The sequence below is a fragment of the Paenibacillus zeirhizosphaerae genome, assembly GCF_030705605.1.
In the GTDB taxonomy this organism is placed as follows: domain Bacteria; phylum Bacillota; class Bacilli; order Paenibacillales; family Paenibacillaceae; genus Paenibacillus; species Paenibacillus zeirhizosphaerae.
Map to the genome: position 1 here is coordinate 1 of NZ_JAPCKK010000008.1, position 56161 is coordinate 56161.

At 48.0% G+C, this 56161-nt stretch carries 71 protein-coding genes and 1 other annotated feature (1 of these 72 cut by a window edge); of the genes, 4 read left to right on the forward strand and 67 right to left on the reverse strand.

Annotated features, from left to right (window positions below; genetic code table 11):
* Positions 1 to 288: 288 nt before the first annotated feature.
* Positions 289 to 510 carry a hypothetical protein gene (locus OIN60_RS03765; protein ID WP_305753550.1) on the reverse strand — a complete coding sequence of 74 codons (222 nt, stop codon included), beginning with the start codon at positions 508 to 510 and terminating at the stop codon, positions 289 to 291.
* A 255-nt stretch (positions 511 to 765) separates the two neighbouring features.
* Complete coding sequence (locus OIN60_RS03770; RefSeq protein ID WP_305753551.1) at positions 766 to 1389, reverse strand: stage II sporulation protein M; 624 nt, start codon at positions 1387 to 1389, stop codon at positions 766 to 768.
* Positions 1390 to 1486: 97 nt separating this feature from the next.
* Here OIN60_RS03770 and pdaB point away from each other — a divergent pair, with 97 nt between their 5' ends.
* Positions 1487 to 2293, forward strand: coding sequence for a polysaccharide deacetylase family sporulation protein PdaB (gene pdaB / locus OIN60_RS03775; RefSeq protein WP_305753552.1), 807 nt, complete (start codon positions 1487 to 1489; stop codon positions 2291 to 2293).
* Between the two features lie 164 nt (positions 2294 to 2457).
* Positions 2458 to 3141: a spore germination lipoprotein GerD gene (gerD, locus tag OIN60_RS03780; RefSeq protein WP_305753553.1), complete on the forward strand. Its 684-nt coding sequence runs from the start codon at positions 2458 to 2460 to the stop codon at positions 3139 to 3141.
* Between the two features lie 68 nt (positions 3142 to 3209).
* On the opposite strand, the gene salA is transcribed toward gerD, so the two are convergent.
* The 4 genes from salA to OIN60_RS03800 all read right to left on the reverse strand — a co-directional run bounded on the left by salA (position 3210) and on the right by OIN60_RS03800 (position 7103).
* Complete coding sequence (gene salA, locus OIN60_RS03785; RefSeq protein ID WP_305753554.1) at positions 3210 to 4307, reverse strand: iron-sulfur carrier protein/transcriptional regulator SalA; 1098 nt, start codon at positions 4305 to 4307, stop codon at positions 3210 to 3212.
* Positions 4308 to 4382: 75 nt separating this feature from the next.
* The gene (gene cwlD / locus OIN60_RS03790) at positions 4383 to 5150 is read right to left on the reverse strand and encodes an N-acetylmuramoyl-L-alanine amidase CwlD (RefSeq protein WP_305753555.1); all 768 of its coding nucleotides are present in this window, start codon (positions 5148 to 5150) and stop codon (positions 4383 to 4385) included.
* A 68-nt stretch (positions 5151 to 5218) separates the two neighbouring features.
* Complete coding sequence (gene sat, locus OIN60_RS03795) at positions 5219 to 6388, reverse strand: sulfate adenylyltransferase (RefSeq protein WP_305753556.1); 1170 nt, start codon at positions 6386 to 6388, stop codon at positions 5219 to 5221.
* A gap of 22 nt (positions 6389 to 6410) precedes the next feature.
* A complete protein-coding gene (locus OIN60_RS03800) occupies positions 6411 to 7103 on the reverse strand; it encodes a phosphoadenylyl-sulfate reductase (RefSeq protein ID WP_305753557.1) in 693 nt (230 codons plus the stop codon).
* 372 nt (positions 7104 to 7475) lie between these two features.
* Here OIN60_RS03800 and OIN60_RS03805 point away from each other — a divergent pair, with 372 nt between their 5' ends.
* Positions 7476 to 9191 (forward strand): NAD-dependent malic enzyme, encoded by a 1716-nt coding sequence (locus OIN60_RS03805; protein WP_305753558.1) that lies wholly within the window; start codon positions 7476 to 7478, stop codon positions 9189 to 9191.
* A gap of 324 nt (positions 9192 to 9515) precedes the next feature.
* On the opposite strand, the gene rpsI is transcribed toward OIN60_RS03805, so the two are convergent.
* From rpsI to OIN60_RS04100, 59 genes are all read right to left on the reverse strand, one after another.
* Entirely contained in the window at positions 9516 to 9908 is a 393-nt protein-coding gene (gene rpsI / locus OIN60_RS03810) for a 30S ribosomal protein S9 (protein ID WP_305753559.1), read from the reverse strand.
* A gap of 19 nt (positions 9909 to 9927) precedes the next feature.
* Positions 9928 to 10365 carry a 50S ribosomal protein L13 gene (gene rplM / locus OIN60_RS03815; RefSeq protein WP_305753560.1) on the reverse strand — a complete coding sequence of 146 codons (438 nt, stop codon included), beginning with the start codon at positions 10363 to 10365 and terminating at the stop codon, positions 9928 to 9930.
* A 196-nt stretch (positions 10366 to 10561) separates the two neighbouring features.
* Positions 10562 to 11347, reverse strand: coding sequence for a tRNA pseudouridine(38-40) synthase TruA (truA, locus tag OIN60_RS03820; protein WP_305753561.1), 786 nt, complete (start codon positions 11345 to 11347; stop codon positions 10562 to 10564).
* Between the two features lie 590 nt (positions 11348 to 11937).
* The gene (rplQ, locus tag OIN60_RS03825; protein ID WP_305753562.1) at positions 11938 to 12303 is read right to left on the reverse strand and encodes a 50S ribosomal protein L17; all 366 of its coding nucleotides are present in this window, start codon (positions 12301 to 12303) and stop codon (positions 11938 to 11940) included.
* Between the two features lie 33 nt (positions 12304 to 12336).
* On the reverse strand, positions 12337 to 13281 hold the full coding sequence (locus OIN60_RS03830; RefSeq protein WP_305753563.1) for a DNA-directed RNA polymerase subunit alpha: 945 nt from the start codon (positions 13279 to 13281) through the stop codon (positions 12337 to 12339).
* A 136-nt stretch (positions 13282 to 13417) separates the two neighbouring features.
* Complete coding sequence (gene rpsK / locus OIN60_RS03835) at positions 13418 to 13813, reverse strand: 30S ribosomal protein S11 (protein ID WP_076315711.1); 396 nt, start codon at positions 13811 to 13813, stop codon at positions 13418 to 13420.
* 19 nt (positions 13814 to 13832) lie between these two features.
* A complete protein-coding gene (gene rpsM / locus OIN60_RS03840; protein WP_305753564.1) occupies positions 13833 to 14201 on the reverse strand; it encodes a 30S ribosomal protein S13 in 369 nt (122 codons plus the stop codon).
* Positions 14202 to 14221: 20 nt separating this feature from the next.
* Entirely contained in the window at positions 14222 to 14335 is a 114-nt protein-coding gene (rpmJ, locus tag OIN60_RS03845) for a 50S ribosomal protein L36 (protein ID WP_003333770.1), read from the reverse strand.
* A gap of 124 nt (positions 14336 to 14459) precedes the next feature.
* On the reverse strand, positions 14460 to 14675 hold the full coding sequence (gene infA / locus OIN60_RS03850) for a translation initiation factor IF-1 (protein WP_006212898.1): 216 nt from the start codon (positions 14673 to 14675) through the stop codon (positions 14460 to 14462).
* Positions 14676 to 14677: 2 nt separating this feature from the next.
* Complete coding sequence (locus tag OIN60_RS03855) at positions 14678 to 14986, reverse strand: KOW domain-containing RNA-binding protein (protein ID WP_305753565.1); 309 nt, start codon at positions 14984 to 14986, stop codon at positions 14678 to 14680.
* Positions 14987 to 14995: 9 nt separating this feature from the next.
* On the reverse strand, positions 14996 to 15748 hold the full coding sequence (map, locus tag OIN60_RS03860) for a type I methionyl aminopeptidase (RefSeq protein ID WP_305753566.1): 753 nt from the start codon (positions 15746 to 15748) through the stop codon (positions 14996 to 14998).
* A 5-nt stretch (positions 15749 to 15753) separates the two neighbouring features.
* A complete protein-coding gene (locus OIN60_RS03865) occupies positions 15754 to 16398 on the reverse strand; it encodes an adenylate kinase (protein WP_305753567.1) in 645 nt (214 codons plus the stop codon).
* 91 nt (positions 16399 to 16489) lie between these two features.
* Positions 16490 to 17788, reverse strand: a complete 1299-nt coding sequence (gene secY / locus OIN60_RS03870; protein ID WP_305753568.1) for a preprotein translocase subunit SecY — start codon at positions 17786 to 17788, stop codon at positions 16490 to 16492.
* Positions 17788 to 18228 (reverse strand): 50S ribosomal protein L15, encoded by a 441-nt coding sequence (rplO, locus tag OIN60_RS03875; RefSeq protein WP_305753569.1) that lies wholly within the window; start codon positions 18226 to 18228, stop codon positions 17788 to 17790. Before rplO ends, secY begins: the two co-directional genes overlap by 1 nt.
* Before the next feature lie 40 nt (positions 18229 to 18268).
* A complete protein-coding gene (gene rpmD / locus OIN60_RS03880) occupies positions 18269 to 18454 on the reverse strand; it encodes a 50S ribosomal protein L30 (RefSeq protein WP_305753570.1) in 186 nt (61 codons plus the stop codon).
* Between the two features lie 12 nt (positions 18455 to 18466).
* Positions 18467 to 18964 carry a 30S ribosomal protein S5 gene (gene rpsE, locus OIN60_RS03885; RefSeq protein ID WP_091161609.1) on the reverse strand — a complete coding sequence of 166 codons (498 nt, stop codon included), beginning with the start codon at positions 18962 to 18964 and terminating at the stop codon, positions 18467 to 18469.
* A 27-nt stretch (positions 18965 to 18991) separates the two neighbouring features.
* Positions 18992 to 19360 carry a 50S ribosomal protein L18 gene (gene rplR, locus OIN60_RS03890; protein WP_305753571.1) on the reverse strand — a complete coding sequence of 123 codons (369 nt, stop codon included), beginning with the start codon at positions 19358 to 19360 and terminating at the stop codon, positions 18992 to 18994.
* Between the two features lie 114 nt (positions 19361 to 19474).
* Complete coding sequence (gene rplF, locus OIN60_RS03895) at positions 19475 to 20017, reverse strand: 50S ribosomal protein L6 (RefSeq protein WP_305753572.1); 543 nt, start codon at positions 20015 to 20017, stop codon at positions 19475 to 19477.
* A 31-nt stretch (positions 20018 to 20048) separates the two neighbouring features.
* Complete coding sequence (gene rpsH, locus OIN60_RS03900; RefSeq protein WP_305753573.1) at positions 20049 to 20447, reverse strand: 30S ribosomal protein S8; 399 nt, start codon at positions 20445 to 20447, stop codon at positions 20049 to 20051.
* A 32-nt stretch (positions 20448 to 20479) separates the two neighbouring features.
* Positions 20480 to 20665: a type Z 30S ribosomal protein S14 gene (locus OIN60_RS03905; RefSeq protein ID WP_013312154.1), complete on the reverse strand. Its 186-nt coding sequence runs from the start codon at positions 20663 to 20665 to the stop codon at positions 20480 to 20482.
* A 69-nt stretch (positions 20666 to 20734) separates the two neighbouring features.
* A complete protein-coding gene (rplE, locus tag OIN60_RS03910; protein ID WP_305753574.1) occupies positions 20735 to 21277 on the reverse strand; it encodes a 50S ribosomal protein L5 in 543 nt (180 codons plus the stop codon).
* A gap of 30 nt (positions 21278 to 21307) precedes the next feature.
* Positions 21308 to 21664: a 50S ribosomal protein L24 gene (gene rplX / locus OIN60_RS03915; protein WP_305753575.1), complete on the reverse strand. Its 357-nt coding sequence runs from the start codon at positions 21662 to 21664 to the stop codon at positions 21308 to 21310.
* 76 nt (positions 21665 to 21740) lie between these two features.
* A complete protein-coding gene (rplN, locus tag OIN60_RS03920; protein WP_305753576.1) occupies positions 21741 to 22109 on the reverse strand; it encodes a 50S ribosomal protein L14 in 369 nt (122 codons plus the stop codon).
* Between the two features lie 35 nt (positions 22110 to 22144).
* The gene (rpsQ, locus tag OIN60_RS03925) at positions 22145 to 22408 is read right to left on the reverse strand and encodes a 30S ribosomal protein S17 (protein ID WP_305753577.1); all 264 of its coding nucleotides are present in this window, start codon (positions 22406 to 22408) and stop codon (positions 22145 to 22147) included.
* Positions 22409 to 22458: 50 nt separating this feature from the next.
* The gene (gene rpmC, locus OIN60_RS03930; RefSeq protein WP_305753578.1) at positions 22459 to 22656 is read right to left on the reverse strand and encodes a 50S ribosomal protein L29; all 198 of its coding nucleotides are present in this window, start codon (positions 22654 to 22656) and stop codon (positions 22459 to 22461) included.
* On the reverse strand, positions 22646 to 23080 hold the full coding sequence (gene rplP, locus OIN60_RS03935; protein ID WP_305753579.1) for a 50S ribosomal protein L16: 435 nt from the start codon (positions 23078 to 23080) through the stop codon (positions 22646 to 22648). Before rplP ends, rpmC begins: the two co-directional genes overlap by 11 nt.
* A gap of 2 nt (positions 23081 to 23082) precedes the next feature.
* The gene (gene rpsC, locus OIN60_RS03940; protein WP_305753580.1) at positions 23083 to 23748 is read right to left on the reverse strand and encodes a 30S ribosomal protein S3; all 666 of its coding nucleotides are present in this window, start codon (positions 23746 to 23748) and stop codon (positions 23083 to 23085) included.
* Positions 23749 to 23761: 13 nt separating this feature from the next.
* Complete coding sequence (gene rplV / locus OIN60_RS03945; protein ID WP_305753581.1) at positions 23762 to 24094, reverse strand: 50S ribosomal protein L22; 333 nt, start codon at positions 24092 to 24094, stop codon at positions 23762 to 23764.
* A 35-nt stretch (positions 24095 to 24129) separates the two neighbouring features.
* The gene (rpsS, locus tag OIN60_RS03950; RefSeq protein ID WP_305753582.1) at positions 24130 to 24408 is read right to left on the reverse strand and encodes a 30S ribosomal protein S19; all 279 of its coding nucleotides are present in this window, start codon (positions 24406 to 24408) and stop codon (positions 24130 to 24132) included.
* 68 nt (positions 24409 to 24476) lie between these two features.
* Entirely contained in the window at positions 24477 to 25307 is an 831-nt protein-coding gene (gene rplB, locus OIN60_RS03955; protein ID WP_305753583.1) for a 50S ribosomal protein L2, read from the reverse strand.
* Between the two features lie 30 nt (positions 25308 to 25337).
* Positions 25338 to 25628: a 50S ribosomal protein L23 gene (rplW, locus tag OIN60_RS03960; RefSeq protein ID WP_305753584.1), complete on the reverse strand. Its 291-nt coding sequence runs from the start codon at positions 25626 to 25628 to the stop codon at positions 25338 to 25340.
* Positions 25628 to 26251: a 50S ribosomal protein L4 gene (gene rplD / locus OIN60_RS03965; protein ID WP_305753585.1), complete on the reverse strand. Its 624-nt coding sequence runs from the start codon at positions 26249 to 26251 to the stop codon at positions 25628 to 25630. The genes rplW and rplD overlap by 1 nt, the downstream gene beginning before the upstream one ends.
* 26 nt (positions 26252 to 26277) lie before the next feature.
* Positions 26278 to 26901 (reverse strand): 50S ribosomal protein L3, encoded by a 624-nt coding sequence (gene rplC, locus OIN60_RS03970; RefSeq protein WP_305753586.1) that lies wholly within the window; start codon positions 26899 to 26901, stop codon positions 26278 to 26280.
* A gap of 39 nt (positions 26902 to 26940) precedes the next feature.
* Positions 26941 to 27249 carry a 30S ribosomal protein S10 gene (rpsJ, locus tag OIN60_RS03975; RefSeq protein WP_006676490.1) on the reverse strand — a complete coding sequence of 103 codons (309 nt, stop codon included), beginning with the start codon at positions 27247 to 27249 and terminating at the stop codon, positions 26941 to 26943.
* A 303-nt stretch (positions 27250 to 27552) separates the two neighbouring features.
* Positions 27553 to 28743, reverse strand: coding sequence for an elongation factor Tu (tuf, locus tag OIN60_RS03980; protein WP_305753587.1), 1191 nt, complete (start codon positions 28741 to 28743; stop codon positions 27553 to 27555).
* A 93-nt stretch (positions 28744 to 28836) separates the two neighbouring features.
* Complete coding sequence (gene fusA / locus OIN60_RS03985) at positions 28837 to 30912, reverse strand: elongation factor G (RefSeq protein ID WP_305753588.1); 2076 nt, start codon at positions 30910 to 30912, stop codon at positions 28837 to 28839.
* 46 nt (positions 30913 to 30958) lie between these two features.
* Complete coding sequence (gene rpsG / locus OIN60_RS03990; protein ID WP_007432586.1) at positions 30959 to 31429, reverse strand: 30S ribosomal protein S7; 471 nt, start codon at positions 31427 to 31429, stop codon at positions 30959 to 30961.
* Between the two features lie 49 nt (positions 31430 to 31478).
* Entirely contained in the window at positions 31479 to 31901 is a 423-nt protein-coding gene (gene rpsL / locus OIN60_RS03995; RefSeq protein WP_305753589.1) for a 30S ribosomal protein S12, read from the reverse strand.
* Between the two features lie 148 nt (positions 31902 to 32049).
* Positions 32050 to 32301, reverse strand: a complete 252-nt coding sequence (locus tag OIN60_RS04000; RefSeq protein WP_305753590.1) for a ribosomal L7Ae/L30e/S12e/Gadd45 family protein — start codon at positions 32299 to 32301, stop codon at positions 32050 to 32052.
* Positions 32302 to 32510: 209 nt separating this feature from the next.
* A complete protein-coding gene (rpoC, locus tag OIN60_RS04005; protein WP_305753591.1) occupies positions 32511 to 36125 on the reverse strand; it encodes a DNA-directed RNA polymerase subunit beta' in 3615 nt (1204 codons plus the stop codon).
* A gap of 125 nt (positions 36126 to 36250) precedes the next feature.
* Positions 36251 to 39796, reverse strand: coding sequence for a DNA-directed RNA polymerase subunit beta (rpoB, locus tag OIN60_RS04010; protein ID WP_305753592.1), 3546 nt, complete (start codon positions 39794 to 39796; stop codon positions 36251 to 36253).
* Between the two features lie 363 nt (positions 39797 to 40159).
* On the reverse strand, positions 40160 to 40756 hold the full coding sequence (locus OIN60_RS04015; RefSeq protein WP_305753593.1) for a class I SAM-dependent methyltransferase: 597 nt from the start codon (positions 40754 to 40756) through the stop codon (positions 40160 to 40162).
* Positions 40757 to 40852: 96 nt separating this feature from the next.
* On the reverse strand, positions 40853 to 41218 hold the full coding sequence (gene rplL, locus OIN60_RS04020) for a 50S ribosomal protein L7/L12 (RefSeq protein WP_305753594.1): 366 nt from the start codon (positions 41216 to 41218) through the stop codon (positions 40853 to 40855).
* A 77-nt stretch (positions 41219 to 41295) separates the two neighbouring features.
* The gene (rplJ, locus tag OIN60_RS04025) at positions 41296 to 41799 is read right to left on the reverse strand and encodes a 50S ribosomal protein L10 (RefSeq protein WP_305753595.1); all 504 of its coding nucleotides are present in this window, start codon (positions 41797 to 41799) and stop codon (positions 41296 to 41298) included.
* Between the two features lie 61 nt (positions 41800 to 41860).
* Positions 41861 to 42013, reverse strand: a sequence feature (ribosomal protein L10 leader region).
* Between the two features lie 67 nt (positions 42014 to 42080).
* Positions 42081 to 42773 (reverse strand): 50S ribosomal protein L1, encoded by a 693-nt coding sequence (rplA, locus tag OIN60_RS04030; protein ID WP_305753596.1) that lies wholly within the window; start codon positions 42771 to 42773, stop codon positions 42081 to 42083.
* Between the two features lie 78 nt (positions 42774 to 42851).
* Positions 42852 to 43277 (reverse strand): 50S ribosomal protein L11, encoded by a 426-nt coding sequence (rplK, locus tag OIN60_RS04035; RefSeq protein ID WP_305753597.1) that lies wholly within the window; start codon positions 43275 to 43277, stop codon positions 42852 to 42854.
* Positions 43278 to 43347: 70 nt separating this feature from the next.
* Complete coding sequence (gene nusG / locus OIN60_RS04040) at positions 43348 to 43881, reverse strand: transcription termination/antitermination protein NusG (protein ID WP_305753598.1); 534 nt, start codon at positions 43879 to 43881, stop codon at positions 43348 to 43350.
* 22 nt (positions 43882 to 43903) lie between these two features.
* A complete protein-coding gene (secE, locus tag OIN60_RS04045) occupies positions 43904 to 44095 on the reverse strand; it encodes a preprotein translocase subunit SecE (protein ID WP_063211175.1) in 192 nt (63 codons plus the stop codon).
* A gap of 21 nt (positions 44096 to 44116) precedes the next feature.
* Positions 44117 to 44266 (reverse strand): 50S ribosomal protein L33, encoded by a 150-nt coding sequence (gene rpmG / locus OIN60_RS04050; protein WP_305753599.1) that lies wholly within the window; start codon positions 44264 to 44266, stop codon positions 44117 to 44119.
* 318 nt (positions 44267 to 44584) lie between these two features.
* Positions 44585 to 45229 carry an RNA polymerase sporulation sigma factor SigH gene (gene sigH, locus OIN60_RS04055; RefSeq protein WP_305753600.1) on the reverse strand — a complete coding sequence of 215 codons (645 nt, stop codon included), beginning with the start codon at positions 45227 to 45229 and terminating at the stop codon, positions 44585 to 44587.
* Positions 45230 to 45391: 162 nt separating this feature from the next.
* Positions 45392 to 45913, reverse strand: a complete 522-nt coding sequence (locus OIN60_RS04060) for an NYN domain-containing protein (RefSeq protein ID WP_305753601.1) — start codon at positions 45911 to 45913, stop codon at positions 45392 to 45394.
* 3 nt (positions 45914 to 45916) lie between these two features.
* Positions 45917 to 46663: a 23S rRNA (guanosine(2251)-2'-O)-methyltransferase RlmB gene (rlmB, locus tag OIN60_RS04065; RefSeq protein WP_305753602.1), complete on the reverse strand. Its 747-nt coding sequence runs from the start codon at positions 46661 to 46663 to the stop codon at positions 45917 to 45919.
* 69 nt (positions 46664 to 46732) lie between these two features.
* Complete coding sequence (locus OIN60_RS04070; RefSeq protein WP_370872371.1) at positions 46733 to 47185, reverse strand: Mini-ribonuclease 3; 453 nt, start codon at positions 47183 to 47185, stop codon at positions 46733 to 46735.
* Entirely contained in the window at positions 47182 to 48585 is a 1404-nt protein-coding gene (gene cysS, locus OIN60_RS04075; protein ID WP_305753604.1) for a cysteine--tRNA ligase, read from the reverse strand. Before cysS ends, OIN60_RS04070 begins: the two co-directional genes overlap by 4 nt.
* A gap of 133 nt (positions 48586 to 48718) precedes the next feature.
* Positions 48719 to 49366, reverse strand: coding sequence for a serine O-acetyltransferase (cysE, locus tag OIN60_RS04080; RefSeq protein ID WP_305753605.1), 648 nt, complete (start codon positions 49364 to 49366; stop codon positions 48719 to 48721).
* A gap of 496 nt (positions 49367 to 49862) precedes the next feature.
* Positions 49863 to 51323: a glutamate--tRNA ligase gene (gltX, locus tag OIN60_RS04085; protein WP_305753606.1), complete on the reverse strand. Its 1461-nt coding sequence runs from the start codon at positions 51321 to 51323 to the stop codon at positions 49863 to 49865.
* Positions 51324 to 51350: 27 nt separating this feature from the next.
* Positions 51351 to 51842: a 2-C-methyl-D-erythritol 2,4-cyclodiphosphate synthase gene (gene ispF / locus OIN60_RS04090; protein WP_305753607.1), complete on the reverse strand. Its 492-nt coding sequence runs from the start codon at positions 51840 to 51842 to the stop codon at positions 51351 to 51353.
* Positions 51839 to 52537: a 2-C-methyl-D-erythritol 4-phosphate cytidylyltransferase gene (ispD, locus tag OIN60_RS04095; RefSeq protein ID WP_305753608.1), complete on the reverse strand. Its 699-nt coding sequence runs from the start codon at positions 52535 to 52537 to the stop codon at positions 51839 to 51841. The genes ispF and ispD overlap by 4 nt, the downstream gene beginning before the upstream one ends.
* Before the next feature lie 93 nt (positions 52538 to 52630).
* A complete protein-coding gene (locus tag OIN60_RS04100) occupies positions 52631 to 53713 on the reverse strand; it encodes a PIN/TRAM domain-containing protein (protein WP_305753609.1) in 1083 nt (360 codons plus the stop codon).
* 231 nt (positions 53714 to 53944) lie between these two features.
* Between OIN60_RS04100 and OIN60_RS04105 the strand changes: the two genes are divergently transcribed.
* Complete coding sequence (locus OIN60_RS04105; RefSeq protein WP_305753610.1) at positions 53945 to 54340, forward strand: nucleoside triphosphate pyrophosphohydrolase family protein; 396 nt, start codon at positions 53945 to 53947, stop codon at positions 54338 to 54340.
* Positions 54341 to 54434: 94 nt separating this feature from the next.
* Here OIN60_RS04105 and pssA read toward each other — a convergent pair whose 3' ends face one another.
* Entirely contained in the window at positions 54435 to 55166 is a 732-nt protein-coding gene (pssA, locus tag OIN60_RS04110; RefSeq protein ID WP_305753611.1) for a CDP-diacylglycerol--serine O-phosphatidyltransferase, read from the reverse strand.
* Between the two features lie 166 nt (positions 55167 to 55332).
* Positions 55333 to 56161, reverse strand: the 3' portion of a protein-coding gene (disA, locus tag OIN60_RS04115; RefSeq protein WP_305753612.1) for a DNA integrity scanning diadenylate cyclase DisA. Its footprint extends 248 nt past the window's final position; only the last 829 of its 1077 coding nucleotides appear in the window; its start codon lies off the right edge, out of view; it ends in the stop codon at positions 55333 to 55335.

Here is a 56161-nt window from a genome sequence, read left to right on the forward strand (position 1 = left end):
ATCTCAATGATCCGTTCCGGTTTTCATACTGTCATAGACATGTACCAAAAACCTTCACGGGGCGATTTCACTTCGTGAAATCTACTCACTCGTTGTTCAGTTTTCAAAGATCAAACACTTGCTTTCTCTCATCACCGCATCTCAGCGGCGACTTTTATAATATATCATCCCTTATTCACTTTGGCAAGAACTTTTTTTGAAAAAGTTTTTTCAGTCCAATTAAAGCCATTTGAAGAACGAAAAATAATGTATCATAGAATGTTGGCGGAAGTCAACGGAAAGTTATATCTACTGCGTGATTTTGCCCCTGATGGCATATTTCGATAATTCCTTGGGAGCCGCAAAGCGTGCATACATCCGAAATACGGTCTTATAACGCAAAGCAATCGCATTACGGATATCCAGGTCCAGTCGATTATCACTCATATCCATCAGCATTTCGTCCAATTCACGACGAAGGACGTAGCCCAATTCTTTGCACTCTTTTTCGTTAAACAGCATACCCATCATATACGATCATGCTCCCTTATTGTCTTATTATTAAGTATCTTATGGTGAAATCCGGTTATATGCCGTAACGCCTTCCGCCTTCAAGCTATTACATTAGGTCTATATAGTTCTTCCATCGTTTAATGTTTTTTAAACTGATTTTTATGCAGTTCAACCGAATCTCTTTAAATCAGCGCGGCTGGCGTCAGCAATTCAACCTTTTGAGGTAATTTATTCCTCATTATACTCCATATCCCAAACATATATGCCGATTACTCATCCTCTCATCAAGCTGTAAGATACCGTGCTTTCTATAATGGCTGCAATAAACAGGAGAATGACGACCCAAAGCGTAACATTCCACGTCTGCTTCATAAAGGCTGGCCAGAACATTTCCGGCTTCCTCCGGCTGTTATCCCCCGTGATTCCCCTGCGGATCGATGATGTGACCATTCCACCAAATTTTAAACCGTACGCACAAGCAATTAATAATACAGGAAGTTCGATGACACCATGCGGGAGCAGACCTTTGACAATCAGCTCGTACAAGTTCACAGTCCCGCTGTTCGCCACCCAATGCACCAAAAAACCGATAACCATACCGTTCATAATTATAAAGATCATTGGGATGATCCCAAATGCGGCTCCGAGAAACATAACCAGAACACATTTAATAACGTTGTTGAGAAAGATGAAGACGAAAAAATTAAGCTGCACATTCCCCGATTCTCCCAGCCTTCCTGCGACCTGTCCAAGCCCCTCTATCTGCTGCCTGAGGAGTTGCTCTATGATACCTGTACTAACCCAGCCCAGGCCTATGCTTGCGCAGAATAATACAGTTGCGAACAGCAAAACTCCCTTCATCGAATTCAAGATTTTCAAAAATGTTTGGAAACCCAAAGTGAATCCCTCCTAATAAATTCTATAATCATAAAAAAAGTGGCCATGCATAGTGTAAAGTAAACAAGCAACTCTCCGGGAAAGGGGCTTAAAGTGCATGAATTCATTCTTTTATGTATTAAACGGCAAAAAGATCAAGCGGTATCTCATCGGCTTTGCAGTCGCTGTTTTTGCCATCGGCATCGTATATGTGGAACGCAGCAATGTTAGTGTCTTTTCAGAGGAAGCTCCTGCGGCTATATACAGTGTGCCGACTGAGAAAAAAGTCATCGCCCTAACCTTTGATATTAGCTGGGGGGACAAACGGACAGCCCCTATTTTGGAAGTGCTTAAGGAAAAGAAGGTACAAAAAGCAACATTTTTCCTATCCTCTCCCTGGAGCAAAACTCATCCGGAGCTTGTGAAGCAAATTGTAGACAGCGGGTACGAGATCGGGAGCCATGGACACAAGCACGAAAACTATACCAGTCTCAGCGATGACGAAATACGACGCCAAATTACGACAGCCCATACTATGTTAACCGATCTGACAGGGAAAGAACCAAAACTCATCCGCTTGCCCAATGGAGATTTCGATAAAAGGGTGCTGCAAATCGCGTCCGGGCTGGGTTATACGACCATCCAATGGGACACCGATTCCCTCGACTGGAAAAATCCCGGCACTCAAAAAATCATTGATCGGGTCGTGTCAAAAGCACATCCGGGGGACATCGTTCTTCTGCATGCCAGCGATTCTTCCCAGCAGACCCATGAAGCCCTCCCTGTGATCATTGATAAATTACTGGAGCAAGGCTATGAATTCGTAACCGTATCAGAGCTTCTGCAGCAGGGCACTCTAAAAGGAAAAGAAGTTCGGGATCAAGCCATGATTCAGCAGGCAATTGAAGACGCTGCAGGAATGTAAAATTCATAATAAGCAATGCGGCAGTCGATTTCCGTCGGCTGCTTTTTATTTACACAGGACTTATTTTACTGTCTTCTCATCAAAATACCAAAACGTCGCAACATATTTCATTCCCTTTGTCCGCATACTATGCCCAGTCACTTTTATAAGGAGGGTATTGGTTCATGAAATGGCCGCATTATCGACTGGTATGCGCAATACTCTGCATCGGGATCGTACTGTCGGGCTGCGGGTCCGATCAAAATTATGCATCTCCCCAGCCCAGTTATAAAGAAATGAAATCCATGGTTGTGGATATTCTTAAAAGTGATGAAGGAAGAAAAGCAGTTGAAGAAGCTATGACTAGTCAAGGCGGAGGAAGCACTTTAGGCGGAAACTCGGGTGGAACGATGGGAATGAAGATGCTCAGCTCAACTGCAACCCCCAGCGATCTCAAGACCGCAGTCAAGGACACACTGACTGCTCCCGAATATCAGAAGGAGTTTGAGAAAATTATGACCGATCCGGCCTTTGCCGGAGAATTCGCGAAAGCCATAAGCAAGAAGAACAAAGAGCTGCACCTGCAGTTGATTAAAGATCCGTCTTATCAGAAGTCCATGCAGGAAATGTTCAAATCGCCTGAAGTCAGCGCGATGCTGCTGGACATGACCAAATCCCCTGAATACCGCAAGCAAACGATGACCGTCATGCAGGAGGCCATGCAAAATCCCCTTTTCCGTCTTGAGGTTCTTAATCTTTTGAAAACAGTCGTGCAGGAAGAACTTCAGCCCGAGGAAAAGAAAAAAAGCGGTGGAGGTGGCGGTCAAGGTGGCGAAAGCTCAGGCCAAGGTGAGGAGCAGAGCGGATAATAAACTCAAAAGGACAGACCCAGCATACATGCCGGCTCTGTCCTTTTCCTTTTGACCGTAAAATAAATTCAATTGTTCTCGTCAAATCCGATCACATGCTTCGCAATCTGGTCATACAACTGTCCATGCTCAGTGTCCGCCTTGTAAACTGACGGTGAAAAATCAGGCTCGGATGGATGATTATCCGGAGCTCCCAGCGGGATTTGGGCAAGAAGCGGAGCATGAAGCGTCTCAGCAAGCAGGGCGCCACCGCCTCTCCCGAAGACATAATCCTTCTCCCCTGTTGGCGACTGGTAATAAGCCATGTTTTCCACAACGCCCAAAATCTCATGATTTGTTTGTAGAGCCATGGCACCGGCACGGGCAGCGACATAAGCAGCCGTAGCGTGCGGGGTAGTAACAATAATTTCTTTGCTGTGCGGAATCATCTGGTGAACGTCCAGGGCAATATCACCGGTTCCAGGCGGCAAATCCAGCAGCACATATTCGGGCTGCCCCCACTCCACATCACTGAAAAACTGCCGCAGCATTCTCCCCAGCATCGGACCACGCCAAATGACCGGATTATTTTCTCTGACAAAGAAGCCCATGGACATCACCTTGACTCCAAAGCGTTCAACTGGCTGAATCACGCCATCTTCCACGACTGGATTATCTTCAATACCCATCATATCAGGAACGCTAAATCCGTAGATATCCGCATCTATAACCGCTACACGTTTCCCATTGCGGGCCAATGCGGCGGCGAGATTAACAGTCACTGTTGATTTACCTACCCCGCCTTTACCGCTAGCGATAGCAATGAACCGGACGCCTGACTGCGGATCAAGCAACTCGTGTCCCTCCATACCGGCCGCATGCCCCTTCGTAAGCACGGGATCATTCTGGTCGGCCACCTCTCCGGCAAGCGCCGCTCTTTCATGCTCTGAGGCCTCACGGAACCGTATGTGAATATTAGAAGCTCCTGCGTCCGTCAGAGCTCCCCTGATTTCATAGTTCAGCTTACTTCTGACCTCTTCATGGTCGGTAACCAATACAACGGTCAAAGACACCTGATTGTCCCGGACCACAATATCGCGTATAAATTCCAATTCCGTCAAACTTGCTCCGCTGCCCGGCTCCTGTATCCGTTGAAGCGCCTCCAAGACCTGTTCTCTAGCCAGCATTAACGAGATCACCCCTGCTCCGAATAATTGAAATACACTCCTGCTACGATGACCCCATTATAGCATTATCCCCCGCTACTTTCCTGCCTGCAGGTCGACACGCTCACCGGAGATGTAACGCAGAATTCCCTTATAGACCGCCGCGGAGATTTGGCGCTGATACACCTCGTCAGCGAGTAGCCGCGCTTCCCCTGGATGCGAGAGAAAACCAATCTCCACAAGGGCTGAGGGCATTTTAAGTGCTTGCAGCAGGTAAACGGTGTCCACCGTTTTGGCTACTCTGTCCGTATTCTCCATATTACGGCGGATTTCATCCTGTATCAGGGTTGCCAATGAGGCATTGTCCGCATGGCTTGGATAATAAAATGTCTGGGCACCGCTCCACTTGCTCGACGGAACGCTGTTCATATGGATGCTGAGAAAGAGATCCGCATTATATTCCTCAATAAGGCGCACACGCCGCTTGAGATCTTCCGTTTTACGCCGCGAATATCCTTTAGTGGAATCGTCGGCCAGATCCCGGTCATTCTCCCGGGTCAGCTTGACAACCGCTCCTGCCTGCTGAAGATAATCCCGTAAATAGAATGCAATCGCCAGATTGATGTCCTTCTCGATCACTCCCTCCTTACTTACAGCTCCCCCATCCGGGCCGCCATGACCAGCATCCAGTACAATGACTTTCCCAGCCAGCGGCAGGCTCCAATAGGTCCATGTCTTGGCCGCAGGGATGTCCGATACGGTCACAGTCATGAAAAGAAGAAGCAGACATAAACTCAGCAGCCCTTTTTTCAGCGTGCGGTAACGAATCCATAAGGTGATGTTTCGATTTCGGTATTTAAGCACAAAAAAACGCCTCCGTTCCCAATACAGATACTAAATGATCTATATGGGACGAGGCGGACAAATAGTACTTAAGAGCTGATTTGTTGAGACATGCCTTCAATCAGAATTTGAGCAACCTCCGGTCTCGTAAATTCAGGCGGTGGACAAACTCCGTCGCGCAGCAGCCCCCGCACTTTTGTTCCTGACAAAGTCAGGTGCTCTTCTTTCGGATGCGGACAGGTTTTGTTGGACGCCATGTTTCCGCATTTTTTGCAGAAAAAGCTGTGCTCGAAGAACAATGGCGTAATCCCCAGCTCCTCAGCAGTAAAGTTGCTAAAAATCTCTTGGGCCTCATAAGTCCCGTAGTAATCCCCTACACCTGCATGGTCACGACCGACAATAAAATGGGTGCAGCCGTAGTTTTTGCGGACGATTGCATGGAAAATGGCCTCACGCGGACCTGCATAACGCATCGCCGCCGGGAACACGCCGAGAAAGGTGCGATTAGCAGGATAATAGTGCTCAAGCAGAGCCAAATAACTTTTCATACGCACATCAGCAGGGACGTCGTCTGACTTCGTCTCTCCCACGAGCGGATTCAGGAACAACGCATCAACAATTTCCATCGCAGTTTTTTGAATATACTCATGTGCACGATGGACGGGATTGCGGGTCTGAAAGCCGACAACAGTCTTCCACCCCAGTTCGGCAAAACGACGGCGGGTCTCCACAGGATCGAAATAAAATTCACCGAATTTGGTCGGCAGGGGTCTGTTTAATACGCGGACGGGTCCCCCCACGTAGGTCGAAGGACGCTCGAGCAGCTTCTTTACACCGGGATGCTCGGGATCATCGGTTTTAAAGACACGTCTTGCCTCCTCGCCCTGATCGGCTTGATACAAGCTGGTCACGTCCAGAACTCCATAAAAAACCCCGTCTTCATCTCCTACCAGCGCTGCCTGCTGACCGAGGGTGAGAGACGCCGCCGTTTGCTCATCAACTGCAAGTGTAACCGGTATGCTCCATACCGTTCCGTCGGCAAGACGCATATTCTCTACAACAGAACGATAGTCCTCTTCATTCATAAAGCCGGTAAGCGGCGAAAAGGCCCCTACCCCAATGAGATCCAAATCTGAGATTGTCCAGGTATTCACGCGGATCGCAGGAAGCTGTTTCACCTTTTGCAGGAGTGCTTCTCGTTCTTTACCCTCTACCAGCCGGTTTATCAGTGTTCCCCCATGCGGAAGTATTGCCGTCATATTGATAATCTCTCCTTATACGTTATTTATGAAGTCCGCATTCAGTTTTATCGGTGCCAGACCAACGACCAGCGCGCGGATCTTCCCCAGGGGCAACTTGACGTGTGCAGTGTTCGCATCCGATACTTGGGTAGTTCTGGTCATGCAAAGGATTATAAATAACATTATTAGTCCGGATATAATTCCACACATCTTCCGAAGTCCAGTCAGCAATCGGATTGAATTTGACGAGGCCAAATTTGACGTCATATTCAATTTTTTTGGCATTGGCACGGGTTGGGGCCTGGTCACGACGAATCCCGGTAATCCATGCTTCATACTGAGACAAGATACGTGTTAATGGTTCAACTTTACGAATATTACAGCAAGCGTTAGGATCAACCTTCCACAGCTCTTCTCCATGCTCTGCCGCCTGCTCCTCAGGGGTTAATTTCGGAGCAACCCGTACAAATTCCATGTGATATTTATCTTTCATCCGATCGCGTGTCTCGTAGGTTTCCTTGAAATGAAAATCCGTATCTAAATAAAAAATATCTGTGGAGGGACTTACCTTTTGAAGCATATCTACCAGCACGACATCCTCGGCTCCAAAGCTGCAGGCAAAGGTAATATTCGGAAAGGTCTCAACAGCGTAACGAATAATATCTTCAGGCGCAGCATGCTCCAGCTCTTCCGCTTTCACTTGAATCAGTTGTTCCTTCTCCAATAAGTTCATGTTGGAAAACGCCTCCGTACATTTTATTTAATATAAAGCCATCCATTAATCCCTACTAAACAAATATGAATTGTTAATTCAAGTATAAAACTTTCTATCTAAATGTCAATGTGGAAAAAAGCAAAAAAGCGCTGATTTAACGATATCAATATAGGGTTTTTATCATAAAGATAAAAAAGTATGATTATAATGATTCCCTACCCAGAAAAGAGTGAGTCTATCAAGGTTTTTCAGAAAATTAACTGTTTAGAACACGGATGCTGGAATTTTATTCAATTGACCTTTATTAAGCGTTTCTTTAGAATAGGAACGCATTCTGGACTAGTAATCAAATTATAAATTGTTATGCAGTATACGAAAGAAGGTTTTTTGGTGGAAGCATTTTATGTTAATGAAGACGGTTCTATTTCAACCCCGTTAAAAGGCAAGGAGGTGTTAGCCAACCCCCTGCTGAATAAAGGGGTTGCTTTTTCGCATGAAGAGCGGCGTGAATTGGGCTTGGAAGGGATTTTGCCCCCTACGGTGCTGACACTTGATGAACAGGCGGATCGTGCTTACAGGCAGTTTCTTGCCCAGCCGACGATGCTGCGCAGAAACGCCTCACTGAACGATTTGTATAACCGCAATGTCGTTTTGTATTACAGACTCCTGACCGACCATCTGAGCGAAATGCTACCCGTTGTGTATACACCAACTGTAGGACAGGCTATTCAGGAATATAGTCATGAATATCACCGACCCGGTGGCGTCTATTTATCTATCGATAATCCGCATGGCATTGAACAAGCCTTCCGCAATACAGGTCTAGGGTCTGGTGATGTGGATCTGATCGTTGTTACAGATTCGGAGAGCATTCTCGGCATTGGGGATTGGGGAGTCGGAGGCATTAACATCGCGATTGGCAAGCTTGCCGTTTATACCGCTGCTGCCGGTATTCATCCCGGACGGGTTCTTCCGGTTGTACTGGATGTTGGAACAAATAATGAGAAGCTGCTTGCTGATCCCCTTTACATAGGCAACCGGCACCATCGGGTACGCGGGGAACAATATAATCAGTTCATTGATACTTTCGTTCAAAAGGTGCTTGAGCTGTACCCGAACGCCCTTCTTCACTGGGAAGACCTTGGCAATGTAAATGCCCGCAACATTATTGAAAAATACGGCGATCAAATCCTCACATTTAATGATGATATTCAGGGAACCGGAGCCGTGACACTTGCCGCCATTATGTCCGCACTTAAGGTAACCCAAGTCCCTCTTAGCGAGCAACGGATCGTTGTTTTCGGTCCCGGTGCAGCCGGTATAGGCAATGCCGATCAGATTTGCGATGCTATGATTCGGAGTGGACTGTCCGAGCCAGAAGCTCTTAGCCGCTTCTGGGTTTACGACTATCGTGGTTTATTAACGGATGACACAGAAAATGTACTCGGTTTCCAAAAGCCTTATGTGCGTAAAGCATCTGAAGTCAATGAATGGAACCGTGGCAAAGATGGAACCTTCTCACTGCTTGAGGTCATCAGCCGGGTGAAACCGACGATACTGATCGGAACGTCCGGTTCTGCTGGAGCTTTTTCCGAAGAAGTGGTCAGGGAAATGGCCAAGCACGTCAAGCATCCGATTATTATGCCGATGTCCAATCCTACAGCACTTGCTGAGGCGATTCCAGAAGATCTGATAAGATGGACAGACGGTAGAGCTCTGATTGCCACAGGCAGCCCCTTCGAGTCTGTTACATATAACGGAACAACTTATGAAATCGGCCAATCGAACAATGCCTTCGTATTCCCAGGTCTAGGCCTAGGTGCGATCGCGGTTAAAGCCAGCATAATTACCGGCGGGATGTTTACGGCCGCCGCAGAAGCCGTTGCCCGCATGGTAAATGTGTCCAAGCCCGGAGCGGCCCTGCTGCCTAATATCAGCGACCTGCGTGAGGTGTCGCTAGCTGTAGCAGTGGCAGTAGCCCAAACGGCGATTGATGACAACGTCGCCCGTGTGCGTCCAGAGAATGTCCGTCAGGCTATTGAACATTTAATTTGGGAGCCTTCTTACCGGCGGGTAGGATCAGCTACACTTCTATCCACAGTCTAATATTGTGTATATTGGCTTTTAAAATGCAGCTTCCTGTGAAGTTCAGTCCTTTTGATGAATTCGCGGGAAGTTCTTTTTATTTTGTACGGCCACTTCGATTCTGAACGGTCTGAACGAGCCTCTGACCTGTCCTTCTTCTGCCAGGGATGCATTGCGCTGTTCGTTCGGTTTCCAAAAGCCCAGAGCTGCTGAGCAGCTCCCTCAATCAGTTCGCTAACATTCCTAGTGCTCATATCCATGCTCATGTAGTTTGTAATAAAAAAATTAAAAGCCCTTGACCATATATTGGCCAAGGGCTCTGTAATCCTTGATACACAAGGAATATTAACGTTTCGAGAACTGTGGTGCACGACGAGCGGCTTTGAGACCGTATTTTTTACGTTCTTTCATCCGTGGGTCACGAGTCAGGAAGCCTGCTTTTTTCAGAGCTGGACGGAACTCAGGGTCTGCTTTCAGCAGAGCGCGGGAGATCCCGTGACGGATTGCGCCGGCTTGACCGGAAATACCGCCACCATGAGCGATAACAATCACATCATAGTTTCCAACTGTTTCAGTCAGGTTAAGAGGTTGTCTTACGATCATTTTCAGTGTTTCTACACCGAAATATTCGTTAATATCACGTTTGTTAATGACAATGCGTCCTTCACCCGGTACGAGACGAACACGAGCTACCGAATGTTTACGACGACCTGTCCCATAGTATTGTACTTGTGCCATGAAACTGTCCTCCTTTTAATTAACCGCGAAGTTCGTAAACTTCAGGTTTTTGTGCTACATGTGGATGCTCAGTGCCTTTGTAAGCTTTCAGTCTCAGCTTCATTTTCTCGCCCATGCGAGTTTTTGGAAGCATACCGTGAACAGCCAGTTCCAACATACGTTCAGGTTTGTTCTTCACCATATCTTGAGCGACCGTAACTTTCAGACCACCTGGATGCAGGGAGTGACGATAGTATTTCTTGTTCTCCATCTTTTTGCCTGTCAGGACGATTTTCTCAGCATTGATGACAACAACGAAATCGCCGCCGTCCACATGTGGAGTAAATTCAGGCTTGTGTTTGCCGCGGATCAACGCAGCCGCTTCACTGGCCAGACGACCAAGCGTTTTGCCTTCAGCATCAATAATGTGCCATTTGCGCTCAACTTCACTTGGCTTAGCCATATACGTAGTACGCATGAAAAGTTTCCTCCTTCAGATCGTTCACATATCGTAATATTCATTTTTTCAAAAAAACATTTATATTCGTTCATTAAGTTAATGCTTTTGTGATGGATAGATTCAGGTGTACATCTTAATTGGGGCTGTGGGAAAGCCATTAAGAAAACACAACTTATATACTACATGATTTCTATACATTCCGCAAGCAAAAAACTCAAGTTTTTTGGACGTTTTCATCATATTCCACATTCCACAGCATCAGCCCGTGCGCGACGGCCGTAGGCCCCGCTTTGGTGCGATCCTTGGCCTCCAGAATGGCAGGAATATCCTCAGGCGACTTTTTACCTTCGCCCACGTCCATCAGCGTTCCGACCATAATCCGAACCATATGCTGAAGAAAGCCGCTGCCGGTCACATACGTATGGATGATTCCTTGATCATCCGAGCCAGGACGTGAAAAGGAATAATCGACTGTTATATAGGCCTCATAAACGGTCCGTACATGATTGAGTTTCTGTGACTGAGTGGACGCAAACGAGGTATAGTCATAGGTGCCGACCATCAGTTGCAGCGCCTTGCGCATCGCTTCAATATCCAGACGCGTAGGGTGATGAAACTGCGTGCGGCGATGAAAAATATCCGGAAAACGGTTAGCGTTAATACTATAACGGTACGTCTTCCGTTTGGCCATGTGGCGTGCATGAAACGACAGCGGAACCTCTTTCGCATCCGTAAGAATAATATCCTCCGGCAGCCAGGCGTTCAGCGCCAGACACCAGCGGTGGATCGGAATAGGTGATTCGGTCATAAAATTAAATACCTGACCGTAAGCATGCACTCCCGCGTCCGTGCGGCCTGAGGCCGTGAGTTTGACCTTCTCTCCCGTTAAGGAGTAGATGGCACTTTCTATATGATCCTGGATCGTATTGCCATCCGGCTGTGTCTGAAAGCCGTGATAGCGGGTTCCGTCATAGTTCACTCTCATGCAAATATTCCGCATGTTCCTAACACACCTCTAGAGGAGAGGTATTTGTGCTTCCGATCGCTTCTCCAGCACAAACACACCTTTCCTAGCATTTATAACAGCAAGCTCTGCTAAAGCTTGCTGTTGATCTTATAAGCCGTCGCTTCGTCAGCTATGCCTCCGCATATTGCGAAACGCTGATCCGATATGAGGATCAGTCGTTTCGCCGTCATAGCGAAGCGCTGGCCCACAGCAGGCCAGCCGCTTCGCAGCCTAGTGGAGCGTTGATCCAGATTCGGGATCAGTCGCTCCGCCCTGCTCGCATAAAAGGCTCTCCTGAATCGCTGCCCATGGGTAGTGATTCAGGAGAGAGCCGCTCCTACACCAAACGCCGCGTATCCCGCCACATTCCCACCATACGCCAAAATTTGCGGGGGTCCAGGGGGTCGCAGACCCCGCTGGGGTCCCCCTTGGCTAAGGGGGATTTAGGGGGATCGAGCAACTGACTTTAGGAAGATCGAAAAACATATAAAAGGAGAAGCCCCTTACAGAGCTTCTCCGACAGAGAAAAAAAGGGCTGCTCAGAATCGACTGACTCTGCCCACCCTTTCCTCATCCATACCTGCTTACGCGCGGTCAACCAGTTCCAGGTAAACCATTGGAGCGGCATCGCCACGACGAGGTCCCAGCTTCAGGATACGAGTGTATCCGCCTGGACGCTCGGCATAACGAGTAGCCAGTTCGCTAAACAGTTTTTGAATTGCATCCTGCTCACCATCCAAAGTTTCACGGCGAACGTATGCAGCTACCTGACGGCGTGCATGCAGATCTCCCTGTTTTGCTTTGGTGATCAGTTTCTCAGCAATAGAACGAACTTCTTTTGCTTTAGCTTCCGTAGTTTGGATGCGCTCGTACAAGAACAAATCCGTTACCATATCACGGAACAAAGCTTTACGGGCACTGGAGTTACGGCCCAGTTTTTGATATGCCATGTTTTTCCCCTCCTTCTTACAAACGTTACTGTACTATTCTTCCGTACGGAGTCCTAAACCAAGTTCCTCGAGCTTCTCTTGAACTTCTTCCAAAGATTTGCGGCCCAGGTTGCGGACCTTCATCATATCTTCTTCAGATTTCGTAGTGAGCTCCTGTACTGTATTGATACCAGCGCGCTTGAGGCAGTTATAGGAACGGACGGAGAGATCCAGCTCTTCGATCGTCATTTCCAGAACTTTTTCTTTCTTGTCTTCCTCTTTTTCGACCATGATCTCAGCATCTTTGGCTTCGTCAGTCAAACCAACAAACAGCATCAAATGCTCAGTCAGGATTTTAGCCCCAAGACTGACAGCCTCTTCAGGCCGAATGCTTCCGTCGGTCCATACTTCCAGTGTCAGCTTGTCATAGTTGGTCACTTGGCCTACACGCGTATTTTCCACACCGTAGTTTACACGGGAAATCGGAGTGTAGATGGAGTCGACGGGGATTACGCCAATAGGCTGATCCTCACGCTTGTTACGATCTTGCTTAACATAGCCGCGTCCGCGATTGGCGAAAATACGCATGTGAAGTCTCGAACCTGGTCCAAGCGTAGCGATATGAAGATCCGGATTCAGGATTTCAACATCGCTGTCCGCACGGATATCCCCTGCCGTTACGGCTCCTTCGCCTTCCGCATCGATTTCGAGCACTTTCTCTTCATCGGAGTGGATCTTAAGCGATAAAGCTTTCAGGTTAAGAATGATCTCCGTTACGTCTTCCATTACGCCAGGGACCGTTGCAAATTCATGTAAAACCCCATCGATTTGTACCGATGTAACTGCCGCACCCGGCAGGGAGGAGAGCAAAATACGGCGAAGCGAGTTGCCAAGCGTCGTACCATATCCGCGTTCCAAAGGTTCTACCACGAATTTTCCGTAGGTGCCATTATCATTGACGTCAACCGTCTCAATTTTCGGCTTTTCGATTTCAATCACTGCAATATCCCTCCTTCAAAACGTCGCTCCTATAATGAAACATTCACCTTATCCAAACTTTACCATGCAGTACGCCTAAACAACCATTCTTGGCAGAATGCGCCGGTTTTATACTACACGCAGGGGGAAAATCTCATTAGACACGACGGCGTTTTGGAGGACGGCATCCGTTATGAGGTACCGGAGTCACGTCTTTAATCAGGTTAACTTCCAGACCTGCAGCCTGCAGCGAGCGGATTGCCGCTTCACGGCCTGCGCCTGGTCCTTTAACCATAACTTCAACAGTTTTCATGCCGTGTTCCATTGCAGCTTTGGCAGCTGTCTCAGCAGCCATTTGCGCTGCAAATGGAGTGGATTTACGGGAACCGCGGAATCCCAGACCGCCGGAGCTTGCCCAAGAGATTGCGTTACCGTGCGGATCCGTAATAGTAACGATAGTGTTGTTGAACGTGGAACGGATGTGTGCCACGCCGGATTCGATATTTTTACGGTCACGACGTTTTGTACGTACGACTTTTTTCGGTTTAGCCATTGAATGTTATCCTCCCTTCTTATTTCTTTTTATTTGCTACAGTACGACGAGGTCCTTTACGTGTACGGGCATTCGTTTTTGTACGTTGACCACGAACAGGCAATCCACGACGGTGACGAACACCACGGTAGCAGCCAATCTCAGTCAGACGTTTAATATTCAAGGAAATTTCACGACGCAGGTCACCTTCTACTTTAACCGCTTTATCGATCGTTTCACGTAATTTGCTCACTTCATCTTCCGTCAAGTCACGAACACGAGTGTCCGGATTGATGCCTGTTTCAGTCAAAATTTTCTGGGAAGTCGTTTTACCGATTCCGAAAATGTAAGTCAAGGCGATCTCAACGCGTTTATCACGTGGCAAATCCACACCAGCTATACGAGCCATTTTACGCTACACCCCCTTCATTAACCTTGTTTTTGTTTGTGTTTCGGATTTTCGCAGATAACCATTACATTACCTTTGCGGCGAATGACTTTGCATTTTTCGCAAATGGGTTTTACAGAAGGTCTTACCTTCATGTTCATTACCTCCTCCAAGCTTTACCCGAGGCAAAGCTCGCATCGTAAGTCTTCTTAAAGAGTTTTGCGGAACATAACCAGTTGATTCAGATGGTGCTGATCCCATAACGGGATCATACACGATTTATTTACGGTAAGTTATACGACCTTTGGTTAAATCGTAAGGCGATAACTGCACGACCACTTTGTCGCCTGTCAGAATGCGGATAAAATGCATACGCAGCTTTCCGGATACGTGAGCAAGAATCTGGTGACCGTTCTCGAGCTCTACCTTGAACGTCGCGTTCGGAAGCGGCTCAATCACCGTACCTTCCACTTCAATGACATCTTCTTTGGCCAAAATTAGTCTCCTTTCTCTTCAGCATGAAATTTGGCGGATTCCAGAAAACGGTGCACTGCAAAACGCAGCTTTCCATTGGTAACCCGACCGCTTTCATTTAAACTGTTTACTACCTCGCTGCTAATCATTGGCTGGGGCTCCAAGTGAAGAATATTTTTCTTCTTAGCTTGGTCAAACTTCCGTTTGTCCCCGTCCGCAATATATACAAACCTGCTGTCCGCAATGGAAACAACGACCGCTGCCTGGCCGGCATCTCTGCCCTTCAGGATTTTCACAAGCTGACCAATATGCAGGCTGCCTTGATCTTTCATCAATATCACCTACGAATTCAGTGTAGTGAAAATTTCCATGCCGTCCGGCGTTACTGCCACTGTATGCTCGAAATGGGCACACAATGACCCGTCCACCGTCACGACCGTCCAGTTGTCTTCCAACGTTCTTACATGGCGGGATCCGGCGTTAACCATCGGTTCAATCGCCAGCACCATGCCGGGTTTCAGTCTCGGTCCCCGATCAGGAATCCCGTAGTTTGGAATCTGCGGTTCCTCATGCAGCTTGGCTCCTATACCGTGTCCGACATATTCCCTCACTACCGAAAAACCAGCATCTTCAATATATTTCTGTATCGCATGCGATATAGTAAACAAGCGATTGTCCGGTTTGACAAGTGCCAGTCCCGCCATCAGGGCTCCTTCCGTCACATCCAATAGCCGCCTTGCATCTGGTGAGATGCTGCCGACCGGATACGTCCAGGCGGAATCCCCGTGGTACCCCCGATACTGCGCACCAATGTCAAACGTAACGATATCACCTTCGTTTAATACGCGGTTGCCGGGAAATCCGTGAACCAGTTGTTCGTTGACTGAAGCGCAAATACTAGCAGGAAAACCATTATAACCTTTAAAAGACGGCACAGCTCCTTGACTGCGAATGTACTGATCAGCCATATGATCGAGTTCCCCCGTAGTAATACCAGGCTCAATATGTTTGGCCAGGAGGCGGTGACATTCCGCAACGATACGCCCGGCTTCCCTCATAAAGCTCAATTCCGTTTCGGACTTGCAAATGATCATTACAGTTAACCCCGCAGCAAGGATACAATATCTTTGGAAACTACATCGATATCCTGCTCCCCGTCTATTTGACGCAGAAGACCTTTGTTCTCATAAAATGTGAGGAGTGGTGCTGTTTTGTTACTGTACTCGTCAAGCCGTTTTCCTACGCTCTCTTCGTTGTCGTCGGAGCGCTGGTACAGCTCTCCGCCGTCTTTATCGCAAATGCCTTCAACCTTTGACGGATTGAATACCACGTGGTAGGTCGCTCCGCAGGTTTTACAAATGCGCCGTCCGGTAATCCGTGCCATTAAACGGTCACGGTCTACTTTCAAATCAACGACATGATCGAGTTTGGTGTCCAGCCGTCCAAGAATTTCATCCAACGCTCCAGCCTGGGCCAAGGTTCTTGGAAATCCGTCCAGCAAGAATCCCTTCTCGCAGTCTGGCTGTTGAAGTCTTTCTTCGACAATGCCAATCGTAACATCATCAGGTACAAGCTCGCCGCGGTCGATGTATTCCTTCGCTTTAACTCCAATTGGAGTTCCAAGCTTGATCGCGAGACGAAATGCGTCGCCGGTTGAAATATGAGGAATACCAAACTCATTTACAATGACATCCGCTTGTGTTCCTTTTCCAGCCCCCGGAGGGCCCATGATAAGAATGTTCACAATCTGTCACTCCCTCAAGACGACCCCTACACAAGAAACAGCACAATAGGTGCCGGTGGACAAGTAAATTACCTGTCCCGGAACCTATCGCCTATTTATTGATGAAGCCTTTGTAATGGCGTTTAATCAATTGGCTTTCGATCTGCTTCATAGTATCCAATGCCACACCAATGATGATGAGCAGTGAAGTACCTCCGATTTGCACCGAGCGAGGCAGGCCCGAAAGTGCCCCCAAGAATACCGGCATGACGGAGATGACAGCCAGGAACAGTGCTCCTGTCATCGTCAGACGCGACATGACGCGAGTCAGATACGTCTCCGTTGCTTTACCCGGACGAATGCCCGGAATATAACCACCGTTCTTCTTCATGTTGTCTGCCATTTGCTGCGGATTCATCTGTACAAATGTATAGAAGAATGTAAAACCGATAATCATCACAATGTACAGAACCATACCGAGCGGTTTGTCATAATACAAGTGAGTGGTTACCCACTGTGCCCATATTTTGTCTGCCCAGAAGCTTGCAATAATGATCGGAAATTGCAGCAATGACACTGCAAAGATCACCGGAATAACGCCCGCTGCATTGATTTTCATCGGAATATGCGTATTTTGGCCGCCATACATTTTGTTGCCGACTACCCTTTTTGCATACTGCACCGGAATTTTCCGAATCCCTTGCTGAATGAAGATGACTCCAACGACGACCAGGAGAATGACCAAAGCAATAATAATTGCTTTCAGAATATTCAAGAAGATCTGGTCTGCCTGAATAAACTCGGATTCAACGATCGTACGGATATGTCTCGGAATGCCGGCAGCGATGCCCGCAAAGATGATAATAGAAATACCGTTTCCGATTCCTCTTTCGGTGATCTGTTCACCAAGCCACATCAGGAACGATGTACCAGCCGTCAACACGATTGCAATCAGAATATAATCCGCAATGGTTGCCCCTGGAATCATTTCTGCGTTATACAGGCGGTTAAAGCCGATAGAAGTACCAAATGCTTGGATCAGAGCCAGTATAACCGTACCATAACGGGTTATCTGAGCCAACTTCTTTTTGCCATGCTCCCCTTGTTTAGCCCATTCCGCTAGTTTCGGAATTACGTCCATTGACAGAAGCTGCACGATAATGGACGCCGTGATATACGGCACAATACCGAGGGCAAAGATCGAGAACTGATACAATGCACCACCGGAAAATGTGTTCAGAAGACCAAACAATTCGCTTCCTGCTTGATCGGTTGCCGTAAAGACATCCTTATTCACCCCGGGGACCGGAACGAAAGAGCCAATACGGAATACAATCAAAATCAAAAGAGTGAACAGGATACGACTGCGAAGATCCTCAACCCGCCATATATTCTTAAGGGTTTTGAACATTAGATCACCTCGGTTTTACCGCCGGCAGCTTCGATTTTCTCTACCGCAGATTGAGAGAACTTGTTCGCTTTAACAGTCAGCTTTACAGTGACTTCGCCGTTACCCAGAATTTTGATGCCGGATTTAGCGTTTTTCACAATACCGTTTTCCATCAAGAATTCTGGAGTCACTTCAGTACCTTCTGCCAAACTATTCAGATCTTCGATATTCACAATTGCATACTCTTTGCGAGTAGGGTTCACGAAACCGCGCTTAGGCAAGCGACGATACAATGGGTTTTGACCACCTTCGAAGCCCGGACGCACACCACCGCCGGAACGAGCGTTTTGACCTTTGTGACCGCGACCTGATGTTTTACCTGTACCGCTACTAGTACCGCGACCAACGCGTTTGCGTTCTTTGCGGGAGCCAGGAGCGGATGAAAGCTCATGTAACTTCATCGTTCGTTGCACCTCCTTGTTTTTGTTGGAAATCTATAACTTAAGCCTCGATTTCTTTAACAGAAACCAGGTGGCTAACTTTATTGATCATCCCACGAATCGCGGGATTGTCGTTGTGAACTACTGTTTGGTTGATTTTACGCAGGCCAAGCGTGTTCACAGTCGTTCTCTGTGTACCTGGACGACCGATCAATGAACGAACGAGAGTAATTTGCAATTTGCTCATGCCATTTCCTCCTTAGCCGCGCAGCTCTTCGACAGTTTTACCGCGCAATTTCGCGACATCTTCAGCGCGTTTCAAACGGGACAAACCTTCCAAAGTCGCATTGACCATGTTCATGGAATTCGAAGAACCCAGAGATTTTGTCAAAATGTCACCTACGCCAGCCAGCTCCAGTACTGCACGAACCGGACCGCCAGCGATAACGCCGGTACCTTCAGATGCAGGTTTCAACAGCACGCGGCCTGCTCCAAACTTACCAGTAATCAGGTGAGGAATCGTTGTTCCTACGAGCGGAACATGAATCAGATTTTTCTTGGCATCTTCAATACCTTTGCGGATCGCATCAGGTACTTCGCCAGCTTTACCAATTCCAGCACCAACCCAGCCATTGCCGTCGCCGACAACAACCAATGCGCTGAAACTGAAACGACGTCCGCCTTTTACAACTTTAGCAACACGATTAATATTTACAACTCTTTCAGTCAGTTCCAAAGTGTTAGGATCTACACGCAAGTCGTTAACCTCCTTTTGAAAAATGTCTTAAAACTCAAGCCCTGCTTCACGCGCAGCTTCAGCCAACGCTTGAATGCGACCATGATACAGGTAACCTCCGCGATCGAATACGATCTCAGAAACACCTTTTTCTTTTGCACGTTTAGCAACCAGTTCTCCGACTTTACGTGCAGCTTCAACGCTGCCGCCGTTTTTGATCTCGCCGCTCAGTTCTTTGTCAACGGTTGAAGCGGCAGCCACGGTTACACCTGCCACGTCATCGATCAATTGAGCATAGATATGTTTGGAAGAACGGAACACGTTCAGACGAGGACGTGCTGCTGTTCCAGTAATTTTCTTACGGACACGCAGATGTCTTCTTACACGCGCTTTATTTTTATCTTGTTTCGTAATCATTTTCTCGTTTCACTCCCTTCAGTTTGCCTTTACAGCTTTATATCAAGACGCACTGGGTAAAAAAGAAGCACACTGTCTCTCCAGTGGAAAGACCGCGCAAAGGCGGCAAGAAAATTATTTCTTCTTACCGGCTTTACCTTCTTTACGGATAATGCGTTCACCTTCATACTTAATCCCTTTACCTTTGTATGGCTCAGGCTCGCGAACGGAACGAATTTTAGCAGCGTATGCACCAACGCGCTCTTTATCGATACCGCGAACGATGATTTTTGTATTCGAAGGGACTTCGAACTCAATACCAGGTTCCGGAGTGATTTCTACCGGATGGGAGTAACCAACGTTCAGAACGATTTTATCTCCGGATTTGCTTGCACGATATCCGACCCCAACCAATTCCAGAGATTTTGCAAAACCTTCTGTTACACCACTCACCATGTTGTTGACAACGGAGCGGGTTGTTCCGTGAAGAGAGCGGTGAAGTTTGTTGTCCGAAGGACGAACAACGTTAATTTCATTGTTCTCCACAGAGATCTTCATGTCTTTATGAAGTTCACGAGTCAAAGTTCCTTTCGGACCTTTAACAGTGATAACTGTGTTGTTCAGTGTGATATCCACACCAGTTGGTACTGCGATTGGCTTGCGACCAATACGGGACATATGTTGCACCTCCTATCTTGTTAACGTGGTATTACCAAACGTAGCAAACAACTTCGCCGCCGGCTTTGGACTGACGAGCTTCTTTATCAGTCATTACACCTTTGGAAGTCGAGATAATCGCGATACCCAGACCACCGAGTACGCGTGGAATTTCGTTGCTCTTCGTGTATACGCGAAGACCTGGTTTACTGATTCTTTTCAGACCAGTGATGACACGCTCATTATTAGCACCGTATTTCAGGAAAACACGGATAATCCCTTGCTTGTTATCTTCAACAAACTCCGCATCCCGGATAAATCCTTCACGCTTCAGGATTTCGGCAATTTGTTTTTTCATTGTCGAAGCAGGCATCTCTACCGTTTCGTGACGAACTGTATTTGCGTTACGAATACGAGTAAGCATATCTGCAATTGGATCAGACATAGTCATTGTGTGTAAACCTCCTTCCCGTTCAGGACTTTTTACCAGCTTGCTTTTTTCACGCCAGGAATCTGGCCTTTATAAGCTAATTCACGGAAGCAAATTCTGCAGATCTTGAATTTTTGCAACACCGAATGTGGACGACCACAACGCTCGCAACGAGTGTATGCACGAACTTTGAACTTCGGCGTGCGTTGTTGTTTAACTTTCATCGAAGTTTTTGCCACTTAGCCTGACACCTCCTAATTAGTTTCGGAGAAAAGGGTTATTATAAAACCCAAAACGTTAAGCCAACATTACTTTGCAAAAGGCATGCCCAGTTGAGTCAGAAGCTCACGGGACTCTTCATCGGTTTTGGCAGTCGTTACAATAACGATGTCCATACCGCGCACTTTATCAACTTTATCATACTCGATCTCTGGGAAGATCAGTTGTTCTTTCAGACCCAGTGTGTAGTTACCACGGCCGTCAAAAGCTTTGGTGGATACACCACGGAAGTCACGTACACGCGGAAGCGTGATGTTGAACAATTTGTCCAGGAAGTAGTACATGCGCTCGCCGCGCAGTGTTACTTTAACCCCGATTGGCATGTTCTCACGCAGTTTGAAACCGGCGATCGATTTCTTCGCACGCGTGATAACCGGCTTTTGACCAGCGATCAGTTGCATGTCGTTAACAGCCGAATCAAGCACTTTGGAGTTTTGAACAGCGTCGCCAACCCCCATGTTAATTACGACTTTCTCGATCTTCGGAACCTGCATAACCGTTGTATAATTGAACTTCTGCATCAAAGCAGGACTGATTTCATTCAGGTAACGCTCTTTCATTCTTGCTGCCATGAATTATGGGCCTCCTTTCTTTAAACAGTCTTATTTATCGATTTGTTCTCCGGAACGTTTAGCAACGCGCACTTTTTTACCGTTCTCCAGCACTTTGTAACCGATACGGGTTACTTTTCCGCTCTTAGGATCAATGTGCATAACGTTGGAAACATGGATCGGCGCTTCTTGCTCGATAATACCGCCCTGTGGATTTTGCTGGTTAGGCTTTTGGTGTTTTTTCATCATGTTAACACCTTCCACGAGCACGCGGTTTTCACGAGGATAAGCAGCGATAACACGACCTTTTTTACCTTTATCCTTACCGGTAATCACCATAACCGTGTCGTCTTTTTTGACGTGAAGCTTGTTGTTATGGGATTCCAGAACCTTTTTCACTCTTGGCATTTCGTACACCTCCTATAGCTTCCTTGATACAAGGGGTTAAGAACTTGCTCTATTCGAAATTCCGTAGAATCCGCTATTAGATAACTTCCGGTGCCAAGGAAACGATTTTCATGAAGTCTTTATCGCGAAGTTCGCGAGCAACTGGTCCGAAAATACGTGTTCCACGCGGGCTTTTATCTTCTTTAACAACAACTGCTGCGTTTTCGTCAAAACCGATATAAGATCCGTCTTTACGGCGAGTGGAGCGTTTCGTGCGAACCACAACCGCTTTAACAACGTCACCTTTTTTGACAACGCCGCCTGGTGTTGCTTGTTTTACGGAACAAACGATCAGATCACCGATTTGAGCCGTACGACGTCCCGTACCACCGAGTACGCGGATACACATCAATTCCTTCGCACCGGAGTTGTCAGCCACAGCCAAACGTGTAAATGGTTGAATCATTTAGATTTCCTCCTTTCGGCAAAACTGCAGGTTCATTAAATAATTACTGCTTTTTCAACGATCTCGACCAGTCTCCAGTTTTTATCCTTGGACAGAGGGCGAGTTTCCATGATTCTAACAGTATCACCGATTTTCGCAGTGTTGTTTTCATCATGAGCTTTGAACTTTTTAGTGTACTTAATGCGTTTATGGTACAGATCATGCTTTTTGTAGGTTTCTACAGCAACCACAATCGTTTTATCCATTTTGTCACTAACTACTTTACCAACTTGCACTCTACGGGCATTGCGTTCGCTCATTTGTTAGCCTCCTTCCTGAATACAGACGGCGTACTTTCCAATCTGTGATCTTAGCTAATTCCAAGTTCTCTTTCACGAATCACGGTTTTAGCACGAGCAATTTCCTTACGCACATCACGGATGCGAGTAGGATTGTCGAGTTGACCGGTAGCGAGTTGAAAGCGGAGGTTAAAGAGTTCTTCTTTAAACCCGGAAATTTTTTGCTCAAGTTCAGCAGTGGTTAGGTTGCGAAATTCACTAGCCTTCATTTACTTCACCACCCAATTCTTCACGTTTCACAAACTTCGTTTTGATTGGCAGCTTGTGAGCGGCAAGACGCATTGCTTCGCGAGCAACTTCTTCCGGTACACCGGCAAGTTCGAACATGATCTTACCAGGTTTCACTACTGCAACCCATTTTTCTACGTTACCTTTACCGCTACCCATCCGCACTTCGAGAGGCTTCTGAGTAATCGGTTTGTCAGGGAAAATTTTAATCCAAACTTTACCGCCACGTTTGATGTAACGAGTCATCGCGATACGGGCAGATTCGATTTGACGGTTTGTGATCCAAGAAGGTTCAAGAGCTTGCAGACCGTATTCACCGAAGTTCAAAGTTGTCCCGCCTTTAGCACGGCCTTTCATGTGACCGCGTTGTTGCTTGCGGTGTTTGACACGTTTTGGTACCAACATGATTAGTTGCCTCCTTCCTGAGCAGCTTGTTTCTTAGCCGTAGGAAGAACCTCTCCACGATAGATCCATACTTTTACGCCTATACGGCCATAAGTAGTATGAGCTTCCGCTGTACCATAATCAATGTCGGCACGAAGCGTGTGCAGTGGAACAGTTCCTTCACTGTAGCCTTCCGAACGAGCGATCTCAGCACCGCCAAGACGGCCGCCCACTTGAGTTTTAATCCCTTTAGCTCCTGCACGCATTGTTCTTTGGATCGCTTGTTTCAAAGCACGACGGAAGGAAACACGACGCTCCAACTGTTGTGCAATGCTCTCAGCAACCAGAATTGCGTCCAGCTCAGGGTTTTTAATTTCAGAAATGTTAATGTGAACTTTCTTACCGCCTGCGATTTTGGTGATTGCACCACGCAGATTTTCAACTTCAGAACCACCCTTACCGATAACCATACCTGGTTTCGCAGTGTGGATTGTTACGTTGATGCGGTTCGCCGCTCTCTCGATTTCAATACGGGATACAGCGGAGTCTTTCAATTTATTTTTAAGGTGTTCACGAATTTTAACGTCTTCCAGCAAAAGATCACCGAAATCTTTGCCTGCGTACCATTTGGATTCCCAATCACGGATAATACCGATTCGGAGTCCGACGGGATTTACCTTTTGTCCCACACGTTTTCCCTCCTTATTTTTCAGATACCACCAAAGTGATGTGGCTGGTGCGTTTGTTAATCCGGCTTGCACGTCCCATTGCACGTGGACGGAAACGTTTCATCGTTGGACCTTGGTTGACAAACACTTCAGAAACAACCAGGTTGTTTACGTCCATGGAATAGTTGTGCTCCGCATTTGCAATCGCAGAGTTGAGCAGCTTCTCAACTACTGGAGAAGCGGATTTAGGCGTGTGGCGAAGAATTGCGATCGCTTCACCCACTTTCTTACCGCGAATCAAGTCAATAACGAGCTTAACTTTGCGGGCCGAGATCCGTACAGACCTAGCATGTGCTTTTGCTTCCATTGAGTTTACCTCCTCTCAAACATGACACTGGTTCATTATCTTCTTGTTTTCTTGTCATCGTCCGTGTGGCCTTTGTACGTACGGGTTGGAGCAAACTCTCCCAGTTTGTGGCCAACCATATCTTCAGTTACATATACAGGCACATGCTTACGGCCATCATATACACCGAAAGTGTGTCCGATGAACTGAGGGAAAATAGTAGAACGGCGGGACCAAGTTTTGATTACGACCTTCTTGTCCTGCTCGTTCAGCACCTCAACTTTTTTCAACAGGTATCCATCTACAAATGGACCCTTCTTAAGACTGCGGCTCATGTGTGAATCCTCCCTTCATCAAACGTTCTCGTTCTTGCGGCTCATTCACGCTTTATGCACAGCGTACATTACTTCGTGCGGCGGCGAACGATGTATTTATCAGAAGCTTTACCTTTTTTACGTGTTTTGTAACCAAGAGTCGGTTTGCCCCATGGGGACATAGGCGATTTGCGTCCGATTGGAGCACGACCTTCACCACCACCGTGAGGGTGATCGTTAGGGTTCATTACTACCCCGCGCACTTCAGGGCGTTGGCCCAACCAGCGGCTGCGTCCAGCTTTACCGATTTTAACGAGCTCATGGTCTTCGTTACCTACGGAACCGATCGTAGCGCGGCAAACTTTCAGAATGCGGCGTACTTCACCGGAAGAAAGACGTACAGTAACATATTTCTCTTCTTTACCAAGAAGCTGAGCTTCTGTTCCCGCTGCACGAACCAATTGTCCGCCTTTGCCTGGCTTCAGCTCAATGTTGTGGATAACCGTACCAACCGGAATATTTTCCAGCGGAAGAGAGTTGCCGATTTTAATATCAGAACCTGCTCCGGATACCACTTCGTCTCCTACTTTCAGACCTTTAGGAGCGATGATGTAGCGTTTTTCGCCGTCCACATAGTGAATCAGTGCGATGTTGGAAGTCCGGTTTGGATCGTATTCGATCGTAGCAACGCGGCCCGGTATTCCATCTTTGTTGCGTTTGAAATCGATAATACGGTATTTACGCTTGTGTCCGCCGCCATGGTGACGAACCGTAATTTTACCTTGGTTGTTGCGGCCGGCTTTTTTACTCAGAGGCGCCAGCAAGGATTTCTCCGGCTGATTTGTCGTAATCTCTTCAAAAGTAGAGACGGACATTGCACGTCTTGCCGGGGATGTCGGTTTGTACTTTTTGATTGGCACTGAATTTCCCTCCTTACTTTACAGTTTCAATTATACCGTTTCAAAAAACTCGAGTGGTTTACTGTCTTTAGCCAGCGTTACAAAAGCTTTTTTCCATTCACTGGTGTATCCGGAATAGCGTCCGTAACGTTTAGGTTTCGCAGGAACACGCAGTGTGTTCACATTTGCAACTTTCACGTTGAAAATCGCTTCGATCGCTTTCTTGATCTCCACTTTATTCGAACGAATGTCTACTTCAAACACATATTTCAAGTCATTCATCATTTCAGCCGTACGCTCAGTGATGATTGGACGTTTGATAATATCACGAGGATCTTTCATTACGCGAACACCTCCTCAACTTTCTGGACTGCTTCTTTCGTAATGATCAGTTTGTCGTGTTTGAGCACGTCAAGAACATTAATGCCATCTGCTGCGACAAATTTCACGCCAGGAATATTTCTTGCGGAAAGAGCCACATTATCATCATAGCTAGGAGCTACGATCAAAGCTTTTTGATCAGCTTTGAGGTTATTCAAAATGGCAACAAATTCTTTCGTTTTTGGAGCGTTCATAGTCAGAGCGTCCAGTACGATAATTTGGTTCTCGATCACTTTGGAAGACAGTGCCGATTTAATAGCCAGACGGCGAACTTTCTTAGGCAGTTTGTAAGCATAGCTGCGAGGTGTCGGTCCGAAAACAGTACCGCCGCCTTTCCATTGCGGAGCGCGGATTGAACCTTGACGAGCGCGACCTGTACCTTTTTGTTTCCAAGGCTTACGACCACCACCGCGCACTTCAGAACGACCTTTTACTTTGTGTGTTCCTTGACGCAGGGATGCCAATTGCAAGAGAACTGCTTCATGAAGAACGTGCTTGTTCGGCTCGATACCGAAAACTGTATCTTTCAATTCAACTTCGCCAACTTGGCTACCGCTGATATTGTAGACTGCTACTTTGGGCATTTCGTGTTCCTCCTTTCTTCAATCGATTATTTCTTCACCGTTGCTTGAATTTTCACGAAGCTGTTTTTTGGTCCTGGAATAGAGCCTTTTACGAGAAGCACATTACGCTCTGTATCAACCTTCACAACTTCAAGATGTTGAATAGTTACTGTATCATGACCCATATGTCCTGGGAGGCGTTTGCCTTTAGGAACACGGTTCGCTTGGATAGAACCCATGGAGCCTGGTCCTCTGTGGTAACGGGAACCGTGAGACATAGGACCCGTGCTTTGTCCCCAGCGTTTGATAACACCAGCGAAACCTTTACCTTTAGATGTACCTGTTACGTCAACGAATTCGCCTTCTGCAAAGATATCAGCTTTGAGTTCTTGGCCAATCTCATATCCTGCCAGATCAACACCGCGGAATTCACGAACGTAGCGCTTAGGTGCAGTATTTGCTTTTTTCGCATGTCCTGCTTCAGGTTTGTTCGCACGTTTTTCTTTCTTATCGGAGAAACCGAGCTGTACCGCTTCGTAGCCGTCGTTTTCGAGGTCTTTCTTCTGCAGAACCACGTTAGGACCAGCTTCGATAACTGTAACTGCAACTACGTTGCCTTCAGCGGTAAACACTTGGGTCATTCCAAGTTTTTTCCCTAAGATACCTTTCATGTTGACACCTCTTTTCCTTTCTTTAATCACGCATGCTTATTACAATTTAATTTCGATATCTACACCGGACGGCAGGTCCAAGCGCATCAAGGCATCCACAGTTTGTGGAGTCGGGTTAACGATGTCGATCAGACGCTTATGTGTGCGCATTTCGAATTGTTCCCGGGAATCCTTGTACTTGTGCACCGCACGGAGAATAGTAATCACTTGTTTTTCAGTAGGCAGCGGAATGGGTCCGGAAACACCTGCACCCGAACGTTTCGCTGTTTCAACAATTTTCTCAGCGGATTGATCAAGAATTCTATGATCGTATGCTTTCAAACGAATACGAATTTTTTGCTTTGCCATTTTAGTCCCTCCTTCTATCGCCCAATTTGGTATCGGACATACTCCGTGAAAATTTTCTGACCACTGCCTCATGGCAAAGGGGCCGGGTGTGTCAGTAACCTCTCACATCATCGCACAGTCACAAACAACATTCTTATTATATAGAATATATAAGCCCAATGCAAGCAAAATCCCAAAAGTTTTTTTGCCTGTATCCCACAAGTAAAAAAGCCTCCATCCATTGGATGGAGGCGTTCAATCCCTTTACAATACACTGTTGCTCGTTCCAGTACAATGTTGCTTATATTCAAGGGGTGTCCCTTATTATTTTTGGATGGATGCTACGGCACCAGCACCTACTGTACGGCCACCTTCGCGGATCGCGAAGCGAGTACCTTCTTCGATCGCAATTGGAGCGATCAGTTGTACAGTAACTGTGATGTTGTCGCCAGGCATAACCATTTCAGTACCTTCTGGCAGGTTGATGATACCTGTTACATCAGTTGTACGGAAATAGAACTGTGGACGGTAGCCAGTGAAGAAAGGCTTATGACGTCCGCCTTCTTCTTTAGTCAGTACGTATACTTGAGCCGTGAATTCAGTGTGAGGCTTAACGGAAGTTGGCTTAGCAAGTACTTGACCACGCTCGATTTGGCTACGATCAACACCACGCAGCAGGGCACCGATGTTGTCACCAGCTTGAGCGGAATCCAGCAATTTACGGAACATTTCAACGCCCGTAACTACGGATTTCTTAGTTTCTTCGTGGATACCAACGATTTCGATTTCATCGCCGACTTTAACCACACCACGCTCTACACGACCAGTAGCAACTGTACCACGGCCAGTGATGGAGAATACGTCCTCGACAGGCATCAAGAAAGGTTTGTCAGTGTCGCGTTCTGGAGTTGGGATGTAGGTATCGATTTCTTTGAACATCTCAACGATTTTTTGTGCCCACTCGCCATCTGGATTTTGCAGAGCTTCACGAGCGGAACCACGAGTGATTGGAGTGTCGTCGCCTGGGAATTCATATTCGCTCAACAGATCGCGAACTTCCATTTCAACCAGTTCCAGAAGCTCTTCGTCTTCAACCATGTCGCATTTGTTCAGGAATACGACGATGTAAGGAACGCCTACCTGACGGGACAGCAGGATGTGTTCACGAGTTTGCGGCATTGGGCCGTCAGCAGCGGATACAACCAGGATTGCTCCGTCCATTTGAGCAGCACCAGTGATCATGTTTTTAACATAGTCAGCGTGGCCTGGGCAGTCAACGTGAGCATAGTGACGTTGATCAGTTTCGTATTCAACGTGTGCTGTGGAGATTGTGATACCACGTTCTCTTTCTTCTGGCGCTTTATCGATTTGATCAAATGCTACTGCAGCACCGCCGTAAGTTTTGGACAATACAGTTGTGATTGCAGCAGTCAGAGTTGTTTTACCATGGTCAACGTGACCGATAGTACCAATGTTAACGTGTGGTTTAGTACGTTCAAACTTTGCCTTTGCCATTTGAACAATTCCTCCTCAATATCATGGGTTTATGTTTAGATCGCCAGGCTAACAAATGGATATTCGTAATACCTGACGATCATGTAAAACTTATTACTCGCCTTTGGACTTGGAGACGATTTCTTCAGCAATATTCTTAGGAACTTCTTCATAATGGGAGAGTTCCATCGAGAATACGCCACGGCCTTGTGTACCGGAACGAAGTGTTGTTGAATAACCAAACATTTCGGACAGAGGCACCTTAGCACGGATAATTTGAGCACCACCGCGGGAATCCATACCTTCGATACGGCCACGACGGGAGTTCAACATACCCATCACGTCACCCATGTACTCCTCAGGAACCGTTACTTCAACTTTCATAATCGGCTCGAGCAATACAGGCTTACATTTGTCTTTCGCTGCTTTCAGCGCCATCGAGCCGGCAATTTTAAACGCCATTTCGTTGGAATCGACATCATGGTAAGAACCGTCGACGATGGTAGCTTTTACGTCTACAAGCGGGAAGCCGGCAAGTACACCGTTCTTCATTTGTTCTTCGATACCTGCAAGAGCTGGAGCGATGTACTCACGTGGAACGGAACCACCGACAACTTTGCTCTCAAACTGGCTGCCTGTACCTGCTTCCAGAGGCTCGAATTCAACCCATACGTGACCGTATTGACCACGACCACCGGACTGACGAACAAATTTACCTTCCACACGAGCAGGTTGACGGAATGTTTCACGGTAAGCAACCTGTGGTTTACCCACGTTGGTTTCTACCTTAAACTCACGACGCATACGGTCGATGATGATATCCAGGTGAAGCTCACCCATACCAGCCAAAATCGTTTGGCCTGTCTCTTCATCCGTGTGCGCACGTAAAGTTGGATCTTCTTCCGTCAGCTTACCGAGAGCCACACCCATTTTATCTTGGTCAGCCTTGGTTTTCGGCTCAACCGCAATTTCGATAACCGGATCCGGGAAGTTCATGGATTCCAGAATTACCGGGTGCTTCTCATCACACAGTGTATCACCTGTGCTGGTATCTTTCAAACCTACGGCAGCAGCGATGTCACCGGAGTAAACTTCGGAGATCTCTTGGCGGCTGTTCGCATGCATCTGAAGGATACGTCCGATCCGCTCGCGCTTGCCTTTGGTTGCATTCAATACGTAAGAGCCGGATTGAAGCACACCGGAATATACGCGGAAGAATGTCAATTTACCAACGTAAGGGTCTGTCATGATTTTAAAAGCCAGTGCAGAGAAAGACTCTTCATCAGAAGACTTACGAACAGCTTCTGTACCGTCTTCAAGGAGCCCCTTGATGTCTGGTACGTCGATTGGAGCAGGCAGGAAGTCGATAACTGCGTCGAGCATCAACTGAACCCCTTTGTTACGATAAGAAGATCCACAGATAACCGGGAAAATCTTAACTTCTACGACACCTTGACGGAGAGCACCTTTGATTTCTTCAATCGTCAGCTCTTCTCCTTCAAGATATTTCATAGTAAGTTCTTCGTCCAACTCTGCAACCTTCTCGATCAGTTCCATACGAAGTTCTTCGACTTTGTCTTTGTACTCCGCAGGAATTTCGGCTTCTTCGATATTTTGACCAAGGTCATCCTTGTACATATATGCCTTTTGCTCAATGATATCGATGATACCGATGAAGTCATTTTCCGCGCCGATTGGCAGTTGAATTGCAACAGCGTTCGCTTGAAGGCGGTCACGCATGTCGGCAACAACGTTCAGGAAGTCAGCACCGATAATGTCCATTTTGTTTACATATGCGATCCGAGGAACACCGTAGCGGTCAGCCTGTCTCCATACGGTTTCAGACTGAGGCTCTACGCCTTCCTTCGCACTGAAAACACCTACTGCTCCGTCCAATACACGAAGGGAACGTTCAACTTCAACAGTGAAGTCAACGTGCCCTGGGGTGTCGATGATATTAACGCGGTGACCTTTCCAAGCAGCAGTAGTAGCAGCGGAAGTAATCGTAATCCCGCGCTCCTGTTCCTGTTCCATCCAGTCCATTGTCGCAGCGCCTTCGTGAACTTCACCGATTTTGTGCGTACGGCCTGTGTAGAACAGAATCCGCTCAGTCGTAGTGGTTTTACCCGCGTCAATATGAGCCATGATCCCGATATTACGTGTATTTTTCAAGGAGAACTCTCTAGCCATGAAATGGGTCTCCCTTCAAAATTGAAGTTTATTAGTGAACTGAATCCTACCAGCGGTAGTGAGCAAACGCTTTGTTCGCTTCAGCCATTTTGTGCGTGTCTTCACGTTTCTTAACGGAAGCACCAGTGTTGTTGGATGCGTCGATGATTTCTGCAGCGAGACGCTCTTCCATCGTCTTCTCACCGCGGTTGCGGGAGTAGTTAACGAGCCAACGGAGTCCCAAGGATGTACGTCTCTCAGGTTTAACCTCGATTGGTACTTGGTAGTTGGCACCGCCTACACGGCGAGCTTTAACTTCCAGGACTGGCATGATATTCTTGATAGCTGCTTCAAACACTTCCATTGGATCATTGCCCGTACGTTCTTGAATCAGCTTGAACGCATTGTACAGAATGCTTTGAGCAACTCCGCGTTTTCCGTCGAGCATGATGCGGTTGATCAAACGTGTAACAAGCTTGCTGTTATACACCGGATCAGGCAACACGTCTCTTTTGGTAACTGGACCTTTGCGTGGCATGGATATCCCCCTTTCTCATTTGTTCAACCGGCTGTTGCCGGGTCATTTATTAGGCTTTTTTAGCTTTAGGACGTTTCGCGCCGTATTTGGAACGAGCCTGCATACGGTTGTTTACGCCTGCTGTATCCAAAGCTCCGCGTACGATGTGGTAACGTACACCCGGAAGGTCTTTTACACGACCTCCGCGAATCAGCACAACACTGTGCTCTTGCAGGTTATGTCCGATACCCGGAATGTAAGCCGTCACCTCTACACGGTTCGTCAAACGAACACGGGCATATTTACGAAGTGCGGAGTTCGGTTTTTTCGGAGTCATTGTACCTACACGAGTGCAGACGCCGCGTTTTTGCGGAGCGCTGATATCGGTAGCTTCACGTTTCAGAGCGTTGAAGCCTCTTTGCAGAGCCGGTGATTTCGACTTGTCGATTTTGGCTTTACGGCCTTTACGCACCAATTGGTTAATAGTTGGCATTGTGTTGCCACCTCCTTCCTCAATTCTTCATGATCTTTTGATAAACTCACTTTTTAAGTCCACAGACCCAGGCGGTTCATAAAAGAACAAATGAAAAGTTTTTGCCTTTTGGAATTACTTAAATCCTCTGACAAAAACGTTCCTTACCTTATTGTTTTACGATAGCAGCCATTGCAGCTCCCACTTCAATTCCGCAAGCTTTACCGAGATTACTCATCGTATCCACCAACGTCACTTTAACCCCGTGCTTGTCACACAGTTCAATAAGTTTGGAAGTGAGACGCGGATCTGCGTCTTCGGCCAAATATACTTCCGAGGCGAAGCCCAATTCAACCATTTTAATAGTCTGTTTGGTACCGATCTTGACATGAGCATCCTGCAGACTTTGTTCTTTAGACATTTCGCATTCCTCCGAAATCACCTTAATCACAATCCTGCAACTCACGCACCTTTGCTATATTAGCATTGACTACGATCAATGTCAAGATATTAATTGATATCTAAAAAGCCTTCGGAACAGGGTTAGGAGGAGGAGACATAGACCCTCCCCCTCCATACACACGTTCCTAACCTTATCACACCGGAAAATCGGTGCATAGTTCGCTGCTCTTAGTCAGCCGTTACCGTTTCAAACTCTTCAGACGGAGACTCCCCGTTACCAGGCTCCACGATTTGCACGTTGCGGTAGCGGCTCATACCCGTACCCGCAGGGATCAGCTTACCGATGATAACATTCTCTTTAAGGCCAAGCAATTGGTCCACTTTGCCTTTGATAGCTGCATCAGTGAGCACGCGTGTTGTTTCCTGGAACGAAGCTGCGGACAGGAAGGAATCCGTTTCAAGCGACGCTTTGGTAATACCGAGCAGGATCGGCTTGGCAACCGCCGGCTCCTTGCCGTTCAGGATGGCAACTTTATTCGCTGCTTCGTATTCGTGAACGTCAACGAAAGAGCCCGGCAGAAGCGTCGTATTGCCCGCATCAATAATACGGATTTTGCGAAGCATCTGACGAATCATAACTTCGACGTGCTTGTCATTGATTTCTACGCCCTGGTTACGGTATACGCGCTGAACTTCCTGAAGGATGTAGTTCTGTACGCCACGAATACCTTTGATGCGCAGCATTTCTTTAGGGTCGATGGAACCATCTGTCAGTTCGTCACCAGCTTCGATAGCCATGCCTTCGCTTACGCGCAGACGTGAACCATAGGTAACGGAATACGTTTTGGTTTCTGCTTCCCCATCAATATCGATTTCACGACGGTCTTTGCCTTCGCGGATTTCTTTGACCTTACCGTCAATCTCACTGATCGTGGCTTGACCTTTAGGGTTACGTGCTTCAAAGAGCTCCTGAATACGAGGCAGACCCTGAGTGATATCGTCACCCGCAACACCACCGGTGTGGAACGTACGCATCGTGAGCTGTGTTCCAGGTTCGCCGATGGATTGGGCAGCGATGATACCAACCGCTTCTCCGATCTCAACATGTTTGCCTGTAGCCAGGTTGCGGCCGTAGCATTTTTTGCACACACCATGTTTGGCGCGGCAGCTGAGCACCGAACGGATTTGTACCTTGTCGACCCCTGCTTTGACGATTGCTTCCGCCTTGTCGGAATCGATCAGCTCATTGCGGCGGGCAAGAACTTCACCCGTCTCCGGATGACGTACAGTTTCGAAGCAGTAACGCCCTTCAAGACGGTCGTACAGATCCTCGATAACCTCTTTACCGTCCTGAATACGACCAACTGTAAAGCCTTTATCCGTACCGCAATCATCCTCGCGAACGATCACATCCTGTGCAACATCGACGAGACGACGTGTCAAGTAACCGGAGTCAGCCGTACGGAGCGCTGTATCCGCCAGACCTTTACGGGCACCGTGCGTGGAAATGAAGTACTCGAGTACTGTCAGACCTTCACGGAAGTTCGATTTGATCGGGAGCTCGATAATCCGTCCGGACGGGTTCGCCATCAAACCACGCATACCGCCAAGCTGGGTAATCTGTGACTTGTTACCACGCGCTTTGGAGTCCACCATCATCATGATAGAGTTGTAGCGGTCCATGGATTTCAACAGCACATCTGTCAGCTCATCTTTCGCCTTGGACCAGATGTCGATGATCCGGTCATAACGCTCTTCGTTCGTAATCAGACCACGACGGTACTGATTCGTAACAATTTGCGCCTTGGCATCGGATTCTTCCAAAATCTTCTTCTTCTCTTCCGGCACGATAACGTCAGATACCGCTACAGTTACACCTGCACGAGTAGAGTATGTGAAGCCGAGCTGTTTGATTTTATCCAAAATCACAGCCGTCTCTGTTGTATGGTAAATCTCGAAGCAGCGGGCGATAATATTGCCGAGATAGTCTTTGCCCACCCCATTCGCCTGCGGCGCGTTCTGAATCGCTTCCGTAATGTTGACACCTTTATCGTAGACAAAGAATTCCTCCGCTGTTCCGTAGAGCAGGTTGGAACGTGTCGCATCATTGATATACGGGAAGCTCGCTGGGAAAATTTCATTAAAGATAATTTTACCAACTGTAGTGATCAGCAATGCACCTTGCTGTTTTTCGGTGAAGCTCGTTTTACCAAGCGCCTTCACCGGAATAGCTACACGTGCATGCAGGCCTGCGGTTCCACGCTGATAGGCGGATACAGCTTCATTGACGCTGCCCAGGATCATGCCCGCTCCTTCTTCTTCCTTGTTATCCATCGTCAGATAGTAAGATCCCAAGACCATATCCTGAGACGGAGTAACGACCGGCTTGCCGTCTTTCGGGTTCAGAATGTTCCCGGAGGCAAGCATCAGAAGACGTGCTTCAGCTTGCGCTTCAGCGGACAACGGCACGTGCACGGCCATCTGGTCACCGTCGAAGTCGGCATTGTAAGCCGTACATACGAGCGGATGCAGACGGATCGCGCGTCCTTCAACCAGAATCGGTTCAAAAGCCTGAATACCGAGACGATGCAGCGTAGGGGCACGGTTCAGCAGAACCGGATGCTCCTTGATCACTTCTTCCAGCACATCCCACACTTCGGCGCTTACGCGCTCGACTTTGCGTTTTGCACTCTTAATGTTATGAGCGAGCCCTTTATTTACAAGCTCTTTCATTACAAAAGGTTTAAACAGCTCTAACGCCATCTCTTTCGGCAGACCACATTGGTACATTTTCAGATAAGGACCTACAACGATAACGGAACGACCGGAATAGTCAACCCGTTTACCCAGCAAGTTCTGACGGAAACGTCCTTGTTTACCCTTCAGCATATGGCTGAGCGATTTCAAAGGACGATTACCAGGGCCTGTAACCGGACGTCCACGGCGGCCGTTATCAATCAACGCATCGACAGCTTCTTGAAGCATGCGTTTTTCGTTTTGTACAATAATGTCCGGCGCGCCCAGGTCAAGCAGTCTTTTCAGACGGTTGTTCCGGTTGATTACACGGCGGTACAGATCGTTCAGATCGGAAGTGGCGAAACGCCCACCATCGAGCTGAACCATCGGGCGAAGCTCAGGAGGAATAACCGGCAGCACGTCCATGACCATCCATTCCGGCTGGTTGCCGGAGTTACGGAAGGCTTCGATGACTTCAAGACGTTTGATGGCACGGTTGCGGCGCTGGCCTTGAGCCGTGCGCAGCTCTTCCTTCAGGAATTCGAGTTCTTTATCGATATCGAGATCTTGGAGAAGCTTTTTGACAGCTTCAGCACCCATACCTGCTTGGAAGCCGTAGCCGTATTTTTCACGATAGCTGCGGTATTCCTTTTCAGACAAAAGTTGCTTTTTCTCCAGCGGCGTATCGCCTGGATCCGTTACAACATAAGATGCGAAGTAAATGATCTCCTCAAGGGAACGTGGAGACATATCGAGCGCAAGGCCCATGCGACTTGGAATTCCTTTAAAGTACCAGATGTGTGATACAGGAGCAGCCAATTCAATATGACCCATCCGCTCGCGCCGAACCTTGGCACGGGTTACCTCTACTCCGCAACGGTCACAAACAACGCCTTTATAACGAACGCGCTTGTACTTACCGCAGTGACACTCCCAGTCCTTGGTAGGCCCGAAAATCTTCTCGCAGAACAGCCCTTCTTTTTCCGGTTTAAGCGTACGGTAGTTGATAGTTTCCGGCTTCTTCACTTCTCCGCGGGACCAAGAGCGAATTTTTTCCGGGGATGCAAGCCCGATTTTCATGTATTCGAAATTGTTGACGTCCAACAAGGAGCAACCCTCCTTAACCCTATCCTAATTACTAGGTTCCATAACGGCCCGCTTTTCACGAGCCGCTACAGGAGCCTGCACATTGCCATTGTCGTAGACGAGCACACTTGCCAGAAAGAAACAATTTATTCTATTCCGACTTCCGTGCCCTCCAAATTCAGGCTCAGTTTATCACTAGTGTTCTCATCTTCGTCATCGATTTCTTTCATCTCAATTTCCTGCTCATCTTCGGACAGAATCTTCACGTCCATCCCCAAGCTCTGCAGTTCCTTGATCAATACTTTAAAGGATTCAGGAACACCTGGCTCCGGAACATTTTCACCTTTAACGATCGATTCGTATGTTTTCACACGTCCTACCACGTCATCGGATTTCACGGTCAAAATCTCCTGCAGTGTATAAGCAGCACCGTATGCTTCCAGTGCCCACACCTCCATCTCACCGAAGCGCTGACCGCCGAATTGGGCTTTACCCCCCAGCGGCTGCTGCGTAACAAGCGAGTAAGGACCTGTGGAGCGGGCATGAATTTTATCGTCAACCATATGCGCCAGCTTGATCATATGCATGACGCCGACCGTTACTTCACGTTCAAAGCGCTCACCGGTACGGCCGTCATAAAGTACAGTTTTACCGTTGCGCTGCATGCCGCCTTCTTCCATGGTGTCAAACACATCATACTCGTTCGCACCGTCGAATACCGGTGTGGCCACGTGAATACCGAGACGCATAGCAGCCATACCCAGATGAACTTCGAGCACCTGACCGATGTTCATCCGCGAAGGCACGCCCAGCGGGTTCAGTACGACCTGGACAGGCGTACCGTCTGGCAGGAACGGCATATCCTCTTCCGGGAGAATACGGGCAACGACACCCTTGTTACCGTGACGTCCGGCCATTTTGTCACCCTCGGAAATTTTACGCTTCTGAGCGATGTATACACGTACAAGCTGGTTAACACCTGGCGGCAACTCGTCGCCATTCTCGCGTGTAAACACCTTCACGTCAACTACGATACCGTCCGTACCGTGAGGCACACGCAAGGAGGTATCACGTACTTCACGTGCTTTTTCACCGAAGATCGCATGCAGGAGACGTTCCTCAGCAGTTAGTTCTGTAACGCCTTTAGGTGTTACCTTGCCAACCAAAATGTCGCCAGCACCAATCTCTGCACCGATGCGGATAATTCCACGCTCATCCAAATTGCGGAGCGCCTCTTCACCAACGTTAGGAATATCCCGAGTAATTTCTTCAGGTCCCAGCTTCGTATCCCGCGCTTCGGATTCGTACTCCTCAATATGAATGGAGGTGTACACATCTTCTTTCACGAGCTTCTCGGAGAGAAGGATCGCATCCTCGTAGTTGTAACCTTCCCACGTCATAAAGGCTACGACCACGTTGCGTCCCAGAGCCAGTTCGCCCATTTCGGTCGAAGGTCCGTCTGCAAGGATATCCCCTTTTTTCACTGCATCTCCGCGTTTGACAATCGGACGCTGATTGATGCATGTTCCTTGGTTCGAACGCATAAATTTGTGTAATTTATATTTAACAATATCGCCTTTGACTTCATTGCCGTCCACAGTCTCAACGCGGCGCAGCCAAATTTCATTGGCGGAAGAACGTTCAATAATCCCGTCATACTTGGATACAATACATACACCGGAGTCTTTAGCTGCTTTATGCTCCATCCCTGTACCCACCAAAGGAGCCTTAGGAATGAGAAGCGGAACTGCCTGCCGCTGCATGTTGGAACCCATCAGGGCACGGTTGGAGTCGTCATTCTCCAGGAACGGAATCAATGCTGTTGCGACTGACACAACCTGCTTAGGTGAAACGTCCATGTAGTCTACACGACTGCTCTGCATCGGGATGATATTGTCGGACTGCTTGTTATAACGCACAATCACGACTTCATCTTTAAATGTATTGTCTTCGTTCAACTCTGCATTCGCCTGGGCAACAACATAGTTATCCTCTTCATCGGCCGTCAGGTAATCAATTTGTTCCGTTACTTTGCCGGTCTTCGGATCAACCCAGCGGTAAGGGGCTTCAATAAAGCCGTACTCATTAATGCGCGCAAAGGTCGACAACGAGTTGATCAGACCGATGTTCGGTCCTTCCGGAGTCTCGATCGGACACATCCGGCCGTAGTGGCTCGGGTGAACGTCCCGTACTTCCATGCCCGCGCGTTCGCGCGTCAGACCGCCCGGTCCCAATGCAGACAGACGACGTTTATGCGTTAATTCCGCCAACGGATTCGTCTGATCCATAAACTGGGACAACTGAGAGCTGCCAAAGAACTCCTTGATGGAAGCGATCACCGGACGAATGTTGATCAGAGCTTGCGGTGTGATAACATTCGCATCCTGAATCGACATTCTTTCACGAACTACACGCTCCATACGGGACAGACCAATACGGAACTGGTTTTGCAGCAGTTCACCTACAGAACGCAGACGGCGGTTACCCAAGTGGTCAATATCATCCGTGCTGCCGACACCGTGAAGCAGGTTAATGAAATAGCTGATGGAGGAAATAATGTCCGCCGGCGTAATATTCTTAACCGTCTTATCGATATTGCCGTTAGCAATCAGCTTGATGACTTTGCCATCTTCAATCGGAGAGAATACATCAATCGTTTGAAGAGGAATGTCGTTGCTGTCCAGCACGCCGCTCGCAACATGATACGTGCGGTGTCCAACCGAATTTTCCAGATATGGCATGATTTCGTCCAGCAGACGACGGTCAACCATTTGCCCAGCTTCAGCAATAATTTCACCTGTGGTGGTATCAATCAGGGATTCAGCAAGACGCTGGTTAAACAAGCGATTCTTGATATGAAGCTTTTTATTGATTTTATAGCGGCCTACATTGGCCAAATCGTAACGTTTTGGATCGAAGAAGCGTGCTACGAGCAGACTTTTCGCATTATCCAATGTTGGCGGCTCACCCGGGCGAAGACGCTCATAAATTTCGATCAGCGCTTTCTCCGTGGAATCCGTGTTATCTTTATCAAGCGTATTGCGAATGTATTCGTCATTGCCGAGCAGTTCCAGGATTTCAGCATCAGTACCAAAACCAAGGGCACGCAGCAAAACAGTTACTGGAATTTTACGAGTACGGTCGATGCGGACATAGATAATATCCTTCGCATCCATCTCCAATTCGAGCCATGCACCCCGGTTAGGAATAACCGTTGCAGTGTATGCCGTTTTCCCGTTTTTATCTACTTTTGTACTGAAATAGACGCTGGGAGAGCGAACCAACTGGCTGACAATAACCCGTTCCGCACCATTAATAATAAATGTACCGGTTTCGGTCATCAGCGGGAAGTCTCCCATGAATACTTCCTGCTCTTTCACTTCTCCGGTTTCTTTATTAATAAGCCGGACTTTTACCCGAAGTGGCGCTGCATACGTAACGTCGCGTTCTTTCGCGTCATCTACTGTATATTTAGGCTCTCCGAGGCTGTAGTCGATAAATTCCAAAACCAGGTTACCCGTGAAGTCCTGAATTGGCGAAATATCCTGGAACATTTCACGCAATCCTTCTTCCAAAAACCAATCGTAAGATTTTTGTTGGATCTCAATAAGGTTCGGAACTTCAAGTACCTCGTTAATACGTGCATAACTGCGCCGAGTGCGTCGACCATATTGAACAAGATGTCCTGCCAACTTTAACTCACCCCTCATGTCTACTCGCTTAAAAATTTCATTGCGAACCTTTGTTTGGAACCTTATAATGGAACTCATACAACAGATTCGTTCTCCACAAATGAAGAAAAGCCCTTGCTCGAACATAATCGAAAAAAGAGCGACTTATCTGTGGAATCTTCCTGCCGGAAACACCTTTATTACCTGTAGATTTGCCCAAAACGTATATATTATACGTAGACAAGACAAAATATATGCCTTGCCTGTTATAACCTATTGACATTTCAGCAAACTAAAGACATAAAGGGCATCCTATATGCTGACATTTTATAATAATATCACAGACCGCGGCCCATGTCAACGGCCTTTTTTCTGTCTATTCTTTTATTTCATCGCCTTGAAAATTCGGTATCCTTTGTCCTTTGTAACTTCCTCTACTCGCGGGAACAAGCTTTCCAGCTTAGCTTTCGCAGAAGGCGCACCTTGTTTTTTCTGGATGACGACCCATAGGGCCCCACCCTCATTCAGATGGTCAAACGCCAGATCGAATATGGAATGAACGGTTTCTTTCCCCGCACGAATCGGTGGATTGGTTAGAACGATATCAAACCGTCTGTCTACCACAGCCTGAAATAAATCACTTTGCAGTATAGTGACATTAGCAATTCTGTTGCGTTCGGCATTCTCCTTCGCCAGTTTAACCGCCCTCTCGTTGATATCAATCATAGTAACCCGCCCTGCCGGAGCGAGTCTTGCCGCTGTCAGGCCGATAGGACCATACCCGCAGCCTACGTCCAGTATTTCGGAATCCTCCGGAAACTCCATCGCTTCAATCAGAACCCTGCTCCCGTAATCAATCCCCTGTTTAGAAAAGACACCGGCATCACTAACAAAAGTGAGCGATTGCCCGCGAAGCTCCGTTTCTAGTATCCGCCTTTCATGCGCGGCATCAGGGCTGCTAGAGTAATAATGGTCAGACATTGCCGTCCACATCCTTCAGGTTTTGTTAATACAGCAACAAACCCCTTGAATATCGCCTCAAGGGGTTTGTGTTTCGCCGCTAACCTGTAAAGGTAATTATTTTACTTCTACAGTTGCGCCTGCTTCTTCCAGCTTAGCTTTAACGGAGTCAGCTTCTTCTTTAGCCACTTTTTCTTTCAGTGGTTTTGGAGCGTTGTCTACCAGTTCTTTAGCTTCTTTCAAGCCCAGACCTGTGATTTCGCGAACTGCTTTGATTACGTTGATTTTGGAAGCACCAGCGCTAGTCAGGATTACGTCGAACTCAGTTTGCTCAGCTTCAGCCGCGCCACCTACAGCGCCACCAACTACTGCTACAGGAGCAGCTGCTGTTACGCCGAATTCTTCTTCGATTGCTTTAACAAGATCGTTCAGTTCCAGTACGGACATACCTTTAATTGCTTCCAAGATTTGCTCTTTACTCATGGTTGAACCTCCGTTTATATAATAGTTTTTTTTGAAAAATTTATACTGCCGATCTTACAGCACGACCGATGATCCGGTTACGCGCTTTGCTCTTCTTTCTCTGCAACAGCTTTAACTGCAAGTGCGAAGTTGCGCACAGGAGCTTGAAGCACGCTGAGGAGCATGGAAAGCAGACCTTCGCGGGACGGGAGTTCAGCCAGTGCTTTAACTTCTTCAGCACTAACCACACGACCTTCCAACACGCCGCCTTTCAGTTTGAGAGCATCATTCTTCTTGGCGAAGTCGTTCAGAATTTTGGCTGGAGCCACTGCGTCTTCTGTACTGAACGCGATTGCTGTAGGACCTGTCAGAGCTTGGTCCAGCTCAGTCAGTTCTGCTGCTGCAGTCGCACGGCGAAGCAGTGTGTTCTTCAGCACCTGGAATTCGATTCCGGCTTCACGAAGCTGCTTACGCAGCTCAGTTATTTGCGCAACGGTCAGACCACGGTAGTCAGCAACAACGGTCGTTGCACTCTCGCGCAATTTCGCAGTTACGACTTCAACGGTTTCTTGTTTTGCTTGAATCACTTTTGCATTTGCCAAACTGTACACCTCCTAATAAATTTTTGCCGTTTCTATGATCCGTTCACAGAAACGGAGCTACATAGGCATTAGAAAAGCCTCCGTAGCATATACGAAGGCTTGATAAATCAACATGGGCGGGCGAACCCGCCGCATGAAACGTTCTATCATAACACCTCGGTAGGAAATTAAGCCTTCCGGCACCTACTGTCTACGGTAAGCATATTCAAATGTTAAAGGTCAATCATCATGACACAACTTATACAGGATACCAGTCAGGATTGATTATGTCAATCCTTTTATTATCTGTATGTTGCTGCGTTCACGCGTGCACTAGGGCCCATTGTGGAAGATACCGCAATGTTCTTCAGGTATACACCTTTAGCAGCCGCTGGCTTAGCACGGTTCAGAGCGTCGATCAACGCTTTGAGGTTATCATTCAACTGCTCAGCAGTGAAAGAAACCTTGCCGATTGGAGCGTGAATTTGACCTGCTTTGTCGAGGCGGTATTCGATTTTACCAGCTTTGATCTCTTGAACAGCCTTGGCAACGTCGAATGTAACTGTACCCGCTTTAGGGTTAGGCATCAAGCCTTTACCACCGAGCAGACGGCCCAATTTACCAACCTCACTCATCATATCAGGTGTAGCTACGCAGACATCGAATTCAAACCAGCCTTGTTGGATTTTGTTGATCATGTCCTGATCGCCTACAAAATCAGCGCCAGCCGCTTCGGCTTCCTTCGCTTTATCACCTTTTGCAAATACCAACACGCGTTGGGTTTTACCAGTACCGTGCGGCATAACAACCACACCACGAACAGCCTGGTCTTGTTTACGAGCATCTACGCCCAAACGAACTGCTGCTTCAACAGTTTCGTCGAATTTTGCAGTTGCTGCCTTTTTCACCAGTTCAACGGCTTCCAAAGGCTCGTAAGTTGCTTCGCTGTCGATCAGCTTAGCAGCTTCCAGGTATTTCTTACCGTGTTTAGCCATTATATTTTCCTCCTTTGTGGTATTAGCGGATATTCCTCCCACATAAGCCGGCTTCTAGCCGACAAACAAAGCTTACGCTTAGTCTACGATGGTGATACCCATGCTGCGTGCAGTACCCTCAACCATACGCATAGCTGCTTCAACGGAAGCTGCGTTCAGGTCAGGCATTTTTTGTTCAGCGATTTGACGAACAGCATCGCGGTTTACAGTAGCGACTTTCGTTTGGTTTGGTACGCCGGAACCTTTTTCGATCTTAGCAGCGACTTTCAGCAGAACTGCAGCCGGTGGAGTTTTGGTGATGAACGTAAAAGAACGGTCCTCAAACACCGAAATTTCAACCGGAATAATCAGGCCTGCCTGATCAGCAGTACGAGCATTGAATTCTTTACAGAATGCCATGATGTTGACACCTGCTTGACCCAAAGCTGGACCTACTGGAGGCGCTGGATTCGCTTTACCTGCAGGAATCTGCAGTTTTACCATTTTGATTACCTTTTTTGCCATGGTGACACCTCCTTGACTCAATAGTGGTCAAATGGATCGTAAGATCCTCCCACAAGAAACCATAGAAAACTTATATTTTCTCCACTTGAGTATAATCCAACTCCAGCGGGGTTTCCCGTCCAAACATGTTGACGTGTACTTTAAGCTTGCTCTTCTCAGCCAAAATCTCTTCCACGGAGCCCACAAAATTCGCAAATGGACCAACCTTGATCCGTACGGACTCTTTCACGTCGAATTCTATCTTCGGTTTCGGCTCGACCATGCCCATATGCTTCAGAATCTGCTCAACTTCCTCCGGAAGCAAAGGCGTAGGCTTGGAACCCGAACCCGTTGATCCTACAAACCCTGTTACACCCGGTGTGTTGCGGACAACATACCAGGAGTCATCGGTCTGAATCATTTCGACCAAGACATAACCGGGGTAAACTTTGCGCATAACGGTCTTCTTCTTACCGTCTTTGTTCACCAGTTCTTCTTCCATAGGAACAAGAACACGGAATATCTTGTCTTCCATGCCCATGGACTCAACGCGTTTTTCCAAATTGGCTTTGACTTTGTTCTCATACCCAGAATAGGTATGAACTACATACCATCTTTTTTCCATATCAAGCCACCTGGGACCCTTCTTAGATAATCGCTTCGATCACAGCAGAAATGCCGATATCCAGAACCCAAAAATAAATCGTGACAAACGCAATTGTCCCAACAACAATCAGCGTGTAGTTAGTCAGTTCTTTACGATTGGGCCAGCGAACTTTTTTGAGTTCAGCCCAGCTTTCAGAGAAAAAGGAAAACAGAGACTTGAAACTGCGTTTCACGCCGACTACACCTCCAAAAAACTATCTGGTTTCACGATGAGGAGTCTGCTCGCTACAATACTTGCAGAATTTCTTCATCTCCATGCGGTCGGGGTGATTACGCTTGTTTTTGGTTGTAGTATAATTTCTTTGTTTGCAATTCGTACAAGCCAAAGTAATAATTACCCGCATGATGTGCACCTCCCGAAGACATCCGACAAACAGGAAGTCTCTAAATTGGTCCTAAAAAATGCAAATTTAGGCCTACCTAAAACACTTTATCACAAGGGGTGTACCATGTCAACGAATGTTTAGGCGCATCTAGCCCTGACGGACTGGCAAGTTTTTCAGAAGCGTGCAGGCAGTCTTTCCCCTACTCCAAAACTCTCAACTGTTCGGCATTTATACTAATCAAGTATAAATCAATTCGAAACGTTATAAACCTGCCAACCAACAAATGAAACAAAAAAAGACTCATATAACCGAGCCTTTTCTTACAATGAGCTTTCTTTAATTATCGCGGACTTCCAGATATTTTTCAAGCTTTCGTTTGACCCGCTGCAATGCGTTATCAATCGATTTCACATGGCGGTTAAGGTCAACGGCAATTTCCTGATAAGACCTTCCGTCCAGATATAGCATCAGAACCTTCCGCTCCAAATCACTTAAGATTTCCGACATCTTATCTTCCAGCCCGACGAACTCTTCCTGATTAATGATCAGTTCCTCTGGATCGCTTACGCGCGAACCGCAGATGACATCCATCAAGGTACGGTCCGACTCTTCATCATAGATAGGCTTGTCCAAGGATACATAGGAATTCAGTGGAATATGCTTCTGACGTGTCGCCGTCTTGATGGCTGTAATAATCTGTCTCGTGATGCATAGCTCGGCAAATGCTTTGAATGAGGCCAGCTTGTCCCCTTTGAAATCACGAATCGATTTATACAAACCGATCATGCCTTCCTGGATGATATCCTCGCGATCAGCACCGATCAGAAAATAAGATCTCGCCTTGGCTCTGACAAAGTTCCGATATTTATTAATCAGAAACTCCAGCGCCTCGCTGTCGCCTTCATGGACCGCTACGACAATGTCTTCATCATTCTTGTAATCATACACTGACAACATGACATCTTTGAGGTCGACACTCACTAACAATCCCTCCGGCTGCAACGCAAGGTACCCGTTACTACTCAAAATATACGACAAGTATACGCCAAGCTCCTGAGGACCGTCAACCACACCCGCTACAAAAAGAATAATTTAAGGTTTATATGGAATCAAATTATATCGCTTGAAATCAATGGAATTATCTTACTCCCGCCTCCATTTTTCAAACATCTTTCTCATTTCCGGAGTGAGCGAAGCATCGAGCGTGTTGCGGTTAAGCCGATCTGTATTCTGTTCAATTTGCTTTTGGACCTCCCGTTCAGACTCTTCCACCTCAATCAGAAGCTCACGTGCAGATACTCTGAGAGCTCCCTGTCCAAACGCCACGTGCTGCTCCACCAAATCGCTCGTGGCCACATATATAGACCTTCTCCGGCTGCTGAGCTCCCTGACCAAACGCTCGATGCATTCATCGGCAGTTTCTTTTTCTTTGGTGAAGTAGATCTGCACTTTGCTCTGTGAGAAGATTTTACCGAGTCCCGGCACCCGGTAGGCGTCAAATACAACGATGACTCTTCTGCCGGAATACGCCTGATGGTCCGCGAGCCTCTCAAGCAGCCTGTCCCGCGCTTCCTGCAAGCTGGACTTGGCTAGTGCGGACAGCTCTGGCCATGCTCCGATCATGTTGTAGCCATCCACCAGCAGGACATCGCGTGTATCAGCCATTTGCTAAGCCCGGGCCATTCGTCCGCGCAGCACTTCGTACATCACCACGCCGGCAGCGACCGATGCATTCAGCGAATTGATGCGTCCTTCCATCGGAAGCTTGACGAGCACATCGCATTTTTCCCGCACAAGCCGCCCCACGCCCTTGCTCTCGTTGCCGATCACAATCGCCACCGGTCCGGTGAACACGCCATGTCCAAATACAGACTCAGTCGCGTTGACATCCGTTCCCACGACCCAAATTCCTTCTTCTTTCAACCGGTCGATGGTCTGGGCAAGATTGCTTACCCTCGCAACCGGCACGTATTCGACAGCACCCGCAGAGGTTTTCGACACCGTCGCCGTAACAGCCGCCGAACGCCGCTTAGGCACGATTACTCCATGTGCGCCTGTACAATCCGCCGTACGGAGAATCGAGCCCAAATTATGCGGATCTTCAATTTCATCAAGCAGAATCAGAAAAGGAGCTTGTCCCTTGTCTGCAGCAGCAGCAAGCAAATCCTCCACTTCCGCATACGCATGCGGCGCAGCCTGCGCCACTACGCCTTGATGCTGAATTCCGGGAACCATTTGATCCAGCTTGCGCTTATCCGCCTGCTGAACGATAACGCCGGCTTTTTTGGCTTCAGCGATAATCGGCTGTGTCAAATGCTTTTGCGCATTGTCCGCCACCCATATTTTGTTGATCGTACGCCCTGAACGAAGCGCCTCTATCACCGAATGCTTGCCGGCAATCCATTCTTCCTCCATACTGAACTTCCTCTCTGTCAATGCGGTCTGCCTTTGCCCTGCAAACACATCAGCCCGCTCGTATCCTATTTATTTTTTCGTGTCCATTAAAGCAATGCCTCTGCCAATCAATTCACGCAGCCGATCCAGCCTGCCATCGCAGTACAGGAAACCGAACAGTCCTTCCAGCGCAGTTGCATGACGGTATTCGAGAACATCCGCATTTTTTGGCACGCTGCCGGACTTCGCGTTTCGACACTGTCTGACAATATCCTGCTCCTCTTCCGTCAATTCCTGCTCTACCAGTTGCAAAATCCTGCTTTGCGCCTTGGCCGAGACGAGGCCTGTCGCTCTCCGGTGAAGATGATTCGGGCGCAGGTTGGCCTGGGATAGCAAATATTGGCGAACAGCCACCTCGTATACGGCGTCGCCAATGTAGGCAAGCGCAATCGGAGGGATCAGCCGGGCCGGCTTGGAGGAAGGGTACGGAAACCAGCTTCCCTCCATGCCTCCTCCCGGCGGGGTTATGTGCTCCCCGCTCATTTGCGCCGCCAGCGCATTCCCTGCGCCGTGTCCTCAAGAAGTATCCCCTTCGAAGCGAGCAGATCACGGATTTCATCGGCCCGTCTCCAATTTTTGACCTTACGAGCTTCCACGCGTTCGACAATCAATTGCTCGATCTCCTCATCCAGCAGTTCTTCACCAACCTCCGTATATAGGCGAAGCACACTGTTCAGATTTTGGAAGGTGTCCAGCAGCACCTGCAGCTCAACCTTGCTCACCACAGCCTGTTGAAGTACCCGGTTCGTCTCGCTTACCCATTCAAACAATGCCGTTATCGCATCAGGTGTATTAAAATCATCATCCATCTTCTCACGGAATAACGCATGGATTTGATCAAGCTTCTCTTGAAGCTCTGCCGGCACCTTGCCGTCTCCCTCTGTAGAGGTTTCAAGGCGGTGTTTGAGGTTGGTTACCGCATTAGCGATGCGTTCCACGCTTTTTTCAGACTGCTCCATCGTTTCATCATTAAAGTTCAATGGATTACGGTAATGGGTGGACAGCATGAAATAACGGATTGCATCTTTCTTATAGCGTGCACGCAAATCCTTAACGAGGATGCCGTTGCCCAGTGATTTGGACATTTTCTCGTTATTGATACGAATATATCCGTTGTGCATCCAGTAATTGGACAACGGCTTGCCGGTCAACGCCTCGGACTGGGCGCATTCGCATTCATGATGCGGAAACTGCAGATCCTGGCCGCCGCCGTGAATATCCATCGTTTCCCCCAGATGATGAAGAGCCATAGCGGAGCACTCAATGTGCCAGCCGGGACGTCCATTCCCCCACGGGCTTTCCCAGAAAATTTCACCCGGCTTAGCAGCCTTCCACAATACGAAATCCTCCGGGCGCTCTTTACGCTCATCAACCCCGATACGAATTCCGAACTGAAGCTGCTCTAGGTTCTGGCCGGACAGCTTCCCATAATCCTTAAACTTCTCCGTCCGAAAAAAAACATCCCCGCCGTTCTCATACGCATAGTCCCGATCCACCAGATCCTGAATGAAGCGGATGATCATATCCATGCTCTCCGTTACCCGCGGATGGGCATTGGCTTTCGAGATGCCCAAGCCCTCAACATCCTCATAATAAGCCGCAATGAAGCGCTCGGCCACCTCTGGAACCGTTGTTCCAAGCTGTTCTGCTTTTCGGATCAGCTTATCGTCAACATCAGTAAAATTCGACACATAGTTTACATCATAACCGGAATACTGCAGGTAGCTGCGAACGATGTCAAACACAATAATTGGACGGGCGTTCCCGATATGAATGTAGTCATACACTGTAGGACCGCAAACGTACATTTTCACCTTTCCCGGCTCCAACGGCTCGAACAGTTCCTTGCTCCGTGACATCGTGTTATAGATTTGAAGCGCCATAAACGTACTCCTCCTATCCTGCGATCCATCCGCCTCTACAGCAGCCGAACACAGGGCAGCGTTTGCTGCTTAGTTTGTAATCTCACCGCGGTTAAATTGATCCAACCTTATTTTTCCTTTTCCTGAGTATATGCTAATCACATCTTGCTTTTTCCCGTTTCAGCTCGGAAACTTCGCCACGCAGCCGTTCGATTTCCTCCTGGAGTAAGCGTATCGAATCGACCACCGGATCGGGAAGTTGATGGCTAAGCCGATCTCTGCGTTTGCCGTCCTGGCGCACGATCTTGCCGGGAATGCCGACAACCGTGCTGTTCGGAGGAACCTCTTTGAGTACAACCGAGTTGGAGCCTATGTTGGATTGATCACCAACCGTGAAGGAGCCCAAAATTTTAGCCCCTGATCCGATAACTACATTATTACCGATTGTCGGGTGTCTTTTCCCTTTTTCCTTCCCCGTACCTCCCAGGGTTACCCCCTGGTAAATAACGACATCATTGCCGATTTCACAGGTTTCGCCGATCACAACCCCCATACCGTGGTCAATGAACAGACGGTCTCCGATCCGGGCGCCCGGATGGATTTCAATACCTGTCATAAAACGAGAAAATTGCGACACAATGCGGGACAATGTGCAGCAGCGGCGTTTATATAAGGCATGCGCAATCCGGTGCGCCCAGATAGCATGCAGCCCCGAGTAGGTGAAAATGACCTCCAGCTTACTTCTTGCCGCCGGGTCGTTATCCAGTACGGTCTGAATATCAGATCTCATTTGCCTGAACATGCGCTTCCCTCCTTGCTCCTGCGTGAGCAGCCGCTGAGTTTTTTATATAACCGGCAAACGGGTATCCAAAAAAAACGCCCCTGCAGCCTATGCTGCAGAGACGTTTCACCGTGGTTCCACTCTGCTCGAGGTGTTCATTGCCCCCAGAAACAGGACAAGGATACCTCATCTTCTCGTCCAGTAACGCGGACAAAACGATACAATCTGGCCGGCATGCCGGTTCAACTGCACAGCTCCCAGGCGCATTTCCACTGCAGGGCATTTGAACGGCTCGCAGCCCCGGGAAGCTCCCTTGACCGTTCTCTCTGAAAAATGCCCTGTTGCAGCGTACTTCTCCTGTTCCCTGCCTTTAGCAAAATATATTTAAACTGACAACGATCATATAGACCAAAGCCCTGGTCAGCAAAATTGTGTTTCTGATGGAGTTTATTATAGCGAAAAGGCAGCCATCTGACAAGGAGACAGCTTCAAACCAATCCCTTGCCCTGCAGGGACATTATCCCTTGATTTGAGAGCGGAGACGGTCCAATACCGTATCCCGTCCGAGCAGATATATCGTTTCATTCAGGTCACGCCCGTGTGTCTGTCCAGTTAAGGCAACACGGATCGGCATGAAGAGCTGCTTACCCTTAAAACCGGTTTCTTTCTGCACCTCTTTAATCAATGCTGCCATCCGGGAGGCCGTAAATTCCTCCGCCGCTTCAACCTTGTCGGCAAAAGCCTTAAGTACAACCGGCACCTGTTCTTCTGCAAGAACGGCCTGTCCTTCCACATCCAGCTCCAGATGAGTACGGAAAAACACGTCAGACAACTGAACAATATCGGAAGCCGCTGTCATTTGTTCCTGATACAAACGGATAAGCGACTTGGCCCATTCGTGCTGCTCCGTTGTAAGGCTGGCCGGAAGCAGTCCGGCCTGCTGGAGATGCGGAATGGCCATTTCAGCAATGTGATCAGAATCGGCTTGCTTAATATAATGGTTATTCAAATGTGCCAGTTTGTTCGGATCGAACACAGCAGGGCTTTTAGACAAGCGGTTGGCGTCAAAAATTTCGATCAATTGCTCTTTGCTGAATATTTCCTCTTCACCTTCCGGAGACCAGCCCAGGAGCGCGATGAAATTGAACATGGCCTCAGGCAAATAACCCAGGTTATCATACTGCTCCATAAATTGAATAATGGATTCGTTCCGTTTGCTGAGCTTTTTGTGATCCTCACCGACAATCAGCGTCATATGCCCGAAGAGTGGCGGCTCCCAGCCCAAGGCTTCGTAAATCATCAACTGACGCGGCGTGTTGGAAATGTGGTCTTCGCCGCGCAGCACATGCGTGATTTTCATCAAATGGTCGTCCACGGCTACTGCAAAGTTATAGGTAGGAATGCCGTCTTTTTTGACAATGACAAAATCGCCAGTCTCTTTTGAGTTAAACGTAATTTTGCCTTTTACCATATCATCAAACGTATACTCACGCTCATCAGGCACGCGGAAACGGATGCTCGGCACACGCCCTTCCGCTTCGAAGGCACTGCACTGCTCAGGCGTCAGGTTGCGGTGCTTGCCGGAATAACGCGGCGTCTCACCGCGGGCGGTCTGCTCCTCCCGCTCCTGCTCCAGCTCTTCCTCCGTACAATAGCAGCGGTATGCGAGACCTCGGTCCAGCAGATCTTGCCAATAGATTTTATAGATATCCAAACGCTCCGTCTGGCGGTATGGCCCATACTCTCCACCGACATCCACGCTTTCATCCCAATCGATACCAAGCCACTTCAGATACTTCAGTTGGCTTTCTTCCCCACCTTCAATATTGCGCTTCACATCCGTATCCTCGATCCGGATAATAAACTTGCCGCCGCGGTTTCTGGCATATAAATAATTGAACAGCGCCGTTCTGGCATTCCCGATATGCAGATGTCCTGTCGGACTCGGTGCATAACGTACGCGAACCTCCGTGCTCATGTGTATCCCCTCCGTGTCTCTAATCTCTCAAGATGATAGCATACCCTTAACAAGGCAGACAACAGACTGTGCCGCGATTCCCTCACCGCGTCCGGTAAACCCGAGCTGCTCCGTCGTTGTCGCTTTGACATTTACCTGGCTCTCGTCCTCTGCCTCCAGTGTCCGAGCGATCACATCAATCATCTGAGGTATGTACGGTGCCATCTTCGGCTTCTGTGCAATGATCGTCGAATCAACGTTGCCGAGCCGGTAGCCGCGTTCCTTGGCCAGCTCCCAGACATGCTCCAGCAGCTTGAGGCTGTCCGCATCCTTGAAGGACGGGTCGTTGTCCGGAAAATGCTTGCCTATATCGCCAAGCCCCAGCGCACCCAGAATCGCATCCGTTATCGCATGCAGCAGCACATCAGCGTCCGAGTGGCCAAGCAGACCTTTCTCGTAAGGGATGGTTACCCCTCCGATAATACACGGCCTTCCTTCCACCAGCTGATGAACATCAAATCCCTGTCCTATACGAATCATCTTGTGTCCTCTCCCTTTGTGCTTGTCCATAATTCCGCAAGTTCCAAGTCTTCCGGTGTTGTAATTTTGATATTGGTATATTTCCCCTCTACGACCCGCACCGGAATTCCCAACCGCTCGACGAGCATCGAATCGTCCGTTCCAAGGAAGCCTTCGCGCTCAGCCGCTTCATAAGCCCGCAGTAAGTCTGAAAGACGAAAAGTCTGTGGCGTTTGAATGCTCCACAGACTCCGGCGATCCGGCGTAGCCGTGATCACCCCTTCTTCATTGACCTGCTTGATCGTATCCTTCACCGGCACGGCAAGTACGCAGGCTCCGAACTTCTGAGCCGTATCCAGACATCTTCGAATTTCGTCCTGTCCCACGAACGGACGCACACCGTCATGAACCATGACCCATTCGGTCCGCAGGCATTCAAGCCCACGGTATACAGAATGCTGCCGTTCGGAACCACCCGCGATAACGTCCGTTATTTTGGCAACCTGATGCTTGTCAATCCATTCCCGGCATCGCTGCACATCGTCCACTCCCGTAACAAGCACAATCTGGCTTACCTCGGGCAAAGCCGCGAACGCCTCAAGCGTGTATATAAAAACAGGTTTGTCCTGCAGCAGCAGAAACTGCTTGCTCTCCGCCGTCCCCATACGGGTACCGCGTCCCGCCGCCACAACGACGATGCCCAAGCTGTTGTTCATAGCGCGAATCCCGCCTTAACGTCAGTATGATAGATAGGACGGATCGAAGCACCAGTCCCCGAATGCCGTCATCCAGCTTTCATCATACCGCTTTTATTGGGCTTTTTCCAATAATTTTGGCTTGGCAAAGATCATTCGTCCCGCCGATGTCTGAAGCACGCTGGTCACCAGCACCTCCATCATCGTTCCGATATAATCCCGTCCGCCTTCCACTACAATCATCGTTCCGTCGTCCAGATAGGCCACCCCTTGGCCATGTTCCTTACCATCCTTGATGATCTGCACCATGATTTCTTCCCCAGGAAGAACGACAGGCTTGACCGCGTTAGCCAAATCATTAATATTCAGCACGGATACACCCTGCAGCTCGCATACCTTATTTAGGTTGAAGTCATTGGTTACTACCTTGCCTTGCAGCACTTTAGCCAGTTTGACTAACTTGCTGTCCACCTCAGAGATTTCCTCGAAATCCCCTTCATAGATCAAAACCTTCACATCCAGCTCTTTCTGAATTTTATTCAGGATGTCCAGTCCGCGCCGACCGCGATTACGTTTGAGCAAATCGGAGGAATCCGCGATATGCTGCAGCTCCTCCAGCACAAATTCAGGGATAACAATGGTCCCCTCAATGAAGCCTGTCTTGCAAATATCCGCAATTCGACCATCAATAATGACGCTGGTATCCAAAATCTTATGCTCCTCGATTCCTCGGCCCTCCTGCGTCTCTTCGCGCCCAAACCTACCTGATTTCCAGAAAGCGGCCAGATCATCGCGTTTTTCCAGCCCTACCATAAGACCTACATAACCGCAAACGATCATTACGCCTACTTGCAAAATCTGCCCGGCTTGTCCAAGCCAGGACATTCCCGGATACAACAGCAGCGATAAGATCAACCCCGAAGCAAGCCCCGTTGTGCCAGCCGCCATTTCATTCATCGGGATTTTGGAGAGCCCGTCAATCCCTTTTTGCAGGCGGTCTGCAGCGGCCGTGCCTGCAATACTGCTAAGCGCCATAAATAAAACCGCACCGACAACCACCCAAATGAAGCTCCCAACCGCAGTTGATCCCATCCAATCCGGCATCCAAGACACGGTCCCGGAAGCTTTTTGGAACAGTGTGTAACCGAACCAGGAACCGCACAAACCGGTAAAAATTAAGATAGCCTTTCTCCACATAGAGTCCCTGCACCTCCTATACCTTTCGAATTCCATATTTAGTGTTTCCTATATCCAGTATGGTCCACTTTCAGCTCCGATAATCGCAAGATGTCAATTTTTTCCGATGCTATACACCCTTTCACTGACCAACTAGTAGAATCCTTCTCTGGAATTTTATGTTGAAAGGGTACAATTGGCTGTCTTATAATTACTTTAATCCTATAAAAACCAGAGAGGGGGGAGCCATTTATGAGCGCACAAAGCTTACATGCTTTTCAAGATCAAGTTTCGGAACTGCTGCTCCGTCACCGTAGTCTGCTGGATATTTTGTCCAAGACAAACCAATCAGGCGCTTCCGTCAACCGTGCGGTTGCCAAAGCTATTACCGAATGCGGCTGTATAGAGGTCCATGCCAAGAAGCAGGACTATGAAGCGGATAGCGGCCTTGAACAAGCCAAGGTGCTGCTGGATAATCACGTACAGGGCGATCTGTGTGAGAATTGTAAGGAAGTGATCGTCGCCGAGCTGGGACGAAATCTTTTTTACATGTCCGCCCTGTGCAACCTGCTCGATATCCGTCTCGAAGACGTTGTTGAGAAAGAGTCGCGCAAATGCTCCACTTTAGGTTTGTTTAATATGTCTTAGGCGTTTTAAGTTAAGATGATATTAAAAAAAGCATTTATTTCACCTGACCACCCAGGGAAATAAATGCTTTTTATTATTACCTATATTATGAAGTTCAGCGTTCCGAGTGACGATAGCCGTCCTCGGTATGACGACGTTTGGCGCGTCTTTTTCTGGCAATGGCTTCAATATTGTGCTTCATACCGTAGACCGCATAGAGCACAAGAGGCACAAAGATCAGCTTGGAGAGCTGGTCAGGAAATTGAACGGCCACCACAACAGCGCCAAACACAACAAGCGGTGCAATCCACACTGCCTTTTTGGGCAGGCCTACTTTCTTGAAATTTGGATACTTCAGAGAGCTGACCATCAAATAGGAGAGCAGCAGCGTAGCCACAGCCATCGAGAACAAGGAGATATCCTGATGAAACAAGGATAACGTAGCAAGCACACCCCCTGCCGCAGGAATCGGCAGTCCAGTGAAATAACCACGCGATCCGGATACTACGTTAAAACGAGCCAAACGGAGCGCACCACACATCGGAAATATGGCCGTTACCGTCCAGGCTAACGCGGGACTGGCGGATTGAAGGGCGACCAGATACATGATAACCGCCGGGGCGACACCAAAGGAAATCACATCGGACAATGAGTCCAGTTCTTTGCCAAATTCACTTTGTGCATTCAAAGCCCTGGCTACGCGTCCATCCAAACCGTCCAACAACATAGCGACAATAACCATAATGGCCGCATGGCTGTATTGACCATCAACAGCCATCAAAATGGCGATTATTCCGAGAAACAGATTACACAGGGTAAACATGTTCGGAATAAACTTCGTTATCATCTCTTCACCTCATAGAATCACGAATAAGAAAAACGTCTATCGACGTAATTCACAGAAGACAGACCGCGTTTAGCGGGAGTTTTCTTGCGATTATAGAATTGTTCAGCTCCGCTGAAAACTTATAAACTCTATAATCTTCAAATAACATCCGTTAATTGTATGATATTTACATTTGCCTGTCAATGAAAACCTGCTCCTGTAAACGTTTCAAGCCTTCCTTGATCGTACGTGCTCGGACCTCACCGATGCCGTCTACTTCATCCAGCTCCTCAATCGTCGCCATCATGACATGGGGTAGCTGATGAAACCGTTCCACAAGGTTATGGATGATGACATTAGGCAATCTCGGAATTTTATTCAGTACCCGATACCCGCGAGGAGCAACATAATCTTCAGATACCGCCGCAGAAGAGGGATAACCCAGCAAGCGTACAATGTGATTCATGTCCAGCAGCTCTTCGTCGGTTAAATGCTTCAACCCGGTGATAATTTCACGAATCTTCTCGTCGCTGTCTTCCTTGGCGTAGTCTTTGTACAGCAGCACTGCTTCTTCCTCGGTGTTACCAATCAGCTCTTCCATCTGCATGCTGATCAAACGCCCTTCATTCCCCAACTCGTTGACAAAACGTTTGATTTCCATTTTAATACGGAGCACCATTTGCGTCCGCTGGATCACATTAACCACTTCTGGGAGGGTAACAAGCTCTTCGAACTCAGAGGCGGTCAGATTGGTAAGCGACTGTGTCAGGACAGATTTATATTTCTCCAGCGTCTGAATTGCCTGATTGGCCTTGCTCAAAATGACACCAATTTCTTTTAAAGAGTAACGAAGCGTTCCCTGATACAATGTTATAATATTACGGCGCTGGGAAATGGACACAACTAACTTACCTGTCTGTTTGGCCACCCGCTCAGCCGTCCGATGCCGGATGCCCGTTTCAATGGAGGAAATCGAAGAATCCGGGATAAGCTGTGTGTTGGCATACAGAATCCGC

Excerpts from the sequence above, each read along its gene's own strand:
- OIN60_RS03765 (WP_305753550.1), bottom strand. The coding sequence starts at position 510 with ATGATGGGTATGCTGTTTAACGAAAAAGAGTGCAAAGAATTGGGCTAC.
- pdaB (WP_305753552.1), top strand. The coding sequence starts at position 1,487 with ATGAATTCATTCTTTTATGTATTAAACGGCAAAAAGATCAAGCGGTAT.
- gerD (WP_305753553.1), top strand. The coding sequence starts at position 2,458 with ATGAAATGGCCGCATTATCGACTGGTATGCGCAATACTCTGCATCGGG.
- salA (WP_305753554.1), bottom strand. The coding sequence starts at position 4,307 with ATGCTGGCTAGAGAACAGGTCTTGGAGGCGCTTCAACGGATACAGGAG.
- sat (WP_305753556.1), bottom strand. The coding sequence starts at position 6,388 with ATGACGGCAATACTTCCGCATGGGGGAACACTGATAAACCGGCTGGTA.
- OIN60_RS03800 (WP_305753557.1), bottom strand. The coding sequence starts at position 7,103 with ATGAACTTATTGGAGAAGGAACAACTGATTCAAGTGAAAGCGGAAGAG.
- rpsI (WP_305753559.1), bottom strand. The coding sequence starts at position 9,908 with ATGGCACAAGTACAATACTATGGGACAGGTCGTCGTAAACATTCGGTA.
- rplM (WP_305753560.1), bottom strand. The coding sequence starts at position 10,365 with ATGCGTACTACGTATATGGCTAAGCCAAGTGAAGTTGAGCGCAAATGG.
- truA (WP_305753561.1), bottom strand. The coding sequence starts at position 11,347 with ATGCGGAATATTTGCATGAGAGTGAACTATGACGGAACCCGCTATCAC.
- rplQ (WP_305753562.1), bottom strand. The coding sequence starts at position 12,303 with ATGGCATATCAAAAACTGGGCCGTAACTCCAGTGCCCGTAAAGCTTTG.
- rpsK (WP_076315711.1), bottom strand. The coding sequence starts at position 13,813 with ATGGCTAAACCGAAAAAAGTCGTACGTACAAAACGTCGTGACCGTAAA.
- rpsM (WP_305753564.1), bottom strand. The coding sequence starts at position 14,201 with ATGGCTCGTATAGCTGGTGTGGATTTGCCACGTGATAAACGCGTTGAG.
- rpmJ (WP_003333770.1), bottom strand. The coding sequence starts at position 14,335 with ATGAAGGTAAGACCTTCTGTAAAACCCATTTGCGAAAAATGCAAAGTC.
- OIN60_RS03855 (WP_305753565.1), bottom strand. The coding sequence starts at position 14,986 with ATGAAAGATCAAGGCAGCCTGCATATTGGTCAGCTTGTGAAAATCCTG.
- map (WP_305753566.1), bottom strand. The coding sequence starts at position 15,748 with ATGATCATTTGCAAGTCCGAAACGGAATTGAGCTTTATGAGGGAAGCC.
- secY (WP_305753568.1), bottom strand. The coding sequence starts at position 17,788 with ATGTTCAAAACCCTTAAGAATATATGGCGGGTTGAGGATCTTCGCAGT.
- rplO (WP_305753569.1), bottom strand. The coding sequence starts at position 18,228 with ATGAAGTTACATGAGCTTTCATCCGCTCCTGGCTCCCGCAAAGAACGC.
- rpmD (WP_305753570.1), bottom strand. The coding sequence starts at position 18,454 with ATGAGCAAATTGCAAATTACTCTCGTTCGTTCATTGATCGGTCGTCCA.
- rplR (WP_305753571.1), bottom strand. The coding sequence starts at position 19,360 with ATGATTACGAAACAAGATAAAAATAAAGCGCGTGTAAGAAGACATCTG.
- rplF (WP_305753572.1), bottom strand. The coding sequence starts at position 20,017 with ATGTCCCGTATTGGTCGCAAGCCAATCGCAGTACCAACTGGTGTGGAT.
- rpsH (WP_305753573.1), bottom strand. The coding sequence starts at position 20,447 with ATGACTATGTCTGATCCAATTGCAGATATGCTTACTCGTATTCGTAAC.
- rplE (WP_305753574.1), bottom strand. The coding sequence starts at position 21,277 with ATGGCAGCAAGAATGAAAGAGCGTTACCTGAATGAAATCAGTCCTGCT.
- rplX (WP_305753575.1), bottom strand. The coding sequence starts at position 21,664 with ATGCCAAGAGTGAAAAAGGTTCTGGAATCCCATAACAACAAGCTTCAC.
- rplN (WP_305753576.1), bottom strand. The coding sequence starts at position 22,109 with ATGATTCAACCATTTACACGTTTGGCTGTGGCTGACAACTCCGGTGCG.
- rpsQ (WP_305753577.1), bottom strand. The coding sequence starts at position 22,408 with ATGAGCGAACGCAATGCCCGTAGAGTGCAAGTTGGTAAAGTAGTTAGT.
- rpmC (WP_305753578.1), bottom strand. The coding sequence starts at position 22,656 with ATGAAGGCTAGTGAATTTCGCAACCTAACCACTGCTGAACTTGAGCAA.
- rplP (WP_305753579.1), bottom strand. The coding sequence starts at position 23,080 with ATGTTGGTACCAAAACGTGTCAAACACCGCAAGCAACAACGCGGTCAC.
- rplV (WP_305753581.1), bottom strand. The coding sequence starts at position 24,094 with ATGGAAGCAAAAGCACATGCTAGGTCTGTACGGATCTCGGCCCGCAAA.
- rpsS (WP_305753582.1), bottom strand. The coding sequence starts at position 24,408 with ATGAGCCGCAGTCTTAAGAAGGGTCCATTTGTAGATGGATACCTGTTG.
- rplW (WP_305753584.1), bottom strand. The coding sequence starts at position 25,628 with ATGAAAGATCCTCGTGATATTATCAAACGTCCAATCATCACTGAGCGT.
- rplD (WP_305753585.1), bottom strand. The coding sequence starts at position 26,251 with ATGCCCAAAGTAGCAGTCTACAATATCAGCGGTAGCCAAGTTGGCGAA.
- rplC (WP_305753586.1), bottom strand. The coding sequence starts at position 26,901 with ATGAAAGGTATCTTAGGGAAAAAACTTGGAATGACCCAAGTGTTTACC.
- rpsJ (WP_006676490.1), bottom strand. The coding sequence starts at position 27,249 with ATGGCAAAGCAAAAAATTCGTATTCGTTTGAAAGCATACGATCATAGA.
- tuf (WP_305753587.1), bottom strand. The coding sequence starts at position 28,743 with ATGGCAAAGGCAAAGTTTGAACGTACTAAACCACACGTTAACATTGGT.
- fusA (WP_305753588.1), bottom strand. The coding sequence starts at position 30,912 with ATGGCTAGAGAGTTCTCCTTGAAAAATACACGTAATATCGGGATCATG.
- rpsG (WP_007432586.1), bottom strand. The coding sequence starts at position 31,429 with ATGCCACGCAAAGGTCCAGTTACCAAAAGAGACGTGTTGCCTGATCCG.
- rpsL (WP_305753589.1), bottom strand. The coding sequence starts at position 31,901 with ATGCCAACTATTAACCAATTGGTGCGTAAAGGCCGTAAAGCCAAAATC.
- OIN60_RS04000 (WP_305753590.1), bottom strand. The coding sequence starts at position 32,301 with ATGTCTAAAGAACAAAGTCTGCAGGATGCTCATGTCAAGATCGGTACC.
- OIN60_RS04015 (WP_305753593.1), bottom strand. The coding sequence starts at position 40,756 with ATGTCTGACCATTATTACTCTAGCAGCCCTGATGCCGCGCATGAAAGG.
- rplL (WP_305753594.1), bottom strand. The coding sequence starts at position 41,218 with ATGAGTAAAGAGCAAATCTTGGAAGCAATTAAAGGTATGTCCGTACTG.
- rplA (WP_305753596.1), bottom strand. The coding sequence starts at position 42,773 with ATGGCTAAACACGGTAAGAAATACCTGGAAGCTGCTAAGCTGATCGAC.
- rplK (WP_305753597.1), bottom strand. The coding sequence starts at position 43,277 with ATGGCAAAAAAGGTAATCAAAATGGTAAAACTGCAGATTCCTGCAGGT.
- nusG (WP_305753598.1), bottom strand. The coding sequence starts at position 43,881 with ATGGAAAAAAGATGGTATGTAGTTCATACCTATTCTGGGTATGAGAAC.
- rpmG (WP_305753599.1), bottom strand. The coding sequence starts at position 44,266 with ATGCGGGTAATTATTACTTTGGCTTGTACGAATTGCAAACAAAGAAAT.
- OIN60_RS04060 (WP_305753601.1), bottom strand. The coding sequence starts at position 45,913 with ATGGCTGATACACGCGATGTCCTGCTGGTGGATGGCTACAACATGATC.
- rlmB (WP_305753602.1), bottom strand. The coding sequence starts at position 46,663 with ATGGAGGAAGAATGGATTGCCGGCAAGCATTCGGTGATAGAGGCGCTT.
- OIN60_RS04070 (WP_370872371.1), bottom strand. The coding sequence starts at position 47,185 with ATGAGCGGGGAGCACATAACCCCGCCGGGAGGAGGCATGGAGGGAAGC.
- cysS (WP_305753604.1), bottom strand. The coding sequence starts at position 48,585 with ATGGCGCTTCAAATCTATAACACGATGTCACGGAGCAAGGAACTGTTC.
- cysE (WP_305753605.1), bottom strand. The coding sequence starts at position 49,366 with ATGTTCAGGCAAATGAGATCTGATATTCAGACCGTACTGGATAACGAC.
- gltX (WP_305753606.1), bottom strand. The coding sequence starts at position 51,323 with ATGAGCACGGAGGTTCGCGTACGTTATGCACCGAGTCCGACAGGACAT.
- ispF (WP_305753607.1), bottom strand. The coding sequence starts at position 51,842 with ATGATTCGTATAGGACAGGGATTTGATGTTCATCAGCTGGTGGAAGGA.
- ispD (WP_305753608.1), bottom strand. The coding sequence starts at position 52,537 with ATGAACAACAGCTTGGGCATCGTCGTTGTGGCGGCGGGACGCGGTACC.
- OIN60_RS04100 (WP_305753609.1), bottom strand. The coding sequence starts at position 53,713 with ATGTGGAGAAAGGCTATCTTAATTTTTACCGGTTTGTGCGGTTCCTGG.
- OIN60_RS04105 (WP_305753610.1), top strand. The coding sequence starts at position 53,945 with ATGAGCGCACAAAGCTTACATGCTTTTCAAGATCAAGTTTCGGAACTG.
- pssA (WP_305753611.1), bottom strand. The coding sequence starts at position 55,166 with ATGATAACGAAGTTTATTCCGAACATGTTTACCCTGTGTAATCTGTTT.